Source organism: Mucilaginibacter jinjuensis (assembly GCF_028596025.1).
Lineage (GTDB): Bacteria > Bacteroidota > Bacteroidia > Sphingobacteriales > Sphingobacteriaceae > Mucilaginibacter > Mucilaginibacter jinjuensis.
Genome location: NZ_CP117167.1, coordinates 2,764,723 through 2,822,393, shown reverse-complemented (window position 1 = coordinate 2,822,393; position 57,671 = coordinate 2,764,723). Strand labels below are relative to the sequence as shown.

Genomic DNA, 57,671 nt, shown 5'->3' with positions numbered 1-57,671 from the left:
GGTGGTTTTGCACAGCGGTTTGCACCTTCCTTCGAATTTGGTAAAACCTATGGCATATTTGATATTGGTTTGGCTACAGGCAGATTAAACTCAATCAGCTCTGGTAGCGATACATCGAGGTTTATCGAGTTTCGGCCTACCATCAATGTTTTCTCCAAAGGCCGTTTTGCCGAAAGTCTTTGTCTCGGCGCGGGTTATGTAATTAAGGCCAAACAGGGCTTAATGACCGAAATTTGCAATAGCATCAATTTCAATATCACAGAAACCGTGGCCATTGCAGTAGTACAGGGTTATGTATTTTTAGATGGCACCCAAAGCAGCCGTAATACCCAGTACATGGGTTTTAATCTCACTTATAATTTCTTAAAAAATCATAGCGTAAATAAGCAACGCAAAAAGGCTGCTATCGTAAGTGATAACTAATCGTAATCGGCAATAATTAACCGTAACGCGCAGGTAAAGGTGGGCTGGGTTCTGTAATGCCCAAATTTTGCATCCCAGGCACCCGATTCCAGATCGTCGGCTAAGCGCTTTACAATCCGCTCCTGCTCATCTTCGGCAATAAAGCCCCAGGCAGATTGTGCTTTACGTACCTCTTTACTCAAAAAAGCTTCCGGCCTGCCATAATATGCTTCCTGAAACCCATCTACACAGTTCAGCGGAACAGACACAGCCTCTACCAATGTCTTCCCTCCCATCGCTTCCATCAAAAAATCGATAGTTGGATAGCGCTGGCGTTCTACCTCAATCACTTCGGGAAAGTATTCCGCATTCCAGAAATTACCCAGTGAGTCCGGGTCGAAAGTCATTACAATAACCCGGTGTTTGGTAACGCGCCTTAGCTCCTGCAAGCCCTTCCTAATATCGGGCCAATGGTGTACGGTAACAATGGCCATTGTAGCATCAAAAGCTTTATCATCAAAAGGCAGGTTATCGGCAGTGGCAATAATAGCCGGTATTTTATGGTTATTTATCCGCTGGGCGCGCATAGCTATGGAGGGTTCAACAGCAATTACATAACGGTCTTCAGGTTCGTATGAACCTGCCCCTGCTCCAATATTCAGCACGGTTTTGGCATCGCCTAACGCCTCGTTAATAAAAGTTGCAATATGTGGATCAGTACGCCTTTGTCCCGAGTACTGTTTACCATATTTATCGTAGTTAAAGGCAGGGTTAGTTATTTCCATAATGATAACATTAAAGGCGGAGAGCCTGTTATAAAAATACCTATCAGGCGTTTAATTATTGTTAAGCTATGTTAAAAATAATGTTCAATCTATTGGTCTTATCCTCTTTCTGTTAAGAACACTTATATTTGAATATCTTAACAATTAAGATATTTAGATTTATAGCTATGCCTCCAGATATTAATCCCGATGTTTTTGAACTGATGTGGGCCGTGCGCAGGTTTACCCGCTCGTCGCTTATATTACAGCACGTTATTTCGCAGGATATAGGCTTGAATGTTACCGATGCCGAATGCCTTGATTTTTTGCAGGAAATGGGTCCATCAACAGCAGGCGCTCTGGCTAAAGCAGCCCGATTAACTACTGGCGCTATTACCAACGTAATTGACCGCCTCGAAAAAGCAGGTTTTGTGAAACGCAGCCCCGACCCTAACGATCGCCGGAAGGTAATTGTATCTTTTATTCCCGATAAACATACCAATGCCAAAATCCATTACGATGCTTTAGGCAAAGCCGTAGGTGAATTATTTTCGGGCTATGGTACCGAGCAACTCAAATTTTTAATAGAGCACACTCAGGCCTTAAACGAGATATACCAGCATCAGGTGGTTAATATCGATGCTGCGAAGAAGTAACTACTGTTTCTCAAACCGCATAATGGCAATATCGCCTGCTATAAAAGTGAGCGTTTTGCCATCACTTACCGACCAGCTATTTACTTTTTGCAGGTTACTCATAAACACATTTTCGCCATCGCCGGGGCAAAACATTTTAGTCATGGCCATAAGGCCTGCAAAGCTAATTTTGTGACCTGATACGTTAAGCGGACCATTAAAACTATTACAGCCCGAGTTACCGCTTACCCGTTTAGCAGTGAGATCGAAACTAATGGTTGGCTTTTTATGCACGTATAAGCTATCAAAAGATGTGCTTGAACCAGCTACGTAACTAAGCTGCCATGTACCGGCAAGCACTGTGGTATCTGCACCATTGGCAGTAGTAGTTTTTTTTGCACTATGGCATGCTATTAATAAACCACAAGCAATAAATGAAATCAAGATTAGCTTTTTCATAATTGATAGTTTAATTAGATACGTTATTTAACAGAGCATTATTATTATTTAGCCTCATCAGCTGACCAGTCATCACTGAAACTTCCCATCCATTGGTGGTACATTTCGTCGCCGGTATGTTGGGTAAATTCAATGTTTAACAGATTAACTTCCAGCTCCAATAGCTCGTTGATTACCGCAATTAACGCTTTAGAAAGTTCTGTGCGTGTTTCTATTGATCGCCCTGCCCTGATATCGCACATTAATATCGCTGCTGGATGCGGTTCGCCTTCGCCACAACGCCAAATGCTACCTTCGCCCAATTCGCGAATGGTTACAGTAATGCGTTTTACGCTCGCGCTCATTATCCGGGCGTAGATTTCTCCCATTCGTTTGGCCAGTTCCTGCTTGGTAGCAGTTGGATACGATTTGGTAACTTCTAACTGTAAATACGGCATATCGATTCTTTATGGTTTTAAAATCAAAGCCTTGTTATACTCATAATTCATGCGGGCAATGTGCAGTACCGATATAGCTTGCGGGCACTCAACCTCGCAGGCTTCGGTGTTAGAGCAATGACCGAAGCCCTCGGCATCCATTTGCTCAACCATATTAACAACACGGTCGGCAGCTTCCAGTTTGCCTTGGGGCAATAAAGCCAGCTGCGTAATTTTGGCCGAAGTAAACAGCGCAGCACTCGAATTTTTGCAGGTAGCCACACATGCCCCGCAGCCAATACAAGCTGCAGCATCAAAAGCAGCTTCGGCTGTTTCATGAGAGATCAAAATACTATTGGCCTCTGGTGGCTGACCGGCGCCTGCTGTAATAAACCCTCCCGCCTGGATTATATGATCGAAGCCACTTCTATCTACCTTTAAATCGCGTACAATAGGGAATGCAGTTGCTCTGAAAGGTTCGATATAAATAGTATCACCATCTTTAAACGTACGCATGTGCAGCTGGCAGGTAGTGGTATTAGCCAACGGACCGTGTGCTCTACCATTAATCATCATACCGCATTGACCGCAAATACCTTCGCGGCAATCGTGATCAAACTCTATTACACGTTCGCCTTTTTGCACCAGCGTTTCGTTAAGCAAATCCATCATCTCCAAAAACGACATGTGTTCAGACACATCGTCCAGCTCGTAATTTATCATTGCTCCCTTTGTATCAACACCTTCCTGCCGCCAAATCTTTAAACTCAATTTCATACTAAATCAATTTAAAATGTGATTTATTTATAGCTTCTTACCGTCAGTTCAACATTCTCAAACACCAGCGGCTCTTTGTGTAATTCCTGTGCCACGCCTTCACCTTTCCACTCCCAGGCCGATACAAAACAGAAGTCCTGATCATTGCGTACAGCCTCACCATCTGGTGTCTGGTATTCATCACGGAAGTGTGCCCCGCACGATTCTTCGCGTGTTAAAGCATCGTAACACATCAGCTCACCCAGTTCCAGATAATCAGCAATACGACCTGCCTTTTCCAGTTCGCTGTTTACCTTATCGTCGCCGGTTATTTTGAGGTCTTTGTTGAAGGATGCTCTGAGTTGCTTAATCTCTTCAATAGCTTTCGTCAAACTTTCTTTGCTGCGCGATAACCCACATTTATTATAAAGCAGCTTACCCAATGTTTTATGGAAATGATCGGCAGAAAGTGTACCCTTACTGTTTAGAAACTGGCTCAATTGTGCTCTTACGGCCGCTTCGGCTTCTGCAAATGCCGGGTGATCTGTCGTTACCTTTTCGACCTTCATCTCATCAGCCAGGTAATTAGGAATGGTATACGGTGCAATAAAATAACCATCTACACAAGCCTGCAATAATGAATTTGCACCGAGGCGATTAGCGCCGTGATCTGCAAAATTGGCTTCGCCCAAAGCAAACAAACCGGGGATGGTCGTCATCAATTGATAATCGACCCATAGGCCGCCCATTGTAAAATGTGCGGCAGGTGAGATGAGCATAGGTTGCTCATAAGCGTTTATGCCATTGATCTTCTCGTACATGGTAAACAGGTTGCTATACTTTTCTTTGATCTTGTCTTTCCCCTGTTCTTTAATGGCTTTGGAGAAATCGAGACAAACAGCATTCTTCATCGGCCCAACGCCACAGCCCGCATCTATACGCTCTTTCGCTGCGCGAGATGAAATATCCCGGGGTGATAGATTTCCAAAAGCCGGATATTTTCGTTCCAAATAATAATCACGCTCTTCTTCGGGAATACTTTGCGGTGGTCTGTCATCTCCCGCTTTCTTCGGCACCCAAATGCGGCCATCGTTACGCAATGATTCAGACATCAGCGTTAATTTAGACTGATGTTCGCCCGATTGCGGTAAACAAGTAGGATGAAACTGGATCCAGCTTACACCCGACATGAATGCGCCCTTCTTATGCGCCCGGCATATCGCCGAACTGTTGCAACCCATAGCCAGGGTTGATAAATAATAAACCTTGCCGTAACCGCCGGTAGCCAGTACAACCACAGTGGCAGCGTGCCGTTCTATCTCACCCGTCAGTAAATCGCGGGCTATAATGCCTTTGGCTTTGCCGTCAACTACCACCAGTTCCAGCATCTCGTGGCGGGTGTATGTTTTTACTTTGCCGAGGCTTACCTGCCGCATTAAAGCTTGATAAGCCCCGAGTAATAGCTGCTGCCCGGTTTGCCCGCGTGCGTAAAAGGTGCGCGATACCTGCACCCCGCCAAACGAGCGGTTATTTAGGTAGCCACCATATTCGCGTGCAAAAGGCACCCCCTGTGCCACGGCCTGGTCTATCAATTGGGCAGAGCACTCAGCCAAACGATAAACATTAGCCTCGCGCGAACGAAAATCCCCTCCCTTAATGGTATCATAAAACATGCGGTAAACATTGTCGCCATCATTTTTATAATTCTTGGCGGCGTTTACACCACCTTGTGCAGCAACCGAGTGCGCCCGGCGTGTGCTATCCTGAAAGCAGAACGATTTTACATTATACCCCTGCTCGGCCAGTGAAGCCGCGCATGATGCACCTGCCAAGCCAGTCCCTACTACAATTACATCAACCTTTTTGCGATTGGCCGGGTTAACCAGCTTGGCATGTTTTTTATAATTATCCCATTTATCGGCAAGCTCCCCTGCCGGAATTTTTGCATCTAAAATCATGATAAGCTATTTAAGTAAACGTAAATAGGCATCGCCATAAACCCTAAAGTGATAACTGCGGTATATACCCAGCCCACAACTTTTACCCACCGCACATATTTGGGATGGAACACGCCAAGCGTGCGTGCTGCACTATAAAAGCCATGCAAAAGGTGAAAACCCAGTGCAATTAATGCCACCTCGTAAACCAGCACGTACCATAATTGCTGGTAAGCTTTCTCTACAATGGTGTACAGGTCTTTATTACCCTTAGCGTCAAGCGGAAGGTTGGTAAACTTATACTGATACCAAAAATCTTTAAAGTGGATGATGAGAAAGAGGAAAATGATAGTACCCAGCAAACCCATATTACGGCTGTACCACACGCTTGATGCGCCGCGTTTATCATAGGCATATTTGGTGCCGTTGGCTTTGGCATTCTTTGCTGTAAGCATGATGGCATAAATAGTATGGCCGATGATGGATGCATAAAGTACATAAGCGATAATCTCGATAATAATATTGCCTGCCAGCAAATGCGAGTACCAGTTAAACTGCTCCCGTGCCTTGTCGGGCGATAAAAACAATTGCAGGTTGCCCAACAAATGGATCACCAGGAAGAAGCAGAGAAACAGCCCCGTTCCCGACATCCATAGTTTATGCTGAAGTGTTGTTTGTTTCATAAGTAGTTTTCAGATAAAGTATTTTCAGAATTAAGTCAGCTACCACAGGCCGATCACTTTCCACCATAAACCGCCCACCACAAACCAGATGAGCAGAAACAGCACGCTGATAAAAAAGCCCTGTTTCCACCAGTCTTTCATATCCACATAAGTACTACCGAAAAATATGGGAGCAGGCCCGTGGGCATAATGTGTTAAAGAGCCCATTAGTGTAGCGCATGCACCTAAAAATATGGCTAACATAGTACCAGGTACGCCTACCGATACACCTACTGCTAAAAAAACAGAGTACATAGCCGCTGCGTGGGCCGTGCCACTGGCAAACATGTAATGGCAATACGAGTAAACCAATATGATAATGGGGAATGCCATTTGCCAGCTCATGTGCTCCATTTTTGCGCCTACCAGGTGCCCAAACCAACCGATAAAGCCTAACGAATTAAGGTAAGAACCCATCATTACCAGCGACGAAAACCATACAATGGTATCCCAGGCGCCTTTTTCAGATTTTACATCTTCCCAGGTTAAAACCCCACAGAGCAATAAAATAGACAAGCCAATAAGTGCGCCTGTGGTGGCATCAATGGCAAACGTATTACCAAAGATCCATAATACCAGCAGGATAATAAAAGTGGCAACCATCAGCCATTCCTGTATAGAAACAGGGCCCATTTCTTTCAACTTTTCTGCTGCCATGGCAGGTGCTTCTGGCGTTTTTTTAAGCTCGGGAGCATAAAACTTGTAGAGAAACAAAGGCGCTAATAAGAAACATACCAAGCCCGGCACACAAGCCGCCACAAACCAACTGCTCCAGGTAATTGTAATACCCAAATCTTTGGCAAACTTTTGGGCCATAGGGTTACTTGCAGTCGCAGTTAAAAATATCACCGAGGTAATCATATTAGCATTATAACTACTCAGCGTTAAAAATGCGCCAACCTTACGGTGTGTTTCAGGTTTATCGGGTTCAGAACCCATATTTACCGCAATAGATTTCATGATGGGAAACACTACCTCTCCTGCCCTTGCGGTATTACTTGGTATGGCCGGGGCCAGTATCAGATCGGCCGTGTTTAAACCGTAAGCCAAACCAAGTGTACTTTTACCAAATATGCGAATGAAATTGTAAGCCAGCCTGGTGCCCAGGCCAGTTTTGATAAATCCACGTGCTATGAAAAAAGCCAGGCCAATCAGCCATATCGTAGCATTACCAAAACCACTTAAAGCATTGGCTATAGATTTCCCCGGATCGCCCGGAGCAAGTACTTCGGTAGCTGCACACAACGTAATACCCAACATGGCCATCGTACCCATTGATGCTGCTTTTAAAATTATACCAATAATGGTAGCAGCAAATATGGCCAGCAAATGCCAGGCATTGGGTTTAACACCATCGGGTACGGGTATGAACCAAATGATTAAACCAATTACAGCGGTTATTACCAGTGATTTCAGGTTGATCTCTTTCATAAATAGATGTTTAAGTATTTTAAAAGCGAATCTGTAATTGCAGATAAGCGAGGTTATGTGAATAATTGGTGGTTAGCGGCACATCGTTTTTGTACATATCAATAGCAACTCCCAGTTGTAGCGCGGCATACATATCATCGGCAAAAATGAGGGTGATATTGGGGATGATGGTTTGGCGCGGGTCGCCGGTTAACTTGTAGTTGTCGTTAAAATACTCATACCTCGAAGAAAATTCGATAGCCCTAACCCTTGGTAAGTTATACGAGTATCGCAGTACCGGGAAAAAGTAGAAGCCCTGCATCCGCACCTGCGATAAACCCGGTGGGTTAGCAGTATAGGTATTGTATAAAGAAAGGTTGGTTCCATTTTTATACTCACCGCTGATGGTCAGCTTCCAATCACTGTCAAATTTATGGGTGGCTACAATATCGCCTCCCCAGGCATTTCCCAGGCCACCACCGCCTCCCTGGCTACCTGTAGCTCCATTTATACCGATTATTAAATTTTTAGAGATGCTTGTTTCTATACGGGCATAAAGGTTCTTTTCATTATCGTTATCTGTAGCCTGGTTGCGGTTATTGCCATTGTATACTCCGGCATAATATCTAACGCTCCCTGTTTTGTTAACATCGCCAAACACCGATACACCTACCTGGAAACTTTGCCAGCCGCTTGCACCAAAAGCATAGTACTGGTTCGAGTAATCGAGTGTACGGATGATATCAACCGGCAAAGCATCCTCAATCCCGAAAAATGGCCTGAACTGACCAGCCTGCACATTAAAATGTTTGCTGAGTGTGTATTTTACAAAGGCATTTTCTAATACCTTATTGGATGGGTCGCTGCTAAACTCAGCAAAGTTAACCATCAGGTTGGCCGAAAAGTGATCGTTTACAGTGCCCTTAACCTGCAAACGCACCCGTTTTAACAAAAAGGTATTGGTTATTTTATTGGTTGATGCATCGTTGAAATTTTTGCCGTTAACATCTACATTATCAGTTAACGATGCCACATATCTGGTTTGTAATAAGCCGGCAAAACCGATGGAACGTTTGTAGGCCGAGTAGTTGGTGATAACAGTATCCTTATCTAAACCTGCAATATCTGTTTGTTGTGCATGGGCAGAAAAGCCCCAAAAAAACGTACTAATTAATATTAAACGTAGAAGATGTTTCATAAGGTAACAAGGTGATTACATAAAGCTATATGATTTACACTTAACCCACAATAATAAACCACTTCTATTTTGAGTATTTTCCGGATAAATTGGTTGCAAATTACCAATGAACAAAAAAGCCCGGTTACTGAAACAGTTGCCGGGCTTACAAAACACATATTTATACTACATCATCTTAACACCTTTATTTAACAGTCAACTTATTAACATCATTGACACCGGCCCCCTGTGCAGTGGTAAAATATACATTATTGCTTAGTACCGGTGTGGTACTTGCCTGCTGGTTTACAATAAAACTGTTGGGATTTGGTGCCGGGAAATTGAAACCAACATTATCGTATACATTACAAGTACCACCAAACAGATCATATACATCAACAATAACACCGTACCAGTCTTTGCTCAGGTTTAAATTACCGCAGGTATTGTCATATATTTTGGCATTGGCATAAGTAGTTACACCTGGCGAAATTTCAGCGGCGAACGATTGCACCTCGAAAGCCGAATACTTACGCGAGTTTACCACCACATTATTATAGATCAGTACATCCTGCGGTGTAGTGCCGAAACTTCTGATCCAGGCCCTGATGGCGTTGCCCTGGTGATTTTTAACCAGGTTATGGTGAAAGGCACCGCTCCCCTTAATCATAAATATGCCGTTATGGTTATTGTTGGTGGGGTTAACATCAGTTATGGTATTGTTATGGATATCGTAATTATCGGCATTGGCTGCAAAAACTACGATGCCACAGTCAGAATTGCTAAAGTTTAAGTTGGCGATCTCGAGGTTTTTAATCAGCCCGGTAATTACACCACCTATTACATCGCCCCCAAATTGTATAAAGGTTGATGTATTGGTACACGTATTATTCAGGATCTTTAAATTCTGGGTATAGGATGCTGTTTGCCCCGGGGTATACACATTGGTACCTACATTGTAGATTACCACATTACCTACATTACTAAACGAGAAGTTCTGAATAGTTAAATTTTGCGACGCGCCATTTAATATGATAGAATGATAATACAGATTGTCCCGCGATACAAAACCCTTGTCGATACCAATTGTACCATCACCAGAGATGGTTAAATTACTCACATTGGTAATATGCATATGGTCCCAGTTACCTGCCATTTGTACCAGTCCATCATTTTTGATGTAGATGGGGCAACCGGCATTAATATTCTGCACATCAATACCATTGTAGGTACCGCCTTTTACCTTAATAATGTCATTGCATTTAAGGCCCATGCTAGTGCCATCAATGGTAAGGTTACCTGTCCCTGTCCCTACAGGGAGTATTCGCCCTAAGATCGGCGTTGTGGTTGAAATTGCTGTTACTGGATTAGCCCCGGCAACGGGTGACAGATCTGCTGCCTTCTTACATGAAGCAGATAAAAAAATAGCAATTATAGCGGTTATGTTGAAGTACATCTTTCCCATCTTGATCTCGTTTAATACTTTGATTTAACGAGTGTTGTTTGATTTAAGTTGCCTTACAATTAAGAAAAGTAACATTTTTGTTACTATTTAACTATAAATGAATACACTAATAACCAATGAATAAAATGCCACGCCATTTATGCCCTTTTAAACATATATTTACGTATATACCCCAAGCATGAACAGAAAAAAAGCGATTCAAAGTCTATTAGCATTTGCTGCCGTAGGGGTATCATCTGTATCAATTTACGAATGGACAAGCACTGGCCACGCAGTTAAATTAACCGAACTTCCACAGAAAAAGCAATTAATTGCAGAACTGGCCGAAACTATTATCCCCCCGTACTGATACCCCCGGTGCTAAAGACGCACATGTAGAGGAGTTTATTATTGAGATGATTAAAGAAAGCGACCAAAAATCGCAGCATAACTTTTTAGCCGGTTTGGGCAGTCTCGAAAAATACACTATTGATAAGTACGATCATTCTTTTATTGAGTGCACTCCACAGCAAAAATTTGCCGTTTTAAAGCACTTCGAAGATAAAGCCACCTACTCTATCGGTATTTTGAATAAGATCAACAATAAGTTTTTAGGCACACCTTTCTTCAACAAATTAAAAGAATTAACCGTAGAAGGATATTGTACTTCGCAGTTAGGTGCAACACAAGGCATGGCCTATAATTACATCCCTGTAAAATTTGAGGCATGCTTGCCGCTACAACAAAATCAAAAGGCCTGGGCCACCAAATAACATAATGATAAAATTAGGCGCTGCAGAAACAAAAGCTACTTATGACGCCATAGTAGTGGGTTCGGGTATTAGTGGTGGCTGGGCAGCCATGGAACTTTGTAAAAAAGGTTTAAAAGTATTACTGCTTGAACGGGGCCGTAATGTTGAACACGTAAAAGACTATAATACTGCCCTGTTAAACCCCTGGGATTTCGATCTTCGGGGAAATACAACAGCGCAATATAAGGCCGAAAATCCCATACAATCGCAAGGCACCGATGCCGGTAATGCACACTTTTTTGTAAACGATAAAGAACACCCTTACGTGCAGCAAAAGCCTTTTCATTGGTTTAGAGGCTACCAGGTTGGCGGCCGTTCATTAACCTGGGGCAGGCAATGTTACCGTTTAAGCGACCTTGATTTTGAAGCCAATTTAAAAGAAGGCGTGGCTGTTGACTGGCCTATCCGTTATAAAGATATTGATCCCTGGTATAGTTATGTAGAACGCTTTATTGGCGTAAGCGGCAAAAAAGAGAACCTTTCACAGTTACCCGATGGAGAGTATATTCAGCCATTTGATTTAAATTGTATAGAAAGCCATCTTAATGATTCGATCCGTAAGAATAGTCACGATCGTTTATTAACCATTGCCCGTGTAGCCAACCTTACCCGTGGCTGGGATAGCCGTGGGCCGTGCATGGCGCGCAATTTATGTTCGAGAGGTTGCCCCTTTGGTGGATACTTCAGCAGTAACAGTTCAACAATCCCGGCGGCTATGGCAACCGGTAATTTAACTTTGAGACCGTATTCTGTTGTGGCTGAGGTTTTGTTCGACGACCAAAAACAAAAAGCCAAAGGTGTACGGGTAATTGATACCATTACCAAAGAGCATTTTGAGTATTACGCTAAAATAGTTTTCATCAATGCATCAACCATTGCTACGGCCGGTATTTTGCTGAACTCCAAATCGCACCGCTTCCCTAACGGCTTTGGTAATGACAGCGGCGAATTGGGCCATAACCTGATGGATCACCACTCTGCCGCCGGTGCGCAGGGTGCGCATGAAGGTTTTAAAGACAGTTACTACAAAGGCCGCAGGCCATGCGGTTTCCTCATACCTCGTTTCCGTAATTTACAGCCTAATTCGGGGCTTGATTTTACACGCGGTTACAATATACAAGGCCACGGCGAGCGTTCTGAATGGATGGATACCCGTGATGCCGGAGGCTTTGGTGCAGATTATAAAAAGACCATTACCCACCCCGGACACTGGACCGTTTGGATGGCCGGCTGGGGCGAGTGTTTGCCTTACCATGATAACATGATTAGCCTTAATGATACCCAAAAAGACAACTGGGGATTACCGCTAATCAATATCGATTTCTCTTTCCGCGAGAATGAAACTAAAATGATGAAAGACATCAGCCAATCATCAGCCGAAATGCTGAATGCTGCGGGCTTCACTAACGTACAATCGTTTAACTACGGCAAACCCGGCGGCGATACCGTACACGAAATGGGCACGGCTCGCATGGGCCACGATCCGAAAACTTCGGTACTGAATGCCCATAACCAAATTCATGCAGCTAAAAACGTATTTATTACCGATGGTAGTTGCATGACATCATCTGCCAGCCAAAACCCATCATTAACCTATATGGCGCTTACCGCCCGTGCTTGCGATTTTGCGGTGGAGGAGTTGAAGAAGGGGAATATATAATTTCGGATTTCGGAGGTTCGATTTCGGATTTGTTTAGACGCATAACACACCCCTATGAAAGTTGCTGCGAATTGCAGTGACAGTGCTTTCCCCTCTCGAGAGGGGAATTGTAGTGCAGTAGCTTTAGCACTGACTTTGATAAGGGGTGTGTCTTTTCCAACTTATCGCAGAATGGCCTGCCCACCATACTTCGACGGAGCTCAGTATGACACCCCTGCTTTAGTTTAAGATTAGAAAGAGCGTTGTCATGCTGAGCTCCGTCGAAGCATAAGCGTAGGCCAATCTACATCATACTTTGTATAACTTAAATTAATAAAAAGCCCGGCCTAATAAATTAAGCCGGGCTTTCTATTCAATTGAGATACTTCTTATTTCTTACTCAAACCAGAAGCAGCAACCTCATCAACCAAAAACTCCAGCTCACCATTAACCGGTTTGATTAATTGTGAAGGATATTTCTCTGGGTTGTAAGCACCTTCCAAAACCTCATGCAGGGCATGGATCTTTTTCTCGCCGTATAATACAAAGGCTATTTTTTTAGCCTTGTTAATTAACGGTGCAGTTAGCGTAATGCGGTACATATCCTGCGGTGCCAGAAAGTAGGCATCAACCCACTTGTCTTTCTCACCCAATACAGCTTCGCCCGGGAATAATGAGGCTGTGTGGCCGTCATCACCCATACCTAAATAAATAAGATCGAAGCTGCCTTCGGGGCCGAGATTATTTCTAAGCAGTTGCTCGTATTCTGCGGCGTAATCCTCAGGCTCTACGTCTGGCGCCCACATAAAAAAGATCTGGTCTTTAGGGATAGGCACGTGGCTTAACAGCGTTTCTTCGGCCATTTTAGCGTTGCTCTTATCGTCGTCTAAAGGTACCCAGCGTTCGTCGCCCCAGTAAATGGCCACCTTCTCCCACTCCACTTGTTCGCGGTAAGGAGATTCGGCCAGCAGTTTATGAAACTTAACCGGCGATGAACCACCTGTTAAAGCCACATTGAAACTGCCTTTGGCATCGATAGCTTCTTTGGCAGATGCTACAAATATTTCGGCGGCAGCGATATTCTGCTCTTCTGTATTTTTAAATACTTTTAACATCGGTTCTTATTTTTTATGATCCTTTGCATGTGCATTTACTGCCCAAACATGTCCCTGACGGGCTATTAAAGCTTCGGCAGTTTCTGGCCCCCATGAACCTGCAGGATAGTTAGGGAAATCAAGCGAATCGCGCGATTCCCATGCATTCTGGATTGATGTAATTACATCCCAAGCCTCTTCAACCTGGTCGGCACGCATAAACAGGGTTGCATCTTTGCGCATGGCATCAAGCAGCAGGGTTTCGTAAGCCTCTGGCGTTTGGGTCGAGCAGTTATCATAATCGAAGATCATTTCTGCCGGGTTCAACTCCATTTCCAAACCCGCTTTTTTGGTAGTAAACCTTAAGCGGATATCCATTTGCGGCTGGATGTTAATGGTTAAGCGGTTAGCCTGTACATTATCTGCCACCGAATCCTGGAAGGTGGTATGCGGCACCGGGCGGAACTGGATTGTGATTGACGAAGTTTTATCCTGCATACGTTTACCTGTACGCAGGTAAAACGGTACGCCCTGCCATCTCCAGTTATCAAGGTAAAACTTGATAGCTACAAAAGTTTCGGTATTTGATTTTGGATCAACATCCTGCTCCTGACGGTAGCCGGGTACTTTTTTACCTTGCAGCCAGCCTTCGCCATATTGGCCGCGAACGGCATAGTGATGCACTTCTTCTGGCTTAATACGGCGTACGGCACGCAATACATCAACCTTACGGTTACGTATTTCTTCGGCGTTGAATGATATTGGCGGTTCCATAGCTACCATGCAAAGAATTTGCAACAGGTGGTTTTGGATCATGTCTTTCAAAGCACCGGCGCTTTCGTAGTAGCCACCACGCTCTTCAACACCAACCTGCTCGGCCACAGTAATTTGCACGTAATCAATATAATTACGGTTCCAAAGTGGTTCGAATAAGGCATTGGCAAAACGGAAAGCCAGGATGTTTTGTACGGTTTCTTTACCCAGGTAGTGATCTATACGATAGATCTGTTGCTCCTGGAAAGTACGTACCAAAAGGTTGTTCAGCTCAATAGCCGTTTCTTTATTATGGCCGAATGGTTTCTCGATGATGATCCTGTCTTTATCAGCGTCAGCAGCAATACCTGCCGAGTTGATGTTTACAGTTACAGCCTCGATAAAGCGTGGCGCTACCGACATGTAGAACAAACGGCTTGCACGTGCACCCCATTCTTTATCTGTGGCATCCATCTTTTTACCCAGCTCAACAAACGATTTAGGATCGTCGATATTAGATACAAAGTAAGAGATCGACTGCTTAAAGGTCTCCCATTTAGCTGCATCGGGCTTACCGCTTCTCGAGAAATCGCCTAAACCTTCATATAATCTGTCACGGTATTCTTCGTCGTCCAGTTCGGTACGGCCTAAACCGATGATCGAAAACTTTTCTGGCATCCAGCCATCTAAGAACAGGTTATAAAACGCCGGGATTAATTTTCTTTTAGCTAAATCGCCTGTACCGCCAAAAATAACGATAATGGTATTGTCGGCTTTTTTAATAGATTTCATAATGATGTATTTATGATAACGGCAATTAGTTAATTAGTCCCATTTGGTGTGGAAAGTACCGGTTTTGTCGATACGCTCATAAGTGTGCGCACCAAAGTAATCGCGTTGTGCCTGGATCAGGTTTGTTGCCATTCTTTCGCTGCGGTAAGCATCAAAATAAGCTAACGCTGTCATAAATGCCGGTACCGGGATACCTTTATCTACAGCCAGTTTAACAAATTTACGGGCAGCTTCTTGTGTATCAACCAGTGATTTACCAATCTCGGCATCCAGCAAAATGTTAGGCAGATCTGCATTACGTGCAAACGCTTTGCGGAAATCTTCCAGACAAAGTGCACGGATGATACAGCCACCACGCCAAATTTTAGCTACCTCTTCCAGGTTTAAACCGTAGTTGTACTCTTTAGATGCGATGTGTAACTGGGCTAAACCCTGTGCGTAGATGTTGATCATGGCGAAATAGTAAGCGTCTTTCGCAGCGCTCAAAATATCTTCTTCACCAGCTACAGGAGTATAGGTTAACGATTTTGAAGCTTCAACACGCTCTTCTTTGTATTTAGAAAGATCGCGCATGTTTACCGCTGCATCAATGGTAGGTATTGGTGCCTGCAGGTCCATTGCGTTTTGCGAAGTCCATTTACCGGTACCTTTAGCTTTAGCCTGGTCAGAGATCAGGTTTACCAAAAGCTTGCCGGTTTCGTCGTCAGTTTTCTTTAAAACGATACCGGTAATTTCCAGCAGGAATGATTTTAAATCACCCTCGTTCCACTCGGCAAACGTTTGCTGTAATTTTTCGTCGCTAATGCCGAAACCTCTTTTTAACAGGTCGTAAACCTCAGAGATCAATTGCATAATACCGTACTCGATACCATTGTGTACCATTTTAACATAGTTACCGGCCGAGCCAGCACCCAGGTAAGTAACGCAAGGCTCGCCATCAACTTTAGCAGCAATGGCTTCAAATACCGGGCGTAAACGCTCATAAGCTTGCTCATCGCCACCCGGCATCATGCTCGGGCCGAAACGTGCGCCTTTTTCGCCACCAGAAATACCCATACCGAAGAAATGGATACCTTTCTCTTCCAGCTCGGCAATACGGCGGTTGGTATCAGGGAAGTAAGAGTTACCTCCATCTATAATAATATCACCTTTATCTAACAAAGGAACCAGGCTAGCAATGGCCGAGTCTACCGGTTTACCGGCAGGTACCAATAACATAATAGCACGTGGTTTTCTCAACATCGATACAAACTCCTGTGCTGATGTTGTCCCTTTAGCATCCTGGCCAGGTTGTGCTTCTTTTGCTAACGCAGATGCTTTTTCGGCATCCAGGTCAAGGCCGGCAACAGAGAAATTGTGATCTGCCATATTCAGGAGCAGGTTTCTGCCCATAACGCCAAGGCCTACAACGCCAAAATCATGATTTTCCATAATTTTTATATTTATTAATTGCTTTAAAGTATTCTATGTTCGGTTAAAGTTTTTGCTTCGAGGCCATAAGTAGCAAGTGCTTTCTTAGTGCTCTCGATATCGACATGCTGGATGCCATTAATGCCCAATACCGCAGCAGCCTGTATAAATACAAGACGATCGTCAATGTAGAGGGTTTCCTCAGGTTTTACCTGTGCCAGATCGAGTGCTATCTGAAAAAATTCTTTATCAGGTTTACGCATCCGCACGGTACATGATGATGAAAAAACATCGATAAACCCTTTCAGGTGAAAGGTTCTTACACGGTATTCATTCAGCTCACGGCCTTCGTTATTTACGGCAATGGTACGCAATTTATATTTATGCTTGATATCGCTGATCAGCTTAATCATATCCGGGAAAGGATGCGATACGCTGGTCATAAACTCTTTAAAGTCTTCGCGGTCGAAATCCCTCTTCTCGTAAAAAACAAGCAGGTTCAGGTATTCATCAAGGCTTGATTTGCCCGACTCATAAGCATCAAATATTACGCGGTGACGGCTGTTCATCTCCTCAAAATCGAGTCCGAATTTTACAGCCGCATCCTTGCGGGCTTGTGTATCCCAGCCATTGGTTAAAAGCACCCCTCCTATATCAAGGAAAAGTGCTTTTATTGCAGTACCGTGGTTTAGCATTATACAGCGGCCTCCTGGCGTTTCTTTGCAAGCACATCCATTAAGCTGCCAAACGGTTTGATGAATTTCTCAATACCTTCTTCTTCCAGTTTTTTGGTAACGTCCAGTAATTTAATACCTACTACGTCTTCTAACTGGTATAATTGATATTGTGCTTCTTCCAGCTCCTGCTCTAAACGATCAGCCGGGTGGCCGTTTTCGCGGTAAAGCGCTAAAGTGTCTTTAGGCACAGTATCCACAGTTTCGGGGCCAATTAAAGCCTCTAAGTACATCAACGGATCGTAAGCTTTGTTTTTAACGCTGGTACTTGCCCACAGCAAACGTTGTGGTTTAGCGCCTTTAGCTTCCAGAGCTTTGAAACGCTCTGATTTAAATACTTCTTTGTAGATATGGTAAGCTACACGTGCGCTTGCAATAGCTACTTTACCCAGCAATTGTTTAGCCGGGGTAGCACGGTTGCTATCAGTTTTGATGATTTCTTCCAGCTGAGGATCAAGCATGGTATCAATACGGCTCAGGAAGAAACTGGCTACAGAAGCCACATGTTCTATCGATTCGCCTTTAGCCAAACGGGCTTCCAGTCCTTCAACATAAGCTTCGGCAACGGCGCGGTAACGCTCCAGGCCAAATAATAAGGTTACGTTGATATTGATGCCTTCGCTGATCAGTTCTTTAATCGCCGGGATACCTTCTTCGGTACCCGGGATTTTGATCATCACGTTTTTACGATCCAGCGTTTTCCATGATGAACGGGCTTCGGCTATGGAACCTTCGGTATCTTTTGCCAAACCTGGCGATACTTCTAAGCTTACATAACCATCAAGCGCATCGGTTTTTTCGTAAACACCTTTAAACAGGTCTGCTGCGTTTTGCACGTCTTCAACAGCCAGTTTTAAAAAGATCTCTTCGGTCGACAGGTCTGTTTTGGCCAGTTCGTTAATGGTATCATTATAGTCATCGCTATGTGCAATGGCTTCTTCAAAGATCGCAGGGTTTGAGGTTACGCCTCTCAGGTCGTCTTCATCAATCAGTTTTTTTAATTCGCCTGATGAAATGAATGATCTTCTTATATAGTCGAGCCAAATGCTCTGGCCAAAGTCCGGGATCTGTGCTAACGGATTTTTCATGATTTTATGTATTTATTTTCTATTGCTATTACTTTATCCAGGCGGCGTTGAAAACGCTCGCCCCCATCATAAGTGGCTTTCAGATACGCTTGTATTATTTCCCACATCAGCACTACGCCAATAACCCTGCCGCCGAGGCAAAGCAGGTTCATATCATCGTGCTCAACGCCCTGGTGGCCCGAGTAGGTTTCCATAACCAAAGCTGCGCGAACACCGGGAACTTTATTGGCGGCTACCGATACCCCCACGCCACTCCCACAAACGGCAATGCCTTTGGTAATCTCGCCTTTGGATACGGCCTCTGCCAGCGGAAGTACAACATCTGGATAATCATCTGTCGACTCGTAGCTGTAAGCGCCAAAATTTTTCACCTCATAACCGGCATCAGTGAGCATTTTTAAAAGCTCATTTTTTTGTGCAAAACCGGCGTGGTCTGCTGCAATACCTATGGTCATGGCTTATTTATTTAAAAGTGCTTTAGCGCGTTTGTAAACATTATCAACGGTGAAACCGAAATGCTCCAGAACAGCCATACCTTCGCCGCTTTCGCCGAATGTATCGATACCTAAAACGTCACCTTCGGCGGTTACATATTTGTACCATGGTAATGTTACACCGGCTTCAACACCTAAACGTTTGTGTTGAGTTGGAGGCAGAACTGAATCGCGGTAAGCCTGATCTTGCTGATTAAACAACTCGAACGATGGTAAGCTAACCACACGTGCATTGATACCTTCATCAGCCAGTTTAGCCTGCGTATCTAAAATTAAATGAACTTCAGAACCGGTTGCAATCAGAATAATATCCGGCGCGCCTTTAGAGTCGCTCAGGATATAACCACCTTTTTGTACGTTGCCGCTTGCCGGTGCATATTTCTGCTGATCGATAACAGGTAATTTTTGACGAGATAAGATCAATGCAACAGGGCCTTTTAAACGGCTCATCGCAATTTTCCATGATTCAAGCGTTTCGTAAGCATCGGCCGGGCGAAGCACTGTTAAGTTAGGCAGCAAACGCAATGATGATACATGCTCAACCGGTTGGTGGGTTGGGCCGTCTTCACCTAATGCAACGCTATCATGGGTGAATATATAAGTAACCGGTGCCTTAGTTAAAGCAGCCAGGCGGATAGATCCGCGCATATAATCTGAGAAAGTTAAGAAAGTAGCACCGTAAACGCGGGTACCACCATAAGATGCCATGCCATTTAATATAGCACCCATACCATGCTCGCGCACACCAAACCAAATGTTACGGTTGTAGAATTTACCCGGTTGGAAGCTATCTTCTGGCTTACCCGGAGTTTCGTTAGAGCTGGCTAAATCGGCAGCACCACCAATTAACCAAGGGATGCTGGTACGTAAAGCATCTAAAGTTTTGCCAGATGCCTGGCGGGTAGCTAATTGATCGCCTACGTTAAAGGTTGGCAGGTTAGCATCCCAGCCTTCTGGTAATTCACCATTTTCGCTGGTTGTAAATTCTTTGGCTTCTTTAGCGAATGATTTCTCATAAGCATCAAAGTTTTCTTTCCAGGCAGCTTGTAATTCAGCGCCTTTTTTACCGGCTTCGGCTAAATGATCTTCAACACCATCAGGTACAAAGAACGTTTTTTCTGGGTCGAAACCTAAAAATTCTTTGGTCTTTTTAAGGTTATCTACCCCCAATGCGCTACCGTGTACTTTATTGGTACCTTGTTGCGGGCTACCGTAACCAATAATGGTTTTAACAGAGATTAACGTAGGTTTATCTGTAACAGCTTGTGCATCCAGTATAGCCTGCTCAATTTCTGCCAAATTATTACCGTCGTGAACGGTTAGGGTATGCCAGCCGTAAGCTTTAAAGCGGGCTTCTCTATCTTCAGTAAATGCAAATTCGGTTGAACCGTCTAACGAGATCGAGTTATCATCATATAGATAAATCAAACGGCCCAGTTTTAAGTGACCGGCCAGTGAAGCAGCTTCTGATGCAACGCCTTCCATTAAATCGCCATCACTTACAATGCTGTAAACGTAGTGGTCGATCAAATCATGACCATCACGATTGTATTTAGCGGCCAGAAACTCGTGAGCCATAGCCATACCTACGCCATTACCAAAACCCTGACCCAATGGACCAGTTGTAACTTCGATACCCGGTGTATGGGTTGACTCTGGGTGACCCGGAGTTTTAGAACCTAATTGTCTGAATTTTTTAACTTCTGACATTGGCAGGTCGTAACCATACAAATGCAGTAAGCTATATAATAGTGCCGACCCGTGGCCTGCAGATAATACAAAACGGTCGCGGTTTGGCCATTTCGGATCTTTCGGATTAAAGCGCAGGAAACGGCTCCATAATACGTAAGCCATCGGTGCAGCGCCAAGCGGCAAGCCCGGGTGACCGGAATTAGCTTCTTGAACCATGTCTGTTGCCAGGAAACGAATGGTATTTACACTCAGTTCGTCGATTTCATTAAAAGGCTGTTTACTCATTTTGCAGATGTATTTTTATAAATACTAAAAATTTAATTATTAGTGTAGATATTTAAGCTGTACGGTGTACAAAATCGCGTTGAATGCCATTTTTTAAGCTTGATAATGCAATTATAACAGGTTAATACATTACTTGTTTATAGTTCTGGAAATACTTTAACAATTATGACTATTTTCTTTCAAAAGTACTATCATAGCGCATTAATAAATAGTTAAATATCAACTATTTATCAAATACGCATATAGAAAAGTAATGCAATATTAAGTTTTTTGTGACTTTAACATTACGTTAACAACACCAGTAAAAAACTTAACCTCCAGCTTAATTATTTACATACAAGAAATGAGACCGATAACGGTCTCATTTTCATTATTGGCTTATCTTTTTAATTCAGCGTTTTCCTCAACTCTTTCAAGTAGTTTATACTTACATCCGAAAATATATAAGGATGTTCATTATCTTTTTTTGCTGCCTTGTTATAAGTGAAAAAGAACTGAAAGGGATCATCAGACAGATTAACCATTTGTTTTTTGTACCCATTCTTTACTATCACACGCGCCATATAAAAGCCGGGCATGTGGCCTACGGTACTTTTAAGCATGTTTCTATAGTACCTTATCTTTTCTAAACCTGTGGTTTTATTAGCGGCCATGAGTTGCATGCATGAATCCAATGATTTTAAAGTGGCAGGTGCGGGATCGAGCAACCATTCTTTAATACCGGCTGTATCTATCCTATAGTCGCCGGGTTTATCAATCATATCGGCAATACCCTCGTTAGGGATAGCGGTGATGGCCCAAAGTAAACCATCGGCATGTGCATTGCTCACTTTGGTGCTGTCGAAATCAAGCCTTGGCCTTAAGCGGTGGTGCAGTTCGTGAGCTTCGAGCGTACCGGTTTTAGCTTTGGCGTTGTCGATAACCGAGAGCAGGCTAAAGAATAAGCCGTTGGGATACGACACGGCATCGTTAGATAAGCAGTTATAATACAGTTTCAATCCCTCTACATGATGCTGCGCTTTTTTAGGCAGATATTCGTAGACATACTGGTAAGCATTATTAAAATAAGCAGGGTTTTGAATAGTGTTGGCTAGGTAGGCTTTCAATGCAGTTTCTTCATCTTTATAACGTTTGGCCAACATGCAGTACCAGTTCTGGGCTTTAAGGTTCACCTTCATTATCGAATCGTTTTTTGGCATGTATACAATCTCAATGGCTTTGCGATAATAACCTAAATCGCGGGCTGTAAATTCAGATTCCGCATAAGTTTTATTACCATCGATGGCGATGAAGGTATTCCATTGTTCATCAGTAAGCGGGATGTTTTGTTTGAGTTTATCAGTGAGTTTCCAATAAGCCGTTACGGCATCTATATTAATACTTTGCGCCTTTGAAATATGGATAATACTTAAGAAAGCGATTGTAAACAGCAGGTAGATTTTAGTTAAGGGTTTCATTTTGCGTTGTTTTAATTTGATGAACCAAATCTCTCCAATGCTCGCTCCCTCTGGTATTTTATAATCCCAATCTATCTTAATATTATCCCAATACTACTATTATAGATTAATGTGGTATTTTACCGGTTGATATAACAAAACAGCCTGTTGGGATAAATAAGAAGCTTATTTAAACTACTACAGATATATTAGCAGCATGAAACAGCAAAAACTATGGATGTATTACCTGCTGGCCTGGGTAGGCTATGTGGCCTACATTTATATAGATAATGTGGTTAACGGCCGCGGTTCGCAGCCCTATGTATGGTCGCACCTTGTGGCATCATTTGTGCAGTTTACTTTTTGCTTTTTTGTGCTATACCCTAAGTTTCTGAATCGGAAACTAATTCTTGTATTTATAGCAGGACTTATTGTGGCCGAAGGCCTATTTATCAGTACACGCTGGCTGGTTGAAGAAGTGCTTTATGTATGGGTGATCGGCCACGGTAATTACAATCCTGGTACATCTATATTATATTACGTAGGCGATAACTGGTGGAAGGCATTTCAACCCATCCTGCTCAGTTTCATCATCTGGGCATTTCTGGAAACATTTAACCGCGAGCGCGAAAACGAGCAATTGCGCCAGGAAAAAACGCAGGCCGAACTGGCTTTCCTGAAATCACAAATCAACCCGCATTTTTTGTACAATACACTTAATTATATGTATTCGATGGCTTACCCGGTATCAGACCGGCTGGCCGATACCATCATCAAGCTCTCGAACCTGATGCGTTATATGCTGGCTGACAATGCCAATAATCAGGTTGACCTCGAAAAAGAAGTAGATTACCTGAGTAATTACATCGACATATACCGCATGCGTTTTGAAGACCATTTTTTTGTTGATTTTAAAGTAAGCGGCAATACCGGTGGCGTACAGATTGCTTCGCTGATGCTGATACCATTTGTAGAAAACGCATTTAAACATGGTGTAATGGATGATGAGCAAAGACCTGTACGCATAAAACTGCAAGCCAGCCAGCACATGATCACTTTTTCGGTAAGCAACAAAATAAACCGGAACCAGAAAGATCATTCGAGTGGCATTGGCATGGCCAACATTCGTCGAAGACTGGATTTAATTTATCCCGGCAGATATGATCTGCTGATTGCCAACAATGGCGATACCTATAAAAGCACATTAAGTATTAAACTAACCCAATAACCAATCAACCTATGATCCGCTGCCTTGCTGTTGATGATGAAGCCTACGCTACCAAAATTATAGCCGACTATATTAACAAAATCCCTTTCCTGGAATTGGCAGGCACCACAACCAGCGCCATTGATGCACTATCGCAGGTACAGCAAGGCAATATCGACCTGGTTTTTCTGGACATCCAAATGCCCGATCTCACCGGCATCCAGTTCCTGAAACTTTGCGGCAACAAATGCAAGGTGATATTGACCACCGCCTACCCCGAATATGCGTTAGATGGTTTTGAACACGATGTAATTGATTACCTGTTGAAACCTGTAGCATTTGATCGCTTTTATAAGGCAGCTCAAAAAGCTTTGAATATTATTAACCCTACAGTTTCGCAAGCTGCTCCCGTAACTGAAAATCAGCCGATAGTAAACCCACCATCAGATTACATGTTTATCAAAGGTGAAAGCAAAAACAAGTTTCTAAAAGTTGATTACCACGACATTTTATATATTGAAGGCTTAAAGAACTACGTATCGGTATTTACCACCAGCCAGCGCATTGTTACTTACCAAACCCTACGCGATATGGAAAGCACCCTACCCCAGCCACCTTTTTACCGCGTGCATAAATCGTACATTATTTCTATTGATAAGATCAGAATGGTAGATGGTAATACGGTTTATATCCAGGACCAATCCATCCCTATCGGCGATACTTATCGTGATGATTTTTTTAAACTGATCAGGGAAAGTGAATAATTAAATCTGATTGTCAAAAAGCGGATTGGTATACTACAGATTACCGCTAAAAAACTGAACTTGCACATATCCATGAAAAAAGCTGAAAACATTTATCAAAACGTACTTGCCGACCGGGATTTGAAAGATTCATTTTCGGTTAGTTATTGGGATGATAAGTATTTCGATAACCAAGCTTTCAGAAGCACTTACAATCGCATTTTTTTGATTGAGTGTGGGCATGGAAATGTGCAAATAGATGATGCTATCCATTCGATTCAAACCAATGAGCTTTTATTACTGGCCAAAGGTCAGCTTTATCAATTTTTACCCGGTTCACATTTAACTGGCTATGAACTTATTTTTGGCGATTGCTTTTGGGAACGCACACCTGCCAGTGCCAGCAATTGTAAAGCAGTGTTGTTTAATAACGCATCGGCCAATCAACAAATTCCGGTCGCTGAAGCAAATTTGCCGGAGCTATTATCGCTATTTAATACACTCTATCAGGAATTTTTAACCGAAGATTATATTAACAAACCCGATGCACTGGCGGCCTATCTAAAAATCATCATGATTAAGATAGCCAACCTGAATGCCTTATTGATTAATGGGTTCGACAGTCACGAAAATCAGCTTTACCGCCAGTTCTTAGAATTGGTAAGCAAACAATACCAAAGCACGCACGAAGTGGCTGATTTTGCCAATCAATTAGGCATCACCGCTCGTAAATTGAGCGACCTGTGTAACCGTTGTGCAGGTAAAGGCGCTAAAGACATTATCAACGGACAACTGGTAGCCGAAGCCAAGCGATCTTTACAATTTTCGGCTAAACCAGTTAAGGAGATTGCCTTTCACCTTAACTTTTCCACCCCGGATCAATTCAGCCATTTCTTTAAAAAGAACACCCAGATCTCCCCGAATCAGTATCGCTCCAATTTCGTAAATATTGGCATGTGATCGGCGGATTTTAACATTCCCCGAGGCTACGGGCAGACCTACCTTTGAATAAAAAATCAACGATATGTCTGTCAATAAATTAAAATCAGTAGCCGGAATTGTTATTCCCGATAGTGCCATTGCCACACAAGCCACAGAACTTTTACTGGATCATGGCACGGAGTTTCTATACAATCACTCATTAAGGGTTTTCCTGTTCTCCTCACTTAATGGTAACCGTAATAATTTAAAGTATGATGCCGAATTGCTTTATATCGCTTCCGTGTTTCACGATCTCGGTTTAACACCATATTACAGCAGCCCAGATAAGCGTTTCGAGGTTGATGGTGCTGACGCCGCCCGCGATTTTCTGAAAGGCCACGGCTTGCCGCACGAGTCATTACAACTGGTTTGGGATACTATTGCCCTGCACACCGCCATCGGCATTGCCGAACATAAAGAAAACGAAGTTGCCTTAATGTACTCGGGCGTTGGCCTTGATGTAATGGGCGAAGGTTATGATAACCTAAGCCCCGAAAACCGCGAAGAAATTATCAGCGCATTTCCGCGTAACGATTTTAAGAAGAAGATCATCCCAACTTTCTTCGGCGGTTTCGAACACAAAACAGAAACCACTTTTGGTAATATCAAGGCTGATGTATGCGCCTTTATGATCCCTAACTTTCACCGTAAAAACTTCTGCGATTGTATTCTGCATTCGCCATGGAGCGAGTAATATATCTATTCATTTTGTCATCAGTAATTGATTTTATTGATGACAAAAAGTTGCTTGCAAATTTCTGATAGCTTTGCAACATGGAAACATTAACAGGAAAAACTGCGCTTATTACCGGCGCAGGTAAAGGTATAGGCAAAGCGCTGGCCATTGCCTTAGCTAAAGAAGGCGTAAACGTAGGCTTAATTGCACGCAGCGAAAGCGACCTGCAAAAAGTAGCTACAGAGGTTGAAGCACTTGGCGTTAAAGCATTTATTGCAACTGCCGATGTTGGCAACCTGGAGCAGGTGAACGCCGCAGTGGATAAAATAAAAGCAGGCTTAGGCTTTATAGATATACTAATTAACAACGCTGGTGTTGGCGTTTTCGGTGGCTTTATGGAGCTTGATCCTGCACGTTGGGAAGAGATTATCCGCATCAATTTACTGGGTGCTTATTATGTAACCCGTGCGGTATTACCTGCCATGATTGATAAAAAATCAGGTGACATTGTTAACATTGCTTCAACCGCCGGCCAGCGTGGTGCGGCTGTAACAAGCGCCTATAGTGCATCTAAATTTGGCCTGATTGGCATGTCAGAATCTTTGATGCAGGAAGTACGTAAACATAACATCCGCGTTAGTACCTTAACGCCAAGCACCATTGCTACCGATATGGCAATCGATTTAAAACTAACCGATGGCAACCCGGATAAAGTAATGCAGGCCGAAGACTTTGCAGAGTTTATTGTACACAACCTTAAATTAAACCGTCGCGTATTTGTAAAAGAAGCCGGTTTGTGGTCAACCAACCCATAAAAAATAATTAATATCCGTCCGTCCACAGAGCTCATCATGTGGCATATTACATAAGGTCTTTTCATAATGTTATGGATGAGCAACGCGAATTAGATAGATATTGTTTATAAGTTCAGTCATCACAATTCAACAAAAAAGGGGACTACATCATGATGCATCCCCTTTCTTCATTAAATATTCTTTGTCTTACTTACCTAAACCATCCGGCTGAAAATCAAGCGAGATGGAATTCATGCAATATCTTTTGTGCGTTGGCGCTGGCCCGTCATCAAAAATGTGGCCCAGGTGCGATCCACAGCGTGCGCAAAGCACTTCGGTACGTTCCATACCAAACGAGCTATCAGTTTTATAGATCACACTGTTTTTACGCACGGTTTCAAAAAAGCTGGGCCAGCCGCAATCGCTTGCAAACTTGGCGTCAGATCTAAATAACTCGTTTCCGCAAACGGCACAAAAGTAAGTCCCTTTGGCATATTTGTTCCAGTACTGGCCGGTGAAAGGGCGCTCGGTAGCGGCCTCGCGGGCAGTGGCGTACAAATCGGCAGGTAAAATTTTCTTCCACTCTGCGTTTGACACATTCAGTTTCTTTGTATCTGTATTAGAATAATACGGATTATTCTCGTGCCCTTTTGCCGATTTAATATTTTGTGCAAATACACCTGTGAAAGAGAGCAGCAAGGTCGCTATAATAGCTATCGATTTCATGTTTGATTATCCTTTATCTGTGAACTTAAACCAACACGGTTTAGTTTTTCAGTTTGTCTTTAAATGCACGTTTAAAAGCTTCAACCTCTGGTTGTATCACGTATTTGCAATACTCCTGGTTAGGGTTTTGGTTAAAATAGTTCTGATGATAATCTTCAGCTTTGTAAAAAGCAGTATAAGGAGTAACCTCGGTTACAATTTTGCTTTTGTAAGCATGCTCGGTATTTAATTTACCAATGTAATAGTCGGCTTTTTTCTTTTGCTCGGCATTATGGTAAAATATCGCCGAACGGTATTGCGTGCCCACATCATTACCCTGGCGGTTAAGCTGGGTTGGATCGTGCGCTACAAAAAAAGCCTGTAATAACTCATCGTAAGTGATAACTGATGGGTCATAAATAATATTACAAGCCTCGGCATGGCCGGTTGTGCCAGTGCAAACCAGTTTATAAGATGGGTTAGCCACGTGGCCACCGCTAAAACCCGATACAACTTTTTTTACACCTTTCAACTGCTGAAACTTGGCTTCGGTACACCAGAAACAGCCGGTAGCAAAGGTGGCCGTATCAACAGTTTTAGCTTTTAAATTTTTAACGGAATTATGTGCATAAGCACCAGCGAAACTTGTAAGCAACGCGACTAAAAAAACTATTCTTTTCATATTAGGGGTTGTAGATTTTATTTATCAGTATTAACGTAAAAACTGGTTGCCTGTATTGCATCCAACACACAAACATACCGCTTTTGTATAAATGTGATGGCTGGGTGACAAAAGGATTTGTTCAAAAGATGGCCTGTCATGCTGAGCCCCGTCGAAGTATGGTGGGCTGGCCTCTGCGCTCACCCTTCGAGTGCCTCAGGGTGACAGCCCCTGCTTTTATACACATTACGCATCAAACCCAAAAACCGTTGCTATCTTTAACGCATTAATATACCTATGGCACAATTAAAATTATTTATGATATTGCTGGGCTGCAAACCGCCGGGTAGGCATGTAGAGCAGCACGATTTTTTTTTCGGCATTGCAGCTTCGCTTAATGATTTGGCAGATGAAATGCAGGCATTCTGGCCCGAAGCACAAGGTAGAATCCATATTGATGGCTGGCGTGAGGTGAATACGGTTGAAGGTTACCAGGTAAAAATTGTACCCAAACAAGAAGCATCAAGCCAAAGCAAAAAGCTTTTCTTTATTAACCTGGGCGGTTACCAGCCTAACAGGTTTGAGGAGCAACATTATGTTATACTAACAGCAAAAGATAACAGCGCAGCAGCCCTAAAGGATGCAAAATCTACCTTGTTTTTTCAGAATAGCAATTCATCGCATGTGGATGATAAATACGGGATTGATGTAGATGATATTTACCAGATAGAAGATATCCTGTCGCCGGGAGTGAAAGAGCAATATCAGATTGAGTTAACCCCTGCTGATAATCTGGTGGAAGATGAACTGCATTTGGGCTATTTAAAGATGAGCTTATTAAAATAGTAAATCCCTGTGCGCACCAGCACAGGGTTCACTAATCAACTAACCCTCATTTTCACTCAATGAAGCTCTTTTTATAAAACGTAATATACGGAGGTGCTATTTACGGTAATGGCAGGCCTGTCAACCTCAGCCGGCGATTCATCTTTGAGCAGCATTTTCAAATCGCGCTCAATGTTGCGGCTAATGGTTGTTGTTGGTGTATCTGTCGGTTTATTCTCAAATGGATCTTGTAAATGAATAGCCATCTTTTCGATCAAAAAGAATGATGATGATATGGCAACCACCAGCGGAATTTGAAACACGCCGAAAAACTCGATCAAAGTGTATGGCAGCAGCATCACAAAAAATAAAACCATAATATGGATATAGAAACTGTAAGTAACCGGGAACACCGTGTTCTTGATCCGCTCACAGCCACCCATCGAATTGGAAAAACGGGTCAGGGTGTCATCCATTGCTACCTGCTGGTAATCGTTAATCCAGTTCATACGTTGTAACAGGCGCAGGTCGTTGGCATGATGTTCCATTAAAGCCAGCGGTATGTGGTGCACATCTGCAACAGATTGGCGCTCTTCGTCAGACAATAATCTTTTCAATTCAGGCTGAGCGCTTTGTCCACGTAAATGCTGACTTAAACTGTGGCACCAAGCCATCTGGCGTTTAATCATACGTTCTTTCATGGCTTTCTTATCCGCATCATCATAGGTATTATCGATGAACGACAGTACCTGGCGGGCAAACGAGCGCGAATCATTTACAATAGCGCCCCAAAGTGTACGTGCTTCCCACCAGCGGTTATAAGCCTGGTTAGAGCGAAAGGCCAGTAACAAAGAAATAACAGTACCCAAAATACTGGGCACCGCTACGGGAATAGATACCAGCGGGATATGGTAATAAGTATGCACAACATATACAGTGGTAGAATATAGGGCCAGCAATGCCATTTCCACCTTTATCTTCCCCAAAACGTAGCTAACCGGAACATTCTTTTTTAGTAACATAATAGTAAATGCTAAGGGTTAAACATTTTGTGTTTCTAATTCTTCCTGCAGTTCAGGTTCAGCAGTTATTTCTGGCAACATGGTATCAATCGCAATTACCTCTACCCCACTGCGGCTCATCAATAAAGTTGGGTCGCTGCTTTTTTCGGTAAGCAGTTCGTAATCGTAATTTTCCAGGTCGATGATGGCGTCAACCCCATTGGCTTCCAGGAAATTCTTGAATGCAGCCACTGTATTGCCGTAGAAAAACTCGATACGGATTTCGTTTATATTGATCTTATAATCGTGCTTAATCTCGTTGCAGGCTTTATAAAAGGCATCCGGGATATGGCGATATTCTACAGATCGTCGCGATAGCATCAGCAATTCGCTTATCGAATCAGTAACACCAATGGTATGCACCAAAATGATATTTAATTTGTGTGGATAAAACTGCTGCGTAAGTTGCGGTATGCAGTTTAGCGACTGTAATTTAAAGTCGGTTGGTATGAGCAGTGTTTTCATGGTAATTAATTTTGCTTTGATACAAGAGTAGCGCGCAATAATTAAGAACCTCTAAGAGACTTATTAGAATTTGATTAGAGTTTTAAGGGTGACTTCTTTAAGAGCGTAGGGTGTCATACTGAGCTTCGTCGAAGTATGGTGCAGAGGCCTCTACGCGCGACACTTCGACGGAGCTCAGTGTGACAGGCCATTTAATTGATCTAAGCACTCGCCGCAGGCAAAAACACCTGGATATCCGTCCCCATATTAACTTCCGACCGGATACCGATGCTCCCTTTATGTAACCTGATGATATTAAGCGCAAGCGGCAACCCAACACCATGGCCTTTAAATTCATGAGTATTAGATGCGCGAAAAAATGGCACGAAAATATGCTGCAGTTCAGTAGCCGGGATACCGATGCCCAAATCTTTAATGGATATGATCACCTTTTTATCTTCGATGCTCAGCTTTACGGTTACCAACCTGAACTCCGAATATTTACAGGCATTACTGATAATATTGGTTATGGCAAGGTTTAACAGGTTATTATTGCCGGAAACATTAAGCAGTTGCTCATCACTAGGTATATCTGCAAAATCAACCTCAATATCGCTTTGCGGCTGAATTTTTTTCACTGAGGATATAGCTTCCCAAATTAGTTCATCGATACGGATGGTTTGCCAGTTTTGCTTTTTACCATCGTAGCCCGATTGGGCCAGGGTTAAAAGGCCGTTCAATATCTGCGTTAACTTATTGGTTTCTGACTGGATGGTAGTTAATATGGTGTGCTCTTCACTATCAGTTTTAGTTTTATTAATGGCCAGTTCAACCTCGCTGTTAATAATAGTAAGTGGCGTGCGTAGCTCGTGCGAGGCGTTGCTTACAAAGTTATTCTGTGTTTCAAAGGCTGTTTCGAGCCGGTTAAGCATGTTGTTAAAAGTTTCGGATAGTTCGGCAATCTCATCCTTACCGGTATGCTCCAGCCGCATGTGTAGGTTGCTTGATGTAATGGTGTTTACCTTATCAGTCAATTTACGCACCGGGGCAAATATGTAGAACGAGAACGCCTTACCGGCAAATAAAATAATGATAACCGAACCTATAAAACCATAGAATAACACCTCCTGCAATTCCTGTATTTCAAGCAGGCCATAAGGGTTTTGTGCCGAAACTACTACGAGGTACTTATCATCGCCATGCTTAACTATTTTACCGGCATAAAACTGGTTGTTCTTTTTAAATTCGGCATTGCCGTTATTAATTACGTCATTAAAGAAAACTTTTGGCAAGCCGGGGTTGGTGAACTTACCATCGGGGCCAGACTTAATTAATTGTTCTTTCTCCGCGTCCAGTTTCTCTAAATAACGGTTACGAACTTCCTGATAAGCTTTTGTCTTTTCGTCGGGGAACAGGCGGATATCTGCTGTTATGTTTACCCTCGCTTCCAGCCGTTTAAAAAAATCTTTGTAGTTAAACTGGTATTCGAAATATAAAATAAAAGCATTCAGCAACAACAAAATAGCTGTTGACAGGGCTAAAAAGTGTAGCGTTATTTTGGTTTGGATCTTCATGCTTAGTCGCTATCCTTCATCATATATCCCATCCCAAAAACCGTTTGTATAAACCTCGCCGGGTTGGTTTTGTCCAGCTTTTTACGCAGGTAATTAATGTATACGTCTACCACATTGGTACCCAGGTTAAAATCAATATCCCAAACATTTTCGAGGATCTGGATCCGGGATAATACCTTCTTTTGGTTCTTAATAAAATACTCAAGTAAACGATATTCGGTAGAGGTTAAGTTGATAGGTTCTTTATTCAGCGTTACCAATTTGGCATCGGCATCTAACTCTAAACCTGCTATTTTGTAAATATTACTTGGTTTAGGCTCGCCTCCCCTCCTGCGCATCAGGGTTTTGAGGCGGGCTGCCAACTCTATCATCTTAAATGGTTTTACGAGATAATCATCAGCACCACTATTCAGGCCGTTCACAATATTTTCGGTCGAGTCAAGGGCGGTAAGCATCAGTATCGGCACATTCTCGTTATGCTCACGGATGCGTTTGCAAATTTGGATGCCGTCCATATTGGGTAACATCAGATCAAGGATAATGAGATCGAAGGGATAATCAATGGCCATTTGTAAACCGGTTAGCCCATCGGTAGCCACACTGAGGTCGAAGCCGTATTCGGCCAGCCCGCGTTTAATTACCGATACTACATTAGGTTCGTCTTCTACTAATAATACTGCCATTAATGGTATGCTGTTACGGATCAGAAAATGGGTGGGGTATTAAGAACTTCCTCAAATCAACGAAAAATTACGCTAAACATTACAAAAAGATAAACAACTAATAACAAGCATTAGCTCTAAGTATCGTACTATTAATTTTCTGTTAAATCTGTAATCCATCGCAAAATCACGATTAAGTATCGTTAAACTTATGTCATGTTTTCAATTGTTATTCAGCCGGTTATTAAATTAACCCGTTCTATTTGTCAGGTTATAATTTTCGCTGTGTTTATTTTTTCCAATTTTCATGCACTGGCACAGCAGCAACAATATCCACGAATGGCAGGCTATTTCAGTGTTACCAATACTATTGCTACCTGGAATAAAGATGGCATAACTACCAATTTTTCGGATAGTTATACTGTATCATTCCCGTTCGGATTAAATCTCTTAAAAAGTGATCACTTTGGGGTAAGTTTTGAAGTTGCCCCGGTTATCCGCGTCGAAAAAAACATTGCAAAAGTAAACAGTGTAGTATTTCACCCGGGCGCTATGTTTCGCTTTAAGCATGGTTTTACTTTTATTAGCCGTGTAGCATTTGAGACCAACGGACGTTTTGGTGTAACACCGGTATTTAACAAAGTGGTTATCAGAAATAAAGATTCCTTCTTTTTTGTGGCTGCCTCATTCCCTGCGCGCTTTGGTAATAATTTATCAAGCTCATTAGGTTCCGGCATTCAATTAGGCGTGGGATTTTAATTCCTCTCTCCTAATTTAATCATCAGCATGTATCGTTTCTCACTATTCATTGGCATATCGACATTTCCCGATATATATCAACCTAGTGTCATCTCTTCATTCTTCATTGGCATATCGGGAATTTCCGATATACCTTTGTACTATGGATCAGATAGAGATTTTTAAAGCGCTTTCTAACAAAACCAGGTTGCAGATCCTGAACTGGCTTAAAGACCCGGATTTAAACTTCCCGGGCCAGAAAGAACATGCCAATTTTGACAACGGCGTTTGCGTTGGCCAGATACAGATGAAGGCCGGCCTTACCCAATCAACAGTTTCAGAATACCTATCTACACTGCAACGTGCGGGATTGGTAAAATCGACCCGTGTAGGCCAATGGACCTATTACCAACGTAACGAAGAAGCCTTTGAAGCCCTGAGCAAATTGATACAAACAGACATCTAATACACACAAATACAACAAACAAATGAGTACAGAAAGCTTATTCAGACCCTTCAGCCTTAAATCGCTGAACATAAAAAATCGCATTGTAATGGCGCCAATGACGCGTTCATTTTCGCCAAATGGCATACCTGGCGAAAACGTTGCTGCTTACTATCGCAAACGTGCCGAGGGCGAAGTTGGCTTAATCCTTTCGGAAGGAACAGTGATTGATCGCGTATCATCATCAAACGATGCCAATGTGCCTCATTTTTATGGAGCTGAATCATTAGCCGGCTGGCAAAACGTAATTAACGAAGTACATGCAGGCGGCGGCCAAATGGGCCCTCAGATCTGGCACATGGGTGTGATGTATAATCACCACTCTGGCTGGGTACCGCCACAACCGTTTGAAGGCCCTTCTGAGTTCAATAACCCTGATTTGAAGAATGGTGTTGCCATGACTGAGAAAGACATTGAAGATACCATTATTGCCTACGGTAAGGCAGCTGCAGACGCCAAACGTTTAGGTTTTGATACGGTAGAAATTCACGGTGCACATGGTTACCTGATTGACCAGTTCTTCTGGGAAGGTACCAACAACCGCACTGATGCCTGGGGTGGTAAAACTTTAGCCGAGCGTACCCGTTTTGGCGCAGAAGTAGTTAAAGAGGTACGCAGACAAGTTGGCGAAGATTTCGCTGTGATTATCCGTTTATCGCAATTTAAACCATCGGCTTACGACTTTAAACTGGCCGGCACACCACAAGAAATGGAAGCCTGGTTAAACCCATTGGTTGATGCAGGCGCAGATATTCTGCATTGCTCTCAGCGCCGTTTCTGGGAACCGGAGTTTGAGGGTTCTGACCTTAACTTTGCAGGCTGGGCTAAAAAACTGACCGGCAAAGCCACTATTACAGTGGGTTCTGTAGGTTTAAGCGGCGATTTCTTTGGCGCGTTTAGAGGTGAAAACTCTGAAGCTACATCATTGGATGAATTAACCCGCCGTATGGAGCGTGGCGATTTTGACCTGGTTGCCGTTGGTCGCCCTATACTGGCCGATCCGTCATGGGTTAAAAAGATCAAAGATAACAGAACCAGCGAGTTAAAAGGTTTCTCGAAAGAAGCCCTTGGCGAACTGATCTTAGAATAATATAATCAACCCCACATATATCGAAAGCCCGACGTAAGTATCGGGCTTTCTTATTTAATTACCGTTTAGTTGCTGTATTGATAAATTGAATCGCGGTGATTGCATACTGGCCAAGGCCTCGTTAAACAAAGCTTTGCCGAATAACAACTGGCCCTCGTAACCGGCCAGGCTTATTTTGCCCGCTCCTATCTGCTGCTTTACATCATTAAGGTTAATACCTTGCATCACAGGATCGTGCCCCATACCCATTGGGTTGGAGGTGTCTGCCAGTTTAAACATCAGCATGGCATATACCAGGCGGCATACCTGGCGCATTAAAAAGAAACGAGCACAGTTATAATCATTTAAATCATCCCCGAAATAAGTTTGCAGAAATAGTTGCTCATGCTCATCATTTGCAACGTAAAAGTTTGCGGTAATGGCGAGGTCTACGTAACGGTCGTTTCTAAAAGCTGCATCCCAATCAATAATCCAGATCTTCTCCCCATCAAAAACCATGTTGTTGGGATTAAGGTCGTTATGACTCGAAACTTTATCTGTATCATTCCAGGGATAATGCTTTCTGATGAGGTCGTAATACGCAAAGCATTCATCAAAAACCGGCCCGCTTAACATACGCGATGCTTTGAACTGATTGATTAACCCATCAACCGTATCCTGCAAACTGCTTTCTTTAATAAAGAGCGGGAGCTCATGTATCGATTTAATCGTTTTCGCCAGTTCCTGCAAACGTGCCTCAACCGACGTAAAAATAGAAGCCAAGGGTACAGCTTTAATAAAACCTGTGATAGATATTCCTTCTGCAATATTCAGATAATATACCTGTGGTGCTACTCCTCCATTGGCAGCAATCTCCATACAAGTAAGTTCATCACTTGTATTATTCGGGGTTGTATTATCTAACTTCAAAACATAAGGTATACCATTAATAATAATCTTGTACACAGCCGAGGCAGACAGGCCACCCGCCAGTAAGGTAATATCGGTTACCGCTGTAGTGTTAAAGGCTTTTAATAATGCTTTTTCAACAGCCGGTATTTTTTCAACACGGATAATAGATTGTAGTAATGTTGGCATACGGTATCAGCTAATATTGCCGCCCAACATGGCAAGCAAATCTGTTAATGGATTAAATTTCTTTTCTCTTTCGCCTGGGATAATTTCTGCGGCAACGGCTTCGGCAGTCAGCTTGGCATCTTCAAATAATTGTCGCCCGGCTTGCGTAAGTACCACATAACTTACCCGCGCATCGCGCTCATTTGCTTCGCGGCTTACTAAACCTATTTTTTCCATAGGCAGCAGCATACGTGTAATGCCAGATGCGGTAAGCCCTATCCTATCCGCCAAATCTATCCTGCGCATTTTTCCATCGGCCGATTGCTGTAGCAAATAAAGGATCACAAAATCACTAAACCCGATGCCATGCATATTAAGCCTATCAAACCGGCGTGCTATTACAGCCTGCACTTTCGCCAGGTTCATTAATATTTTGAGCGATGAATTTATTATTGGCATATACTTGACTAATCAATGATTATGCAATAATAAATATATTTTATTAAACGGCAATAAATATTTCGGGAAGAGTATTTATGATCTAATTTGCGGCCTTTTGTACAGGTATTTGCTCATAGCTTACTATCCTTTTAGCCATCCCCTTAAAAATAAAAACATGGAATGGGAACATTGATGCCCAGTACAAACGGCCTAGCAAACCATTAGGGCGAAAGGTGGCGATCTGACTCAGAAACTTTTTCCCGGCTTCTTCTACAATTTTAAATTCTAACCAGGCTTCGCCGGGGAGTTTCATTTCGGCATAAAGCAGCAATCGTTTGTTGGCTTTATCTGCAAGTAATACTCGCCAAAAATCAATGGTATTACCGGCAAACACATCAACACTGCTGGTTCGGCCGCGTCGCAGCCCTACACCGCCTACCATTTTATCCAAAAAACCGCGGATTCCCCAGATCCAATCCCAATAATACCAGCCCCGGTTACCACCTATTGCCCAAATGTTACTCATTACTTTACCGGTATCCTGCTTAAATGGCAGCTTTACTTTATACTCTACGGTGCCATTTTGAGGCACTTTGATCTGATCCATAAATGCGGGATTAAGATAACCTACATTCAAGGCATCTTTCCAGCTCGAGGCGATGGAGTTTTGTTCTATTTTGATAAAAGCCAGCCTTAAAGCTTCTTCATAACTTACACACTCATGCGGGATAATATCATTTATGGAGTGGTCTTTAGCAATGGTCTCATTCTTCATGCTATCAACCAAACTTTGCGCCAGCGAATAGCTGGTTGAGGTTACAAAGTATAACCAGTATGATGATATTTTAGGAGAAAGGAATGGGATTGTAATAATGTGCCGTTTTAATTTACGCACTTTGGCATAAGTCAGCATCATATCTTTAAATGATAGAATATCCGGCCCTCCTACATCGAAGGTTTTACCAAATGTTTTATCGTTCAGCAATACATTTTCGAGGTAAAATAATATATCGCGAATAGCAATTGGCTGGCATTTGGTGTTTACCCAACGAGGTACAGTCATGATGGGGAGCTTCTCAGTCAAATCACGAATGATCTCGAATGACGCACTGCCCGACCCAATGATAATAGCAGCACGCAGCACGGTTAGCTTTGCTTTACCTGCTTCTAATACATCCTCAACATGACGGCGTGATTTTAAATGATTAGATAAGTTATCATCATTGGTAATACCGCTTAGGTAAATAATTTGCTTACAATTTGTTTTATCAACCTGCGTAATGAAGTTCTTAGCAGATTGTGCTTCCATATCCGAAAAATCATTGGCCTGCGCCATTGAGTGTACGAGGTAGTAAGCAGCATCAATATCTGTGGGGAAGTCTTTGATGGTTTCGGGATGCAATAAGTCGCCGGTAATTAAAGTTACCCGGCTAGCGTAGTCGCTATTTTCTCTAAACCGGCGTTTATCACGCACCAGGCAAACTATGTCGCATCCTTTCTCCAATAAAACCGGGATTAATCTTGTACCTATATAGCCATTAGCGCCTGCCAGCAATACTTTCATACCGATACAACAAGCTATTGGCGTAAAGGTGTTTATTTGGTTACAACGATTATGGGTATAAAAAAGCCGGTTATCTTTTCAGACAAACCGGCTTTTACATAAAAAAGAAAAATCAGAATTAAATATTGATAGCACCTTGCCCTGATGCCATCAGGTAAGCATCTTTTAAAGCTTCAGAATAAGTTGGGTGGGCGTAGCTGATGCGGTACATATCTTCGGCGGTAACCTCGTACTCCATCCCTACAACAGATTGTGCAATAACATCCGCAGCACGCGGGCCTATGATGTGTACACCAAGCACTTCACCATATTTGGGTGATACCAGCACTTTCACAAAACCATCGGTATCCATTGATGCCCTTGCACGGGCACTGGCCGAGTATGGGAACTTGCCCGATTTATATTCTATGCCTGCTGCTTTCAATTGCTCTTCGGTTTGGCCTACAGAAGCAACCTCTGGCCAGGTATAAACCACACCGGGGATGAGGTTGTAGTTGATGTGTGGCTTTTGTCCGTTAATGGTTTCGGCTACAAAAGTACCTTCATCTTCGGCTTTGTGGGCCAGCATCGGGCCATCGATAACATCACCAATAGCATAAATATTAGGCACATTGGTTTGTAGTTGGCCGTTTACTTTCACCTTGCCGTTCTTTTCGCTTTCAACACCGGCGGCTTTTAAATTTAGTCCATCGGTATAAGCGCGGCGGCCTACAGCAACCAAACAGTAGTCTGTTAGTATCTCTTGTTCTTTGCCGTCTTTATCTAAAAACTTAACCGAAGCCTGCTCGCCTAAATTAGCGGCAGATTGTACTTTACTACTCAAAAGCATTTTGATATTGAGCTTGCCCAGTGTTTTAAATAAAGCTTTACCTAACTCGCGGTCCATCGTTGGGATCAATGAATCGGTATATTCTATAATGGTAACATCTGTACCGATACGTGCATAAACCGAAGCAAGCTCTACTCCTATTACACCGCCGCCAATTATCACCATTGATTTTGGCTGAGCAGATAATGACAGACTTTCGGTAGACGTAATGATCCGTTTTTTATCGATAGTTACGCCCGGGATTGACGAAGGTTTTGAGCCTGTTGCAATCACAAAGTATTTACTGGTTAAAACAGTTTCTTTATCAGCCGCTGTAACTTTTAAATGTGTATTATCTACAAAACTACCCAGGCCCTGGTGAACGTCAATTTTGTTTTTCTTCATCAGGTAAATTAACCCTGCTGTATTTTGGCCAACAACGCCAGCCTTGCGACTGATAAACTGCGTAAAATCGAGGCTGATATCGCCATTTAAATTTATACCATGCGTTTTAAACTGTTCTTTAGCCTGGTGAAAATGTTCGGTACTATCTAACAGCGCCTTAGCCGGGATACAGCCCACATTGGTACAGGTACCACCGAGGGTGCTATATTTTTCAACAATAGCCACTTTGTAACCCAATTGCGAAGCACGGATAGCGCCTGTATACCCACCCGGACCAGAGCCGATAAACACTACATCATATTGATTTTCCATGAGATTGATTGATATATCTTTTTGTTAATAATTCAATTCTGCGCACAATAACCCAACGATTTCAATCAAGGTAGAAAATCTGCTTCAAGCTATTGTAACCCGCATGCAATATATCAAAAAATGTACCGATTGGTATATTATGACATTTTAGCAGAGTTTTTGCATTTCTGTTATGGAGAACGTGAGGTTTGTCTTTTTGTAGAGACTTTCTATTAATTGGTAGTGCTGATGCTTAACGTTAGTCCCGCTCAATCGCCGCGGGTAGGCTGTTACTTTGTAGCCACAAAGTAACCAAAAGGCTCATCGGAAAAAGGCTTCTTTACGCGCAAGGCCATGTCGCGCAACGTTCAGAACAACACAGGCCGGGATCTTTTGCCCCACTTACGTTCGCACAATCCAGCCCTTCTGCAAAATCTCCAATGCCTATCCCACTACACAGGCCATCATTGTTCTGCCCGCTTTTGGCCGAAGCTGTTTGCCGACTCAAGAAAAAGATTTAGGACAATCAAAAGGAAGCGGTGGCCCAGACGCAAAAGCGTGGCCGTGTAGTGGGCTTGTGCGGTGGAGCTTTTTTGCGTCTTGATCTTTTGGTTACTTTTGGATCAAGCCAAAAGTAACAGCCCAACCCGCGGCGATTGAGCGGGACTGACATGGATAACAGCACAAGCCGTTCATAATAGTTTCTACTTTAGTTCAAGTCTGTGCTAATAGGGCTGAGATTGCTTCGTTCCTCGCAATGACGTATCTGACTAAGAACAGGGCAAAACTTACCTCTATTTTACAAAAAATGAAATGATAAAAATGCCCAGTACAATCCCTACAATCATAATTACATAAAGCAAAATTTCGTTACCGGCAAATTGTTTGTACTTGGTCCAGAAACTTACATCCAATTTTTCTTTATCCTTCATAGGTGGTCACAATCAATAACAGTTGCTAAATTGCATTTAATTCTATTAAGGTGCAATCTTCAACCGCCACGAGGTCTGGATGCGCTTTCTCGATCTCAAATCATTTAACTGCTCTTCTGTGGCACTTTGCAGCATATAAGTTAATGATGTCAGCTTATCACGATCGGGCACAGCTTCTTTATCAACCACAAAACCATTTTTATTAAAAAACTCTTCGGCTTCTTCAAAGCTTTCAAACATTTGCTCGTCTATATTATGTTGTTTGAAGAATTCATTCAACTGATCATTCATCATCAGGCGGTCCCGGTTTGCACGTTTAATGTAAATATCGGCGGTGATCCAATAGCCTCCTCTTTCAGATAAAATGCGGTGAATAATGCGGCAGAGTTTTTCTTTTTCAGTGAGGCCGAGATACATCAGCAAGCCCTCGTTTACAATAGCAACTTCACCTGCCGGGAAACGATCAACCGTTTTACGAAACGCTTCTTCATCCAAAGCGTTAAGCGGCAATACATCTAACGTCCCTTTCAATTCGGGTTTAATGGCTTCCAGTAATTGCTTTTTGGTAGCTATTACCTCCGGGAGATCGGTATCAATATAATGCAGATCGGCTCGGTCTGCAACAGCTGCTAATCCACGAAAAGAGAATCCTGAAGATAGTTCCAACACATTCTTCGCCCCTGTACTGGCCAGCAAATAATCCAGGCTCCAATACCGGCTTTCGAAATGCACTACACGTGTCCAAAAGCCAAAATCGCGGAGACTGAAATCGGGCTCATATTTATCGGGCAGCATCATTTGTTCGGCAGCGGCTTTGGCAAAAGGGATACTGGTAAGCCCCTTTAAATACAGCAATGCTTTTGCCGATGGACTAATGGTGCTGTAATCGCGGTTATCTGTTGGGTTCGACATGGAATTTCGCGTTTGGGAGGTTAAAATTAACGTTTTAAAATGGCTTTCAAATGCTCTAAAATAGGTTTACAATTGGCAAACAATTATATACCGATTGGTATTTTAATTATTTTGTACATTTGCCCAAATTTTAAAATAAGAACATGTTAAAAAGAGTGGTAGTTACCGGCCTTGGTGCATTAACCCCTATCGGTAACGATGTAAAATCATTTTGGCAGAATATCGTGGCTGGGAAAAGCGGCGCTTCGCGAATCACTAAGTTCGATCCTTCTTTGTTTCGCAGCCAGGTGGCTTGCGAGCTTAAAGATTTTAACGCTGCCGACTTTATAGACCGTGCAGATTTAAAACGTACCGATTCATTTACACAATATGCTTTTGTTGCTACGGACGAAGCCATTAAAGATTCGGGCTTCGATTTCAGTAAGATGGACCCGTTTGATGTGGGTGTGATCTGGGGATCGGGCCAGGGCGGCATGGAAACCTTTGAAGAGCAGGTTACCGGTTATGCCACAGGCGACGGCCATCCAAGATTTAACCCATTCTTTATCCCTAAAATGCTGGTTAACATGGCTTCGGGCATGGTATCGCTGCGTAATGGCTACATGGGTATCAACTATACTACAGTTTCCGCTTGTGCCACTTCAAATACGGCCATCATGGATGCCTTTAACTATATCCGTTTAGGCAAAGCTAAGATCATCGTTACCGGTGGTTCTGAAGCTCCTATTACGCAGGCATCTTTTGGTGGCTTTAGTTCGATGAAAGCCATGTCGACCAATAACACTGATCCTGAGCATGCATCACGTCCGTTCGATGTAAACCGCGACGGCTTTGTGATGGGTGAAGGTGCTGGTGCTTTAGTTTTGGAAGAATATGAACACGCCAAAGCACGTGGTGCACATATTTATGCTGAAGTTACAGGAGCAGCCATGACAGCCGATGCCTACCACATGACAGCTACCCACCCAGAAGGTTTGGGCGCAGCCAAAGCAATGGACCTGGCATTAACAGAATCTGGCTTAACCATTGCCGATGTTGATTACCTGAACATGCATGCCACTTCTACCCCGGTTGGTGATCTTTCAGAATTAAAAGCAATTTTAAATTTGACCAAAGGCGAGAAAAACAACATGCAGATCAGCGCAACCAAATCAATGACCGGCCACCTACTGGGTGCAGCAGGTGCTATTGAAGCTATTGTTTGTTTAATGAGTATCAAAGACCAGGTAATACCGCCGACTATTAATACAGAGGTATTAGACCCGGCAATTCCTGATAGTTTAAACATTGTGTTGAAAGAAGCCATCAGCCATAAGGTTGATGTAACCATGAGCAATACATTTGGCTTTGGTGGCCATAATGGTATTGCCGTGTTTAAGAAGTTTTAAGTTTCTAATTATATAGAAAAAGGGGCTGAAAAATATTTTTCAGCCCCTTTTTCTATATAACCCACAGCTAACGAAGAAGATCTTTCGCTATCACTCAGGATGTCAAAAAATTATTCCCCTCTTGAGTTCAAAACAAGCAGTGCTTGTTCTGGCGAAGAAAGATACAGCTTATACATATCAGCAGTTTGGCCAACATGTATTTCGGCAACATCATTGGTTAATCCGTCCAGTAACTCTTCAGCCACTTGTGATGGAGGGATGCCGTTATGGCCACCAATTTCTGTAGAAAAATCAGTATCAACCAATGGCGGCATCAGTTCAAATACTTTAACGCCGGTATCTTTAAGCGCATAACGTAATGAGCGGGTGTATGAGTGCAGGGCAGCTTTACTTGCAGCATAAGTTGGTAATGAAGCACCCGGTGCAAATACCACGATAGAGGTTACGTTAACTATAACAGCTTCTTTTTGTGCTCTTAACACAGGCAACAATTTCTCTGTCAGGCGGATAATAGCTAAATAGTTAGTCAGTATCTCATCGCTGGCAATATCAAAGGCATTAGCATTATCGGTAAGTTGATATACAACAGCACGGCCTGCGTTATTGATCAGCACATCCAACTGAGGGAAATTTTGATTGATATAATCTACCAGTTTAAGGGTATCAGCTTCGCTGCTCACATCACCAACGAAATAACTTACGCCTTCAATTTTTGCGGCTGCGGCTTTCAAACGGTTCTCATCGCGACCGGTGATAATTACTTTGTTGCCTTTTGAGGTTAACAGTTTTGCGGTTTCAAATCCAATACCGGCACTACCGCCAATAATCAGGACTGTTTTATTCGAAATATTCATTTTGCTTGATTTTTTATTTGTGTTTATAGATATAAATTGAACGTTAATGGTCGGATACTACCACACCTGCCGGTAGCTTTTTAGTGCGTTTCATTACGAATAATAAAAGTGGCAGCGCCAGCGCAAAAAGTAGCCCTATGAGAAAATAAGAATCAATATAACTCATTAAAGTTGATTGCTTTACGATAGCGAGATCAATTATTTTCATGGCCTTTAATTTAGCATCGAACAGGCCTATCCCCTTTTGCTGAAAGTAGTGCGTGTATGAAACTATCCGCTCGGCTGTGGGTGCATTATCGTTGGTTACATGACTAATCAGATCAACCCTGTGCGAAGCCGTTCTGCGGGCCGAATAAGTGTTAATGATAGAGATACCGAACGAACCTCCCAGCTGGCGCATCATGTTGTTGAGTGCTGTTCCCTGTGGCATTTCCTGTGGTTTCAGGGACGATACGGCCAGCGTGCTCAGCGGCACGGTTAACAAGGCCATCCCCAAAGCCCGGAATATCAATTTCAGCGTAATATACCGTGCAGATGTATCAAGGCTGATCTGCGACATGGACCAGTTAAAGTAGATGAAGCATAGAAAGCCCACAAAGATGATCAGCACCGGCGATACACCACTTTGCAATAATTTACCCGATACAATCAACGCAAATACGGCCAATACAGCGCCGGGCAATAGTAATACACCCGTTTCTGAAGGGCTAAAGCCCAAGAGCCTTTGCGCAATAACCGGTGTCAGGAATATAGAGGTAAACATGCCCATCCCGGTAATAAAAGTGAGTATGGCTGCTATACTGAGCGATTTGCTTTTCAACACCTTAAGATCAACCACAGGATAATCAATACTGAGTTCCCTGAGCATGAAGGCCGTTAAGCTGATTACAGATGTGATGGTAAGTACAAGGATATAAGTAGCTGCAAACCAATCGTCGGTCTGCCCGCGTTCTAATACAGTTTGCAGAGAACCTATGCCGACGATGAGGAAAATGATTCCCCACCAGTCTACTTTGCTGGTTTTATTCCTGATGGCCAGCTCCGGCAGTAAAAAGTAACAAGAAATCGCCGCCGCAATACCAATGGGTACATTAATATAAAAGATCCAGGGCCATGAGTAATTTTCGGTGATGTAACCACCCAAAGTTGGGCCAATGGTTGGGCCGATAAATACCCCGATACCAAATAAAGCGCTTGCTGTACCCAGTTTTTCTTTAGGGAACATCTCATAAACCACTGATGCCGAAACCGATAGCAACGCACCTCCTCCCATTCCCTGCCAGAACCTAAAGAACACCAGCATCCAGATACTGGTAGCCTGCCCGCACATGAGCGAACAAAATACGAACACAATGATAGAACCAATATAATATTTACGGCGGCCCAGTCGGTTGCTCAAAAAGCTCGTCATCGGGATAATAATTACATTGGCAATGGCATAAGAGGTAATTACCCATGATGTATCCTCTAAAGTTGACCCCAGGTTACCGCTCATGTAATTGAGTGCCACGTTTACAATGGAGGTATCTATCAGCTCCATAATGGCTGCGAGGATAACCGTAAGGATAAGTAGTTGACGTTTTAAGGGGCTCATATATTTTATACCAATCGGTATATTTTAACTTGTGACGATATTATTTATCTGTGATTTAACGATGCAATATTAATACATAAAATATACCGAATGGTATTTTTTATGTCAAAAAAAGCGTTACGCTTTTAACTGATTAACCAGCATTTCTACTGTCTTTAGTATGGTATCCAGATTGGTTTGGCTGTTGGTTACTTTGGCAATCATAATGCCGCCTTCTATCAGGGCAATCATGGATAAGGCGGTTTGATTGGTATCGATCCCCGGTTTAAACTCGCCCGCTGCAATACCACCTTCTATCAGGTCTGTTATTCTTTTTTTCCAGCTTAATAACGCTTTAGCTGCACGCTCTTTTAATAACGGATTGGTATCATCAGCCTCAATTGCAGTATTTAACATGGGGCACCCACCCTTTGGAAATATATTACGAGAGTACTGATCGTAAACCTGGGCATAAACCATCAGTTTATCGTGGTAAGTTTTGGCTTTATTAATATATTGGCTGATAGCCTGTGAAACTTTACCATGATTATAATCGAATACTGCCAGGGCAACTTCTTCTTTGTTTTCGAAATTACCGTAGATGCTGCCTTTGGTTAAACCGGTAGCGTCGGTAATGTCCGACATAGATGTACCCGCGTAACCCTTCATATTGAAAATACCCGATGTAGTTTCAATAATAAACTGGCGTGTACGTTCTGCTTTGGGTAGTTTAGTTTCCATACCACAAATATACCACTTGGTATTTATTAACCAATAATTATTATTCTATCTGACATTTACTTTGCAAACGCTCGAGCCATTGCATTCAACTGAGCTACAGAACTTGTCGTCTCACCATCCTCAATCACAATCCTGTACCGAAACGTAACCGATTCTCCTTTATTTAAATGCAGGTTTTTAGTCGATTTTCCATTTGTAAAGATCTTTTCGCCCAGTGGATTGGCTGCAAACAATCCATAACCACGCGCGTGCCAGAAGGTTGGATAATTAGGGTTCTTCGGATGATCGATAATAGCAATACTCACCGAATCGCTTCCCATTTTGCCGTATACTTTGCACCAAACGCCGCGTGTACTCCAGGCATCATTACCTTGCTTGCCTTCGCTGGTTAGGTAGTTGCCGTTGGCTATATGGTCGTCGCCTGCTTTAACTACCGTTACGTTGCCTTTGTTATCTGTAAACTTTTGGTCTTCTGTAGCCGGGATCTGTAGTTCATGAGCCAACCGCAGGCCGAGCATGCCATCCTTGGCATCAGTAAACAAACATTCTTTAACAGCCTTTAAGGTAGTTACCCTATCTATAATCCGCTGATGTGCTGTACCGCTAAATTGAAAATGAGTGGTTTCTTCCATCTGAACTTCATTATGCTGATTTACCCAATTGGCGTGGTAGCCTAATTTACCGGTGGTTCCGCTTACTGTTTCAAGGATCTTATCAGTCTTAATCCAACCATATAAATGCTTCTTATCTGCCGGGATAGCGTACGAGTTATTCCAGAAATCAAGCCCGTTCAAATTCTCATAATTAAACCAGATACCGATGTGATGCGGGTGATCTGTAGGCTCGCCAGCTTTGGGGTTGAGCGGAAAACCACGGGTAACAATCGTCCCGTTAGCAGCATGTACCGGGTACAAGACTGGTTTCTCTAAACTATCAGGGTACAAAAAACTGGTAAATGGTTTACCACCGATAGAAATATTCACCTCGCTTTTACCAACAGGCCTTAAAACACTCACCCGTTCTTTTTGCTGCGCGAAAAGAGCGAGAGGTATAGTTGACAATAATATAATCAATTGTAGTTTCATTGGTCAAGTTTAGAAATATACGCCCGTTCTAACACCATCCGCCCGTTCAAGCGTCCACGCTTGAACATATCTTTTATAGTGAGCGTCCACGCTCCTGGTTAAAAGTTATAAAGTAAGCGTGGACGCTTACTCTAAAACAAGTTCAAGCGTGGACGCTTGAACGGGCAATTTTATCTCATATCTCAAATCTAATATCTCACATCTAAGATTTAAATACTTTTCCATTAACCATCACCTCTTGTGTATGCTCATCAAAAGTTGCCCTGGTGCCTGTATGTGAGGCCGCCGTCGTCATGATGTTGGCGATGGAGTGCGCATAACCCACCTCAACCGGCGCGTGTGGCTGTTTACGGCTGCGTACACATTCCATCCAGTTGCGCACGTGATTCGATGTAAGTATATCGCCTCCTGTATTGGCTGCCACCTCTACTTTACCGGTATTAGCTAAATCAAGTTCGGGCAGCAGGTTAGGTTTCAGGTTCATGGCAGCGGCCATTTTTTCGGTTAACCCTCCTCTTGGCGAAACTTTATTAGTATTCAGGTTTAATTCACCGCCATTACTGTAATAGATCTCGGCCGGGTTCTCATCCCCATTTCCCATTCGCGAAGCAAACGTAACCTGGAAACCATTTGATGGGTCGTCCTGTGGGCCATAGTCAAACACCGCTGTTATGGTATCCCAGTTTTTGCGGCCATCTTTCCAGGTATAAATACCGCCATTGGCAACCACGCTGCGCGGATGTTTTAAGCCGCTAAACCAGTGTACGGTATCGATCTGGTGGCTCATCCACTGGCCGGGCAAACCTGATGAATATGGCCAGAACAAACGGTATTCCAAATATTTTCTCGGGTCGAAGGCTTCATAAGGGCGATTAATGAGGAAGCGTTTCCAGTCGGTATCCTGTTCTTTTAGCAGCGCTACTAACTCCGGCCTACGCCAGCGGCCCGGCTGGTTTACGTTCCAGGTCAACTCAACCATGGTTATCGGCCCAAACTTACCCGATTTAATAAACTCATCGGCAGCCATATAATTAGCCCCGCTCCTGCGCTGTGAACCAATTTGTACAATGCGGCTGCTTTCCTTAACTGCTTTCAAAGCTGCACGGTTATCTTCCATGCTCTCGGCAAAAGGCTTTTCTACATAGGCATCGCAGCCAGCCTTAACGGCTTCGATGGTATGCTGGGCGTGCTGAAAATCGGCAGTGCTGATAAACACTGCATCAACCAGTTTTTTGCTGTATAGCTCATCGTTATTGCGGCAGGCTACAATATCATGTCCCATTTTATCTTTCCAGATAGCAACACCTTCGTCGCGTCGGCGGTTCCAGAGGTCGGATACGGCTACCACATCAAAGTTGAGTTCTTTATAACAGTTCATAAAGCTGGGCAGATGCGAGTTTCTGTGGCGGTCTGAAAAGCCGACAACCCCGATCCGTACCCGATCATTTGAACCCATAATACGGCGATAGCTTTGTGCCGACCATGATACTTTTGAAGCCATAACACCAGCCCCTAACAGAGCGCTTTGTTTTATAAATTGACGACGTGAGTTTTCCATAGCTTACAATTCTTTAATTTTAATACTGCGAAACGATACTTGGTTGCCATGATCCTGCAACAGCAAATGCCCTTTTGGCGCCATACCGAAGTTAGGCCATACCACATACTTGCTAATCTTAACAGCATCCAAAAACTCCTGTGAGCCGCGTAGATACTCTAAGACTTTAACGCCGTTTAAATAGTGTACCACGCGGTTATCGGGGTAAACTACAATGCGGCCATTATTCCAGGCACCAATCGGACGGATAAAACGCTTTTGTTTATTGGCCGGGAAAAGATCATATAGCGAAGCCAACGTGCGGTCGCCATTGCGGCCAAGCTTGGCATCGGGATGCAGCTCATCATCCAGTACCTGGTACTCGAGGCCAATATTAGAGCCATCAGTTTTCTCTGCAAGGGTTACAAAGTATTTTACGCCACTGTTGGCACCGGGCGTGAGTTTAAATTCGAACGATAGATCAAAGGCTGCATATTCTTTCGGGGTTACAATATCGCCGCCGTTTTGCGATTCTTTGCCTTCTGAGGATAGCACGGTCATGGTGCCATCGTTAACTGTCCAGCCCTTGGCCGGGAATGCATCGCCCTTACCACTTACCCAGCCTTGTGAGGTTTTGCCATCGAACAACAGGTTCCAGCCATTTTTTTCTTCATAACTGTTTAAGTGATTGGGCACATAGTTAACCACATAGATACCTGCCGGAAAAGCCGCAGGTTTAAGATTGGTAGTTTGGATCTTGATGTTCTTGAAATAAACATTTTTGCCGGCTTCTTCTGGCTTGCTTACGGCATGTACCTGCAGGCCAATAAAGCCTTTATAATCTACCGTATCAACCACATAAGCCACAGGGATATTATTAACCCAGGTTTTGGTTTCGTTGCCGATGCATTCTATTTTAATGTGATTATACTCGCCCAGCTTAAAGGCAGTTTTAGCTTCTGGGTGCAGGTCGAGTGGGTAAAGCCAATCGCGGCGGGCTTCGTCATAAATACCACCCGACCATGCCCGGTCAGACGGATCAATCTCTACCTGCCTGCCATAAACCCGGTTAGCGTGCCCAGGAGTATTAAAATGGCTGCGCGTTTGGATGCCCGAATTACTGGTGGCGTTATCCACCTTAACATCAAGCTCCAGAACAAAATCGTTATACTCCTTCTCGGTTACCAGAAATGTATTGCCAGAGTTGGCTACCGTTGTACCTACAATAGCGCCATTGGCTACCTTATAGGTTGCGGTGCCGGCTACACGTTTCCAACCTTTCAGGGTTTTACCATCAAATAAATTATGCCAGTTATTGGCTGTTTGGGCAAGCAAAGCGCAGGGCTTCGCCATTGAAAGTAAAGTTAGCAGGGCGGCCAACCTTACAAATTGGTTTCTTCTCATAAGTAAAGGTTTTGCTAAAAGTAGTAATACTTTAACAATAAAGAAACCTCAAAAGTGTTGTGTAAATAGTTTGTTGCAGGCGCGATCTGCTTACCTCCTGGTAGAGATTTCAACAATCTCTTTAATCTTATCATCCAGCTCGTTAACGGCTTTTTCCATCATCACAAGTTCGTGTTTGGTTGCTTTATAGCCCACGTATTTAAACAAGTGCATAAAACCGAGGATAGAAGCTACCGGCCTTCGTAATTCGTGCGATTGGATATGTGCAATAGTGCTTAACGAACTGTTTTGCTCCAGTATTTTTTTCTCATTGTGCTTACGCTCGGTAATATCTGTGGCATTGTATGATATACCGACAATTTCGCCTGCATTGTTGTAGCCAGGCTCAAAAGTTACATACCACCAGATTGTTTTTTCGGCATACTCAACTTCCCGCTCGTATTTAACAGGTATGCCGCTCAAGGCCTTTTCATAATCCTGTATAAAATCCTCCAGGTAAGCCTCGTGCAAAATTTTGTCGACAGTTATGCCAGGATAAAGGGTAACATGATGATGCCGTTCAATAAACTCGGCCATGTTACGGTTAAACACAATTACCTCCAGCTCCTTCCCGATCAGTAAATGGCAGGAAGCCGAACTCTCGAAAAACGACCGCAGCTTAATTTCGGTTTCCTTAGCAGTATGGTGCTGTGCTTTAATAACCCGCAGGCTGTAATCAAATTCGATAAGATGCAAAATACGTTTTACCAGTATTTTAATTACCTGTTTTTGTCCCTTGGTTAATTTTTGCGGATGATGGTCCATCAGCAATATATTACCCGCGTAATGGCCGTCGTGCGTAATGAGGGGGACACTGGCATAAAATTTTATTTTATGCTTTTGGATGATAAAGGGCTGGTATTTAGAGAACTTCCCGGTATCAATATTTTCAATGATCAGATTTTTATCCTGCCTGATGAGATGCTGGTATAGTGGATCATCAACAATCTGTTTATGGGCCTTGCGCGGAAATTTTTTATTAGTGATCTGCTTATCATACCCAGCAATACGGATCATTGCAAACGGTACCGAAAATAACGACGTTGCCAGATCAGCAAGTTCTTTTAGCTCACTTTCTTTATCAACAGTGAGGTCTAAGAACCGGGTTGCGGTTAATAATTTATCGCTTTGTGGCACAGGCATTAAGTATGTATACGTAAATAAAGTGTACCCGGAGTTAATTTTTGTGCCAAATGTTTAAATTGTTACATAAGTTACATTAAAAAATTAAAAATCATTCAGCGCCAAGCAGGTGAATGTCTTTCGAGTCGATAATTTGCTTGTCATAACCATCGGCAGTAACATTAATCATTGCTAATCCCAATTCCTTCAGTGTACAGAATCCATTGGGAAAAATCGCCCTCCCAATTGGGTATAACCAATTGATATACTTATAAAAGGCATGCGCATTTTTTAAGCCTGGTGTAGGTTTAATAAAGCCGGGCCTGAATGCAAATACCTGTTTAAAGGGTAGTTTCATCAAATCATTTTCGGTTTTACCTTTTACACGTGCCCACATGCTGCTACCTTTTTCGGTACTATCGGTACCTCCACCAGATACATAGCAGAATGTCATATCATAACCGGTTTTACTTAAAATTTCGGCCAGGTGCATGGTGAGTGTATAGGTAAGCTTAAAATATTCAGGTTCTTTTTTGCCCACCGAAGTTACACCGAGGCAAAAGTAACAGGCATTATAGCCCACCAACTCATGGGCTATAGGTGATAGGTCATAAAAATCGGCATGGATAATTTCCTTTAACTTGGGATGAATGAGGCCAAGCGGTTTGCGGTTAATAATCAACACTTCTTCTACCTGTGGATGCTGCAAACATTCGTGCAATACCCCCTCGCCTACCATACCGGTTGTGCCGGTAATTATTGCCCTTATTTTATGCTCTGTATTTTTTGCCATATACGCTTTAAGCTATTTTACTTTCTTACCCGTACCCACCCAAAACAGGGCATCAAGTATTAATTTACTTTCTTCGGGGCTATCAAAGGTATGCGAAAGATCTTTGTTAGTATGATGTTCGTAATCAATATCGTTGTGCCCCATGTTAAAATACACCATTTTGTAGTTTTTGTTAGTCCACACTACCGGATAATATCCACTATGCCATATTTCGCTTTGTTTAGGGCCTGTTCCTAACGGAAAGCTTGCCGAATCAATAGCCAGCAAAATGCGGATGTTGGGATTCTGGCGAAGATCTTTTTCCCAGCGGTACCACTCATTGGGTGACGCCTTAAAGGTATGCGGCGTATTTTTAGTAACCGGGTGATCTTTATCTTCAACCCGTAAAATAGCCGAAGTTGGCCGCCAGGTATTGCTCCCGTACTGGCCCGATCCCAAAAACTCGTTATGATACCAATCCCAATTTTGCGGATAGGTAGATGGCGTTAATGCAAAGGCCGAAAAATGGAAGCCCATCCAGCCGCCACCGTTCTCCATATATTTCTGAAAAGCCTCACGTTGGGCGGGATCATCAGGGCGGGTATCTAAAAATAGTACCACCTGGTAATGCGATAAATATTCGGCGTTAAGGTTGCTCCAGTTACTGGTAGAGTCGTAGGCAAACTTATACTTTTCGGCCATCTGCGGAAACCACTTATTGGCTTCATGTACAAAACTGATATGCGCCTGATCATTTTTAGCGGTATAAAACGCAATTACCCTAAACTTTGGTTTACTATTTTGAGCAAAAAGCACAACGGGTAAAAATAGCGCGATACAAAGCACAGCCAGCCTGATTAAGGCCTTAGATGGATTGTTTAACATATTGATTGTAGATTGTTAGGTTATTGATTGGGATAAAGCTAAGTTATTTTTCAGTAAAACAAACAAGTTTGCGCTCGGCAAAATCTTACAATAGGATCTCTTTTAGTAAACAAATGCCTACATCAGCAGTTACTATTTATAAGGAGACCAAACCAATGAAAACTGAATTAAATAAGAGTAAACCTGCTAATGCTAAAAGCAAAACCAAAATTGAGACCGATTTGCCCTTGAGCGAAAAAGACGAAGTAAAAAAAGCGGAAGAAAAGATGCGCCAATCTACCAGGGGCACTAAGAAAGCTTAAAAACATCTTTCAGCGCACGCTTAGCTGCATGGTAGCCACACATACCATGTACACCACCACCCGGCGGGGTTGATGCAGAACAGATGTACAGCCCCCTGGCTGAGGTACGATAAGGCGAAAATCTTAAGGCCGGACGAGTAAATAATTGTGTTATATTTTGAATTCCTCCATTTATATCGCCGCCAAAATAATTGGGGTTATAGGTTTCCATCTGTTTCGAATCCATGGTATGCCTGCCAATAATTCGTTCGCGAAAACCAGGAGCAAAACGTTCTACCTGTTTTTCGATAACATTAGTCATGTCAACAGTCGATGCGTTTGGTACATGGCAATAGCCCCAGGCTGAGTGTTTGCCTTCTGGTGCACGGGTATCATCAAATAAACTTTGTTGTGCCAGCAAAACAAAAGGCTTATCGCTGATTCGTCCTTCCCATGCGGCTTGTTCACTTGCTGCAACTTCGGCATAAGTACCACCAATATGTACTGTACCTGCCTGGCGGCAGGCTTCGGCAGTAAAAGGGATTGGCTCGGCCAGTGCCCAATCTACCTTATAAACGCCCATGCCATATTTGTAGCGTTCCAGTTGCCATTTGTAAATTGATGAGAAACTATGTCCCGCTATCTGTAGCAATTGCCGCGGACCAACATCAAACAATACTGCATGGCTCGATGGTAATTGCTGAAGCGAAGTAACCATTGTACCGGTCTCAATTTTCCCTCCTAGTGCTATAAAATGTGCAGCCAGGGCATCTGCAATTTGTTGCGAGCCCCCTTTGGGTATGGGCCAGCCTTTATAGTGTGCAGCTAATAATAAAACCAACGCTATAGCAGCCGTTACCGGTTTATGGAGTGGTTGCATACCGTGTGCAGCCATCCCAGCCCATAACGCTTTAGCTTCCTCCGTCTCAAAATATTGCTTCGCGATACTTTCGGCAGAACGCAACGCTTTTATACCGAAACCAGCCATCTTTAACGGATGAGCCGGCCATTGTAATGGAGCCAGAACATCGGGCAAAATATCCGGCCAGGATGTTAAAAGTGGTTGTATTAATTTTTGGTAAGCCGATGCATCAGCCCCCAAACCTGTGGCTGTAGCCAGTAATGAATTTTGCAGAACAGCGGCCGCACTATCATCAAACGGATGCGCAGCTGCATTGGGCGAATAAATAAACTCCAGACCATACTTTTTTAACGGCAAATTTTTAAAAAAGGGAGAACTTACCGCCAGCGGATGAATAGCCGAACATACATCATGCTTAAAACCGGGCAAGGTTAATTCGGCTGTGCGCAGGCCGCCGCCTATGGTATCCTTGGCTTCTATCAACAAAACAGATAGCCCTGCCTGTTGCATAGTAATAGCAGCAGCAAGCCCGTTTGGCCCCGAGCCAACTACAACGGCATCATAATCGCGCTTGGTCAATTAGTTAAGGTTTATTAAGCGGCTAATATAGCAAATCGGCATTTAGTTGTGTGATGCCACACCCCAATAACAACCGTTGCGGATTTGCTTCAGCGCCGCCGAATCAACTTTATCTAACACATCATATTGGCCGGCCTTGTTTGCATTATACAATTTAGCGTCTTCGTTATTATAAATATAGGAGCCAATCTTGCTTTTGGTTTTATCCTTCTTCTCGTTCACAGCAACCTCAATACCGTTGGTTATTTTACCGCCATTGCTCCGCATTTTAGGTTCTGCAGCTTTTACCCAATTAATGGTGTACGAAATACTGGCAGCCGGCTTACCTGCTGTAAGGCTTTTAAAATGATCGCTGGCCTGTATGTTTTGCAGCAATAGTTTGGTACAGGGATCGGATATGGTTGCCGTTCCGTAATTTTTCTGTGGGTTATTAATTACGCTGTCTTTTTTATCATTAACTGTTACCGTGGTTTTGGTAATATTTTTTGATATGGGTTTGGGGTTATTACCGCAACTTGCAACCACCGCTGCTGCAAATAATAGTAAGGTAAAGCTATGTATGTTCTTCATCATTATTGGTTTATGATTATACATACGGGGATAAAAATTGTGTTGTGAGATTGTGATGGATTGTGCGATTCCCGTCTCAAGAGGTGTGCAGGTTTGTGGGCTTCTTTATATTTTTTATCGCAGATGACACACCCCTGCACTCGCACTATCCATCGCGGCCCCTCTCAAGAGGGGAAGTAAAAAAAGCTTGTAAAATTCTAACCGCATGCAGCGTCGTTCATCAATAAACCCGATCGCAGTGTAAAAACCACAGCGTGTGTTGGGCTCGTGATGCGGTAAAGCGAGGATTTGGAACGAAGAGCGGGAACAACCATTGATAGTTGCACTGTGATTGCTTTACTAATTTTAGAGAGGAATAACTTTATTAGAAAGACACAAAATATTGTGCCTCTACAATGTACTAAATACATGTGCCGCAAGCCTAATACCTATAATCATTTAAAGATCATAAATCAGTCCACACAGAAACATTAGCCGACTAATCCGGTTTTTGGTATTAAACATTCCTTTAAAAAAATTTAAGCAACATTATTGTAAAATTGCAATCTATTGCATCAGCTCTGCAAATATTTTATTAATTATGCAAACCGATTGAATGTACATGCAACGTTCAAATATAAAATGAGTACCCAAACATCTATAAAACAAGAAGCTGACGTAGTATTAATTGGTGCAGGCATCATGAGCGCAACTTTAGGCGCTATGCTTAAAACCCTGCAACCCGACCTTACCATCGAAATTTTTGAACGGTTGGACGTTATTGCTGCCGAAAGTTCGGACGCGATGAATAACGCAGGTACAGGTCACTCTGCTTTTTGCGAATTAAATTATACGCCACAGCTTCAGGACGGAACGGTTGATATTTCGAAGGCGATTAAAATTGCCGACCAGTTTGAGATCTCGAAAGAATTTTGGTCGTATTTGGTTGAGAACGGTTTGATAAAATCTGCCGAGTCTTTCATCAGCACCGTACCGCACATGAGTTTTGTTTGGGGCGATGAAAATGTTGATTATCTTAAAAAACGCCATGAAGCCTTAACCAAGAACCACTTGTTTAAAGGCATGGAATACAGTGAGGATAAAGCCCTACTGCAACAATGGGTTCCCCTGGTAATGGAAGGCCGCGACCCTAACGAAAAGGTATCAGCCACTAAAATGGATTTGGGTACCGATGTTAACTTTGGCTCATTAACCAACAGCTTATTCAATTATTTGAAACTGCAAACCGGTGTAAACATGCACCTGCAGCACGATGTTACCGATATTAAACGTAAAGGCAGCAATTGGGTAGTTAAAGTTAAAGACCTTGCAAACGGTGGCAGCCGCAAAATAACCACCAAATTTGTATTTGTTGGTGCGGGTGGCGGCGCATTGCACCTGCTGCAAAAATCGGGCATACCAGAAAGCAAAGGCTTCGGTGGTTTCCCGGTAAGCGGGCAATGGCTGGTTTGTAAAGATCAAACTATTATTAAACGCCACCAGGCTAAAGTATACGGCAAGGCATCGGTAGGTTCGCCGCCAATGTCTGTACCTCACCTGGATACCCGGATGATTAACGGAACTAAAGCTCTGTTATTTGGGCCCTACGCTGGTTTCTCAACCCGTTTCCTGAAAAAAGGATCGCTATTAGATCTTTTTACTTCTATCAAATTAAACAATATTCGCCCGCTGTTGGCAGCTGGTATCGATAATATCCCGCTTACCCGTTATTTGATCAGCCAGGTTTTACAATCGCAGGAAGATCGTTTAACCGCGCTTCGCGACTACTACCCCAACGCCAAGTCTGAAGACTGGGACCTGGAAATTGCCGGCCAGCGTGTGCAGGTAATCAAAAAAGACCCACGCCGCGGTGGTGTGCTCGAATTTGGTACCGAAGTAGTTACCGCTGCCGATGGTAGCATAGCTGCATTGCTGGGTGCTTCGCCAGGTGCTTCTACCTCCGTACCTATTATGATCCAACTGATTGAACGTTGCTTCAAAGCCCAAGCCCAAACATCGGATTGGCAAGCCAAGCTGAAGACAATGATCCCATCTTATGGCCAGTCATTATCTAAAAATGCTGAATTGGCTAATGCTACTAGAGAGAGGACGAGTAAGGTTTTGAAATTAGTATAACGCGTAATTGCGAGGTACGAAGCAATCTCAGACCTATTACTCCTATCATTACATAAGGCACAATCCGTTTTCATTAGGAATGGTAGTGTAATATATTAATCGTCAGTGGATGTCACTTTACTTTTCTCTCAAAAGAAAAGTAACCAAAAGAAAAGTCGTGGCTGCTCAATTTTCTATTAATGGATGTGCTGAGGCAGGTTTTGTGCTATCCGAAAATTAAGATGCCACAATTATTAGGGTATTGAGGGTTCTTTTGTTCATAGCTCCCATCTTATTCCTTGTTTCTTATCTCTCAATTCTTGCTTCTCTTTTCCCATGGGCAAACAGCTTCGGCCAAAAGCGGACAGAACAATGGTGGCCTTGTGTGCAGGAAAGAGGCATTGGAGGTTTTGCAGAAGGGTGAAGCCAGGTGCGAACGCAAGTGGGGCAAAAGATCCC

Annotated in this window: 57 protein-coding genes (1 of these 57 running past the window's edge); 17 read left to right on the top strand and 40 right to left on the bottom strand. The window is 43.1% G+C overall.

The window, feature by feature from the left end:
• Positions 1 to 423: the 3' portion of a hypothetical protein gene (locus tag PQO05_RS12800; RefSeq protein WP_273633312.1), read on the top strand. Its footprint begins 222 nt before the window's first position; only the last 423 of its 645 coding nucleotides appear in the window; the start codon falls outside the window, past its left edge; its stop codon occupies positions 421 to 423.
• On the opposite strand, the gene PQO05_RS12795 is transcribed toward PQO05_RS12800, so the two are convergent.
• Positions 420 to 1,187 carry a class I SAM-dependent methyltransferase gene (locus PQO05_RS12795; protein ID WP_273633311.1) on the bottom strand — a complete coding sequence of 256 codons (768 nt, stop codon included), beginning with the start codon at positions 1,185 to 1,187 and terminating at the stop codon, positions 420 to 422. The genes PQO05_RS12800 and PQO05_RS12795 overlap by 4 nt on opposite strands.
• A 167-nt stretch (positions 1,188 to 1,354) precedes the next feature.
• On the opposite strand from PQO05_RS12795, the gene PQO05_RS12790 reads away from it, so the two are divergent.
• Positions 1,355 to 1,822: a MarR family winged helix-turn-helix transcriptional regulator gene (locus tag PQO05_RS12790; RefSeq protein WP_273633310.1), complete on the top strand. Its 468-nt coding sequence runs from the start codon at positions 1,355 to 1,357 to the stop codon at positions 1,820 to 1,822.
• Here the strand turns inward: PQO05_RS12790 and PQO05_RS12785 are convergent, their stop codons facing one another.
• From PQO05_RS12785 to PQO05_RS12750, 8 genes are all read right to left on the bottom strand, one after another.
• Positions 1,823 to 2,260, bottom strand: coding sequence for an META domain-containing protein (locus PQO05_RS12785; RefSeq protein WP_273633309.1), 438 nt, complete (start codon positions 2,258 to 2,260; stop codon positions 1,823 to 1,825).
• A gap of 44 nt (positions 2,261 to 2,304) precedes the next feature.
• Positions 2,305 to 2,697, bottom strand: a complete 393-nt coding sequence (locus tag PQO05_RS12780; RefSeq protein ID WP_273633308.1) for a tautomerase family protein — start codon at positions 2,695 to 2,697, stop codon at positions 2,305 to 2,307.
• Positions 2,698 to 2,706: 9 nt separating this feature from the next.
• Entirely contained in the window at positions 2,707 to 3,453 is a 747-nt protein-coding gene (locus PQO05_RS12775; protein ID WP_273633307.1) for a succinate dehydrogenase/fumarate reductase iron-sulfur subunit, read from the bottom strand.
• A gap of 23 nt (positions 3,454 to 3,476) precedes the next feature.
• Positions 3,477 to 5,390: a fumarate reductase/succinate dehydrogenase flavoprotein subunit gene (locus PQO05_RS12770; RefSeq protein WP_273633306.1), complete on the bottom strand. Its 1,914-nt coding sequence runs from the start codon at positions 5,388 to 5,390 to the stop codon at positions 3,477 to 3,479.
• Entirely contained in the window at positions 5,387 to 6,052 is a 666-nt protein-coding gene (locus PQO05_RS12765; protein ID WP_273633305.1) for a succinate dehydrogenase cytochrome b subunit, read from the bottom strand. Before PQO05_RS12765 ends, PQO05_RS12770 begins: the two co-directional genes overlap by 4 nt.
• Before the next feature lie 39 nt (positions 6,053 to 6,091).
• Complete coding sequence (locus PQO05_RS12760) at positions 6,092 to 7,522, bottom strand: anion permease (RefSeq protein WP_273633304.1); 1,431 nt, start codon at positions 7,520 to 7,522, stop codon at positions 6,092 to 6,094.
• Positions 7,523 to 7,541: 19 nt separating this feature from the next.
• Positions 7,542 to 8,699, bottom strand: a complete 1,158-nt coding sequence (locus PQO05_RS12755; protein WP_273633303.1) for a porin — start codon at positions 8,697 to 8,699, stop codon at positions 7,542 to 7,544.
• Positions 8,700 to 8,883: 184 nt separating this feature from the next.
• Positions 8,884 to 10,143, bottom strand: a complete 1,260-nt coding sequence (locus tag PQO05_RS12750; RefSeq protein WP_273633302.1) for a hypothetical protein — start codon at positions 10,141 to 10,143, stop codon at positions 8,884 to 8,886.
• 178 nt (positions 10,144 to 10,321) lie between these two features.
• Here PQO05_RS12750 and PQO05_RS12745 point away from each other — a divergent pair, with 178 nt between their 5' ends.
• From PQO05_RS12745 to PQO05_RS12735, 3 genes are read left to right on the top strand one after another with little or no spacing between them, the layout of a single operon-like run.
• Positions 10,322 to 10,492: a hypothetical protein gene (locus PQO05_RS12745; RefSeq protein WP_273633301.1), complete on the top strand. Its 171-nt coding sequence runs from the start codon at positions 10,322 to 10,324 to the stop codon at positions 10,490 to 10,492.
• On the top strand, positions 10,455 to 10,895 hold the full coding sequence (locus PQO05_RS12740) for a gluconate 2-dehydrogenase subunit 3 family protein (protein WP_273633300.1): 441 nt from the start codon (positions 10,455 to 10,457) through the stop codon (positions 10,893 to 10,895). The genes PQO05_RS12745 and PQO05_RS12740 overlap by 38 nt, the downstream gene beginning before the upstream one ends.
• A 4-nt stretch (positions 10,896 to 10,899) precedes the next feature.
• Positions 10,900 to 12,594, top strand: coding sequence for an FAD-dependent oxidoreductase (locus tag PQO05_RS12735; RefSeq protein ID WP_273633299.1), 1,695 nt, complete (start codon positions 10,900 to 10,902; stop codon positions 12,592 to 12,594).
• A 368-nt stretch (positions 12,595 to 12,962) separates the two neighbouring features.
• Here the strand turns inward: PQO05_RS12735 and pgl are convergent, their stop codons facing one another.
• The 8 genes from pgl to PQO05_RS12695 all read right to left on the bottom strand — a co-directional run bounded on the left by pgl (position 12,963) and on the right by PQO05_RS12695 (position 22,372).
• A complete protein-coding gene (gene pgl, locus PQO05_RS12730) occupies positions 12,963 to 13,688 on the bottom strand; it encodes a 6-phosphogluconolactonase (protein ID WP_273633298.1) in 726 nt (241 codons plus the stop codon).
• 6 nt (positions 13,689 to 13,694) lie between these two features.
• Complete coding sequence (zwf, locus tag PQO05_RS12725; protein WP_273633297.1) at positions 13,695 to 15,212, bottom strand: glucose-6-phosphate dehydrogenase; 1,518 nt, start codon at positions 15,210 to 15,212, stop codon at positions 13,695 to 13,697.
• A gap of 33 nt (positions 15,213 to 15,245) precedes the next feature.
• Complete coding sequence (gndA, locus tag PQO05_RS12720) at positions 15,246 to 16,643, bottom strand: NADP-dependent phosphogluconate dehydrogenase (protein WP_273633296.1); 1,398 nt, start codon at positions 16,641 to 16,643, stop codon at positions 15,246 to 15,248.
• A gap of 23 nt (positions 16,644 to 16,666) precedes the next feature.
• Positions 16,667 to 17,317, bottom strand: a complete 651-nt coding sequence (locus tag PQO05_RS12715) for an HAD family hydrolase (RefSeq protein WP_273633295.1) — start codon at positions 17,315 to 17,317, stop codon at positions 16,667 to 16,669.
• Positions 17,317 to 18,444 (bottom strand): transaldolase, encoded by a 1,128-nt coding sequence (gene tal, locus PQO05_RS12710; RefSeq protein ID WP_273633294.1) that lies wholly within the window; start codon positions 18,442 to 18,444, stop codon positions 17,317 to 17,319. The genes PQO05_RS12715 and tal overlap by 1 nt, the downstream gene beginning before the upstream one ends.
• Positions 18,441 to 18,899, bottom strand: a complete 459-nt coding sequence (locus PQO05_RS12705; RefSeq protein ID WP_273633293.1) for an RpiB/LacA/LacB family sugar-phosphate isomerase — start codon at positions 18,897 to 18,899, stop codon at positions 18,441 to 18,443. The genes tal and PQO05_RS12705 overlap by 4 nt, the downstream gene beginning before the upstream one ends.
• A 3-nt stretch (positions 18,900 to 18,902) precedes the next feature.
• A complete protein-coding gene (gene tkt, locus PQO05_RS12700) occupies positions 18,903 to 20,915 on the bottom strand; it encodes a transketolase (protein ID WP_273633292.1) in 2,013 nt (670 codons plus the stop codon).
• Between the two features lie 386 nt (positions 20,916 to 21,301).
• The gene (locus tag PQO05_RS12695; RefSeq protein ID WP_273633291.1) at positions 21,302 to 22,372 is read right to left on the bottom strand and encodes a DUF5700 domain-containing putative Zn-dependent protease; all 1,071 of its coding nucleotides are present in this window, start codon (positions 22,370 to 22,372) and stop codon (positions 21,302 to 21,304) included.
• Positions 22,373 to 22,568: 196 nt separating this feature from the next.
• Here PQO05_RS12695 and PQO05_RS12690 point away from each other — a divergent pair, with 196 nt between their 5' ends.
• The 5 genes from PQO05_RS12690 (at position 22,569) to PQO05_RS12670 (ending at position 26,773) form a co-directional block, all read left to right on the top strand.
• Positions 22,569 to 23,579 carry a sensor histidine kinase gene (locus PQO05_RS12690; RefSeq protein WP_273633290.1) on the top strand — a complete coding sequence of 337 codons (1,011 nt, stop codon included), beginning with the start codon at positions 22,569 to 22,571 and terminating at the stop codon, positions 23,577 to 23,579.
• 11 nt (positions 23,580 to 23,590) lie between these two features.
• Positions 23,591 to 24,322 (top strand): LytR/AlgR family response regulator transcription factor, encoded by a 732-nt coding sequence (locus PQO05_RS12685; protein ID WP_273633289.1) that lies wholly within the window; start codon positions 23,591 to 23,593, stop codon positions 24,320 to 24,322.
• Positions 24,323 to 24,394: 72 nt separating this feature from the next.
• Entirely contained in the window at positions 24,395 to 25,261 is an 867-nt protein-coding gene (locus PQO05_RS12680; protein ID WP_273633288.1) for a helix-turn-helix domain-containing protein, read from the top strand.
• A gap of 64 nt (positions 25,262 to 25,325) precedes the next feature.
• On the top strand, positions 25,326 to 25,976 hold the full coding sequence (locus PQO05_RS12675) for an HD domain-containing protein (protein WP_273633287.1): 651 nt from the start codon (positions 25,326 to 25,328) through the stop codon (positions 25,974 to 25,976).
• 80 nt (positions 25,977 to 26,056) lie between these two features.
• Positions 26,057 to 26,773 (top strand): 3-ketoacyl-ACP reductase, encoded by a 717-nt coding sequence (locus tag PQO05_RS12670; protein ID WP_273633286.1) that lies wholly within the window; start codon positions 26,057 to 26,059, stop codon positions 26,771 to 26,773.
• A gap of 186 nt (positions 26,774 to 26,959) precedes the next feature.
• On the opposite strand, the gene msrB is transcribed toward PQO05_RS12670, so the two are convergent.
• Both msrB and msrA read right to left on the bottom strand, forming a co-directional pair.
• On the bottom strand, positions 26,960 to 27,478 hold the full coding sequence (gene msrB, locus PQO05_RS12665; RefSeq protein ID WP_273633285.1) for a peptide-methionine (R)-S-oxide reductase MsrB: 519 nt from the start codon (positions 27,476 to 27,478) through the stop codon (positions 26,960 to 26,962).
• Between the two features lie 40 nt (positions 27,479 to 27,518).
• On the bottom strand, positions 27,519 to 28,139 hold the full coding sequence (msrA, locus tag PQO05_RS12660; protein WP_273633284.1) for a peptide-methionine (S)-S-oxide reductase MsrA: 621 nt from the start codon (positions 28,137 to 28,139) through the stop codon (positions 27,519 to 27,521).
• Between the two features lie 276 nt (positions 28,140 to 28,415).
• Here msrA and PQO05_RS12655 point away from each other — a divergent pair, with 276 nt between their 5' ends.
• Entirely contained in the window at positions 28,416 to 28,964 is a 549-nt protein-coding gene (locus PQO05_RS12655; RefSeq protein WP_273633283.1) for a DUF1543 domain-containing protein, read from the top strand.
• A 71-nt stretch (positions 28,965 to 29,035) separates the two neighbouring features.
• Here PQO05_RS12655 and PQO05_RS12650 read toward each other — a convergent pair whose 3' ends face one another.
• The 4 genes from PQO05_RS12650 to PQO05_RS12635 form a co-directional block, all read right to left on the bottom strand.
• On the bottom strand, positions 29,036 to 29,965 hold the full coding sequence (locus tag PQO05_RS12650; protein ID WP_273633282.1) for a bestrophin family protein: 930 nt from the start codon (positions 29,963 to 29,965) through the stop codon (positions 29,036 to 29,038).
• 18 nt (positions 29,966 to 29,983) lie between these two features.
• Positions 29,984 to 30,469, bottom strand: a complete 486-nt coding sequence (locus tag PQO05_RS12645; protein ID WP_273633281.1) for a hypothetical protein — start codon at positions 30,467 to 30,469, stop codon at positions 29,984 to 29,986.
• Between the two features lie 200 nt (positions 30,470 to 30,669).
• Complete coding sequence (locus PQO05_RS12640) at positions 30,670 to 32,022, bottom strand: HAMP domain-containing sensor histidine kinase (RefSeq protein ID WP_273633280.1); 1,353 nt, start codon at positions 32,020 to 32,022, stop codon at positions 30,670 to 30,672.
• Between the two features lie 2 nt (positions 32,023 to 32,024).
• Positions 32,025 to 32,705 carry a response regulator transcription factor gene (locus tag PQO05_RS12635; protein WP_273633279.1) on the bottom strand — a complete coding sequence of 227 codons (681 nt, stop codon included), beginning with the start codon at positions 32,703 to 32,705 and terminating at the stop codon, positions 32,025 to 32,027.
• A 318-nt stretch (positions 32,706 to 33,023) separates the two neighbouring features.
• On the opposite strand from PQO05_RS12635, the gene PQO05_RS12630 reads away from it, so the two are divergent.
• The 3 genes from PQO05_RS12630 to PQO05_RS12620 all read left to right on the top strand — a co-directional run bounded on the left by PQO05_RS12630 (position 33,024) and on the right by PQO05_RS12620 (position 35,017).
• Positions 33,024 to 33,443, top strand: coding sequence for a hypothetical protein (locus tag PQO05_RS12630; protein WP_273633278.1), 420 nt, complete (start codon positions 33,024 to 33,026; stop codon positions 33,441 to 33,443).
• A 142-nt stretch (positions 33,444 to 33,585) separates the two neighbouring features.
• Positions 33,586 to 33,888: an ArsR/SmtB family transcription factor gene (locus PQO05_RS12625; RefSeq protein WP_273633277.1), complete on the top strand. Its 303-nt coding sequence runs from the start codon at positions 33,586 to 33,588 to the stop codon at positions 33,886 to 33,888.
• 22 nt (positions 33,889 to 33,910) lie between these two features.
• Complete coding sequence (locus tag PQO05_RS12620) at positions 33,911 to 35,017, top strand: NADH:flavin oxidoreductase (RefSeq protein ID WP_273633276.1); 1,107 nt, start codon at positions 33,911 to 33,913, stop codon at positions 35,015 to 35,017.
• Positions 35,018 to 35,071: 54 nt separating this feature from the next.
• Here PQO05_RS12620 and PQO05_RS12615 read toward each other — a convergent pair whose 3' ends face one another.
• The 6 genes from PQO05_RS12615 to PQO05_RS12590 form a co-directional block, all read right to left on the bottom strand.
• Positions 35,072 to 36,094 (bottom strand): phosphotransferase, encoded by a 1,023-nt coding sequence (locus PQO05_RS12615; RefSeq protein ID WP_273633275.1) that lies wholly within the window; start codon positions 36,092 to 36,094, stop codon positions 35,072 to 35,074.
• Between the two features lie 6 nt (positions 36,095 to 36,100).
• Positions 36,101 to 36,532 (bottom strand): MarR family winged helix-turn-helix transcriptional regulator, encoded by a 432-nt coding sequence (locus PQO05_RS12610; RefSeq protein WP_273633274.1) that lies wholly within the window; start codon positions 36,530 to 36,532, stop codon positions 36,101 to 36,103.
• A gap of 82 nt (positions 36,533 to 36,614) precedes the next feature.
• Entirely contained in the window at positions 36,615 to 38,078 is a 1,464-nt protein-coding gene (locus tag PQO05_RS12605) for an SDR family oxidoreductase (protein WP_273633273.1), read from the bottom strand.
• A gap of 118 nt (positions 38,079 to 38,196) precedes the next feature.
• Positions 38,197 to 39,603, bottom strand: coding sequence for a dihydrolipoyl dehydrogenase (gene lpdA / locus PQO05_RS12600; protein ID WP_273633272.1), 1,407 nt, complete (start codon positions 39,601 to 39,603; stop codon positions 38,197 to 38,199).
• Between the two features lie 773 nt (positions 39,604 to 40,376).
• A complete protein-coding gene (locus tag PQO05_RS12595) occupies positions 40,377 to 40,514 on the bottom strand; it encodes a hypothetical protein (protein ID WP_273633271.1) in 138 nt (45 codons plus the stop codon).
• A gap of 45 nt (positions 40,515 to 40,559) precedes the next feature.
• On the bottom strand, positions 40,560 to 41,426 hold the full coding sequence (locus PQO05_RS12590; protein ID WP_273633270.1) for a class I SAM-dependent methyltransferase: 867 nt from the start codon (positions 41,424 to 41,426) through the stop codon (positions 40,560 to 40,562).
• Between the two features lie 143 nt (positions 41,427 to 41,569).
• Between PQO05_RS12590 and fabF the strand changes: the two genes are divergently transcribed.
• On the top strand, positions 41,570 to 42,814 hold the full coding sequence (fabF, locus tag PQO05_RS12585; protein WP_273633269.1) for a beta-ketoacyl-ACP synthase II: 1,245 nt from the start codon (positions 41,570 to 41,572) through the stop codon (positions 42,812 to 42,814).
• A gap of 110 nt (positions 42,815 to 42,924) precedes the next feature.
• Here fabF and PQO05_RS12580 read toward each other — a convergent pair whose 3' ends face one another.
• From PQO05_RS12580 to PQO05_RS12540, 9 genes are all read right to left on the bottom strand, one after another.
• Positions 42,925 to 43,668 (bottom strand): SDR family oxidoreductase, encoded by a 744-nt coding sequence (locus PQO05_RS12580; protein ID WP_273633268.1) that lies wholly within the window; start codon positions 43,666 to 43,668, stop codon positions 42,925 to 42,927.
• A gap of 43 nt (positions 43,669 to 43,711) precedes the next feature.
• Positions 43,712 to 45,262 carry a DHA2 family efflux MFS transporter permease subunit gene (locus PQO05_RS12575; RefSeq protein ID WP_273633267.1) on the bottom strand — a complete coding sequence of 517 codons (1,551 nt, stop codon included), beginning with the start codon at positions 45,260 to 45,262 and terminating at the stop codon, positions 43,712 to 43,714.
• Between the two features lie 117 nt (positions 45,263 to 45,379).
• The gene (locus PQO05_RS12570; protein WP_273633266.1) at positions 45,380 to 45,982 is read right to left on the bottom strand and encodes a TetR/AcrR family transcriptional regulator; all 603 of its coding nucleotides are present in this window, start codon (positions 45,980 to 45,982) and stop codon (positions 45,380 to 45,382) included.
• Between the two features lie 56 nt (positions 45,983 to 46,038).
• Positions 46,039 to 47,067, bottom strand: coding sequence for a DUF6807 domain-containing protein (locus PQO05_RS12565; RefSeq protein ID WP_273633265.1), 1,029 nt, complete (start codon positions 47,065 to 47,067; stop codon positions 46,039 to 46,041).
• 202 nt (positions 47,068 to 47,269) lie between these two features.
• Positions 47,270 to 48,625 carry a Gfo/Idh/MocA family protein gene (locus tag PQO05_RS12560; RefSeq protein WP_273633264.1) on the bottom strand — a complete coding sequence of 452 codons (1,356 nt, stop codon included), beginning with the start codon at positions 48,623 to 48,625 and terminating at the stop codon, positions 47,270 to 47,272.
• Between the two features lie 3 nt (positions 48,626 to 48,628).
• Entirely contained in the window at positions 48,629 to 50,008 is a 1,380-nt protein-coding gene (locus PQO05_RS12555) for a 3-keto-disaccharide hydrolase (RefSeq protein WP_273633263.1), read from the bottom strand.
• 90 nt (positions 50,009 to 50,098) lie between these two features.
• Positions 50,099 to 51,190 (bottom strand): PAS domain S-box protein, encoded by a 1,092-nt coding sequence (locus tag PQO05_RS12550; RefSeq protein ID WP_273633262.1) that lies wholly within the window; start codon positions 51,188 to 51,190, stop codon positions 50,099 to 50,101.
• 91 nt (positions 51,191 to 51,281) lie between these two features.
• A complete protein-coding gene (locus PQO05_RS12545) occupies positions 51,282 to 51,962 on the bottom strand; it encodes an NAD-dependent epimerase/dehydratase family protein (protein WP_273633261.1) in 681 nt (226 codons plus the stop codon).
• 12 nt (positions 51,963 to 51,974) lie between these two features.
• Positions 51,975 to 52,826: a ThuA domain-containing protein gene (locus PQO05_RS12540; protein ID WP_273633260.1), complete on the bottom strand. Its 852-nt coding sequence runs from the start codon at positions 52,824 to 52,826 to the stop codon at positions 51,975 to 51,977.
• 155 nt (positions 52,827 to 52,981) lie between these two features.
• Between PQO05_RS12540 and PQO05_RS12535 the strand changes: the two genes are divergently transcribed.
• Positions 52,982 to 53,128 carry a hypothetical protein gene (locus tag PQO05_RS12535; RefSeq protein WP_273633259.1) on the top strand — a complete coding sequence of 49 codons (147 nt, stop codon included), beginning with the start codon at positions 52,982 to 52,984 and terminating at the stop codon, positions 53,126 to 53,128.
• Here the strand turns inward: PQO05_RS12535 and PQO05_RS12530 are convergent.
• The gene (locus tag PQO05_RS12530; protein ID WP_273633258.1) at positions 53,115 to 54,548 is read right to left on the bottom strand and encodes a phytoene desaturase family protein; all 1,434 of its coding nucleotides are present in this window, start codon (positions 54,546 to 54,548) and stop codon (positions 53,115 to 53,117) included. The two genes, PQO05_RS12535 and PQO05_RS12530, sit on opposite strands and share 14 nt — an antisense overlap.
• A gap of 42 nt (positions 54,549 to 54,590) precedes the next feature.
• Entirely contained in the window at positions 54,591 to 55,121 is a 531-nt protein-coding gene (locus tag PQO05_RS12525) for a hypothetical protein (protein WP_273633257.1), read from the bottom strand.
• Positions 55,122 to 55,739: 618 nt separating this feature from the next.
• Between PQO05_RS12525 and PQO05_RS12520 the strand changes: the two genes are divergently transcribed.
• Positions 55,740 to 57,233, top strand: a complete 1,494-nt coding sequence (locus tag PQO05_RS12520) for a malate:quinone oxidoreductase (RefSeq protein WP_273633256.1) — start codon at positions 55,740 to 55,742, stop codon at positions 57,231 to 57,233.
• Positions 57,234 to 57,671 lie beyond the last annotated feature (438 nt).

Coding starts and splice junctions, on each gene's coding strand:
- PQO05_RS12520 (WP_273633256.1), top strand. CDS start 55,740: ATGAGTACCCAAACATCTATAAAACAAGAAGCTGACGTAGTATTAATT.
- PQO05_RS12770 (WP_273633306.1), bottom strand. CDS start 5,390: ATGATTTTAGATGCAAAAATTCCGGCAGGGGAGCTTGCCGATAAATGG.
- PQO05_RS12785 (WP_273633309.1), bottom strand. CDS start 2,260: ATGAAAAAGCTAATCTTGATTTCATTTATTGCTTGTGGTTTATTAATA.
- PQO05_RS12690 (WP_273633290.1), top strand. CDS start 22,569: ATGAAACAGCAAAAACTATGGATGTATTACCTGCTGGCCTGGGTAGGC.
- PQO05_RS12595 (WP_273633271.1), bottom strand. CDS start 40,514: ATGAAGGATAAAGAAAAATTGGATGTAAGTTTCTGGACCAAGTACAAA.
- zwf (WP_273633297.1), bottom strand. CDS start 15,212: ATGAAATCTATTAAAAAAGCCGACAATACCATTATCGTTATTTTTGGC.
- gndA (WP_273633296.1), bottom strand. CDS start 16,643: ATGGAAAATCATGATTTTGGCGTTGTAGGCCTTGGCGTTATGGGCAGA.
- PQO05_RS12605 (WP_273633273.1), bottom strand. CDS start 38,078: ATGAAAGTATTGCTGGCAGGCGCTAATGGCTATATAGGTACAAGATTA.
- PQO05_RS12645 (WP_273633281.1), bottom strand. CDS start 30,469: ATGAAAACACTGCTCATACCAACCGACTTTAAATTACAGTCGCTAAAC.
- PQO05_RS12795 (WP_273633311.1), bottom strand. CDS start 1,187: ATGGAAATAACTAACCCTGCCTTTAACTACGATAAATATGGTAAACAG.
- PQO05_RS12575 (WP_273633267.1), bottom strand. CDS start 45,262: ATGAGCCCCTTAAAACGTCAACTACTTATCCTTACGGTTATCCTCGCA.
- PQO05_RS12545 (WP_273633261.1), bottom strand. CDS start 51,962: ATGGCAAAAAATACAGAGCATAAAATAAGGGCAATAATTACCGGCACA.
- PQO05_RS12540 (WP_273633260.1), bottom strand. CDS start 52,826: ATGTTAAACAATCCATCTAAGGCCTTAATCAGGCTGGCTGTGCTTTGT.
- PQO05_RS12635 (WP_273633279.1), bottom strand. CDS start 32,705: ATGGCAGTATTATTAGTAGAAGACGAACCTAATGTAGTATCGGTAATT.
- PQO05_RS12560 (WP_273633264.1), bottom strand. CDS start 48,625: ATGGAAAACTCACGTCGTCAATTTATAAAACAAAGCGCTCTGTTAGGG.
- PQO05_RS12760 (WP_273633304.1), bottom strand. CDS start 7,522: ATGAAAGAGATCAACCTGAAATCACTGGTAATAACCGCTGTAATTGGT.
- PQO05_RS12755 (WP_273633303.1), bottom strand. CDS start 8,699: ATGAAACATCTTCTACGTTTAATATTAATTAGTACGTTTTTTTGGGGC.
- PQO05_RS12715 (WP_273633295.1), bottom strand. CDS start 17,317: ATGCTAAACCACGGTACTGCAATAAAAGCACTTTTCCTTGATATAGGA.
- pgl (WP_273633298.1), bottom strand. CDS start 13,688: ATGTTAAAAGTATTTAAAAATACAGAAGAGCAGAATATCGCTGCCGCC.
- PQO05_RS12615 (WP_273633275.1), bottom strand. CDS start 36,094: ATGCCAACATTACTACAATCTATTATCCGTGTTGAAAAAATACCGGCT.
- tkt (WP_273633292.1), bottom strand. CDS start 20,915: ATGAGTAAACAGCCTTTTAATGAAATCGACGAACTGAGTGTAAATACC.
- PQO05_RS12580 (WP_273633268.1), bottom strand. CDS start 43,668: ATGAATATTTCGAATAAAACAGTCCTGATTATTGGCGGTAGTGCCGGT.
- PQO05_RS12590 (WP_273633270.1), bottom strand. CDS start 41,426: ATGTCGAACCCAACAGATAACCGCGATTACAGCACCATTAGTCCATCG.
- PQO05_RS12565 (WP_273633265.1), bottom strand. CDS start 47,067: ATGAAACTACAATTGATTATATTATTGTCAACTATACCTCTCGCTCTT.
- PQO05_RS12620 (WP_273633276.1), top strand. CDS start 33,911: ATGAGTACAGAAAGCTTATTCAGACCCTTCAGCCTTAAATCGCTGAAC.
- PQO05_RS12555 (WP_273633263.1), bottom strand. CDS start 50,008: ATGAGAAGAAACCAATTTGTAAGGTTGGCCGCCCTGCTAACTTTACTT.
- PQO05_RS12790 (WP_273633310.1), top strand. CDS start 1,355: ATGCCTCCAGATATTAATCCCGATGTTTTTGAACTGATGTGGGCCGTG.
- fabF (WP_273633269.1), top strand. CDS start 41,570: ATGTTAAAAAGAGTGGTAGTTACCGGCCTTGGTGCATTAACCCCTATC.
- PQO05_RS12630 (WP_273633278.1), top strand. CDS start 33,024: ATGGCAGGCTATTTCAGTGTTACCAATACTATTGCTACCTGGAATAAA.
- PQO05_RS12685 (WP_273633289.1), top strand. CDS start 23,591: ATGATCCGCTGCCTTGCTGTTGATGATGAAGCCTACGCTACCAAAATT.
- PQO05_RS12705 (WP_273633293.1), bottom strand. CDS start 18,899: ATGACCATAGGTATTGCAGCAGACCACGCCGGTTTTGCACAAAAAAAT.
- PQO05_RS12775 (WP_273633307.1), bottom strand. CDS start 3,453: ATGAAATTGAGTTTAAAGATTTGGCGGCAGGAAGGTGTTGATACAAAG.
- PQO05_RS12525 (WP_273633257.1), bottom strand. CDS start 55,121: ATGATGAAGAACATACATAGCTTTACCTTACTATTATTTGCAGCAGCG.
- PQO05_RS12650 (WP_273633282.1), bottom strand. CDS start 29,965: ATGTTACTAAAAAAGAATGTTCCGGTTAGCTACGTTTTGGGGAAGATA.
- PQO05_RS12570 (WP_273633266.1), bottom strand. CDS start 45,982: ATGGAAACTAAACTACCCAAAGCAGAACGTACACGCCAGTTTATTATT.
- PQO05_RS12745 (WP_273633301.1), top strand. CDS start 10,322: ATGAACAGAAAAAAAGCGATTCAAAGTCTATTAGCATTTGCTGCCGTA.
- PQO05_RS12695 (WP_273633291.1), bottom strand. CDS start 22,372: ATGAAACCCTTAACTAAAATCTACCTGCTGTTTACAATCGCTTTCTTA.
- PQO05_RS12535 (WP_273633259.1), top strand. CDS start 52,982: ATGAAAACTGAATTAAATAAGAGTAAACCTGCTAATGCTAAAAGCAAA.
- PQO05_RS12765 (WP_273633305.1), bottom strand. CDS start 6,052: ATGAAACAAACAACACTTCAGCATAAACTATGGATGTCGGGAACGGGG.
- PQO05_RS12640 (WP_273633280.1), bottom strand. CDS start 32,022: ATGAAGATCCAAACCAAAATAACGCTACACTTTTTAGCCCTGTCAACA.
- tal (WP_273633294.1), bottom strand. CDS start 18,444: ATGAAAAATCCGTTAGCACAGATCCCGGACTTTGGCCAGAGCATTTGG.
- lpdA (WP_273633272.1), bottom strand. CDS start 39,603: ATGGAAAATCAATATGATGTAGTGTTTATCGGCTCTGGTCCGGGTGGG.
- PQO05_RS12625 (WP_273633277.1), top strand. CDS start 33,586: ATGGATCAGATAGAGATTTTTAAAGCGCTTTCTAACAAAACCAGGTTG.
- PQO05_RS12675 (WP_273633287.1), top strand. CDS start 25,326: ATGTCTGTCAATAAATTAAAATCAGTAGCCGGAATTGTTATTCCCGAT.
- PQO05_RS12610 (WP_273633274.1), bottom strand. CDS start 36,532: ATGCCAATAATAAATTCATCGCTCAAAATATTAATGAACCTGGCGAAA.
- PQO05_RS12780 (WP_273633308.1), bottom strand. CDS start 2,697: ATGCCGTATTTACAGTTAGAAGTTACCAAATCGTATCCAACTGCTACC.
- PQO05_RS12550 (WP_273633262.1), bottom strand. CDS start 51,190: ATGCCTGTGCCACAAAGCGATAAATTATTAACCGCAACCCGGTTCTTA.
- PQO05_RS12655 (WP_273633283.1), top strand. CDS start 28,416: ATGGCACAATTAAAATTATTTATGATATTGCTGGGCTGCAAACCGCCG.
- PQO05_RS12750 (WP_273633302.1), bottom strand. CDS start 10,143: ATGGGAAAGATGTACTTCAACATAACCGCTATAATTGCTATTTTTTTA.
- PQO05_RS12680 (WP_273633288.1), top strand. CDS start 24,395: ATGAAAAAAGCTGAAAACATTTATCAAAACGTACTTGCCGACCGGGAT.
- PQO05_RS12735 (WP_273633299.1), top strand. CDS start 10,900: ATGATAAAATTAGGCGCTGCAGAAACAAAAGCTACTTATGACGCCATA.
- PQO05_RS12670 (WP_273633286.1), top strand. CDS start 26,057: ATGGAAACATTAACAGGAAAAACTGCGCTTATTACCGGCGCAGGTAAA.
- msrA (WP_273633284.1), bottom strand. CDS start 28,139: ATGAAAAGAATAGTTTTTTTAGTCGCGTTGCTTACAAGTTTCGCTGGT.
- msrB (WP_273633285.1), bottom strand. CDS start 27,478: ATGAAATCGATAGCTATTATAGCGACCTTGCTGCTCTCTTTCACAGGT.